The organism is Pseudomonas sp. QC2 (assembly GCF_002859085.1).
GTDB lineage: Bacteria > Pseudomonadota > Gammaproteobacteria > Pseudomonadales > Pseudomonadaceae > Aquipseudomonas > Aquipseudomonas petroselini.
Map to the genome: position 1 here is coordinate 279,731 of NZ_PKKS01000023.1, position 57,671 is coordinate 337,401.

Sequence of the window (57,671 nt, forward strand, 5' to 3'; positions counted from 1 at the left end):
TTCGCTGCTTACGTGGCGTACGGCTTGTCGTTCCTGTGGATCGGCCAGTTCCTGATCAATATCGGCGTGAACGTCGGCCTGCTGCCGACCAAGGGCCTGACGTTGCCGTTCCTCAGCTACGGCGGCAGTTCGTTGGTGATCTGCTGCGCCTGTCTTGGCTTGTTGCTGCGCATTGAGTGGGAGAGTCGTACCCACCTGGGCAGCGAAGAGATGGAGTTCAGCGAAAGCGACTTCGCCGAGGAGCCGACCCATGGGCGCTAACGTGCTGATCATGGCTGGCGGCACCGGGGGCCACGTGTTCCCGGCTTTGGCCTGCGCGCGGGAATTCCAGAACCGTGGCTACACCGTGCACTGGTTGGGTACACCGCGTGGCATCGAAAATGAACTGGTGCCCAATGCTGGCTTGCCGCTGCACCTGATCAACGTCACCGGCCTGCGCGGCAAGGGCAAACTGTCTCTGCTCAAGGCGCCGTTCGTGTTGCTCAAGGCGGTGTGGCAGGCGCGCAAAGTGATTCGCGACGTGCAGCCGGTGTGTGTGCTCGGGTTTGGCGGTTATGTGACCGGTCCTGGTGGTGTGGCGGCGAAGCTCGCCGGCGTGCCGGTGATTGTGCACGAACAGAACGCCGTCGCCGGCACCGCCAACCGCTTGCTGGTGCCCTTGGCCGCACGGGTGTGTGAAGCGTTCCCGAATACGTTCAGTGCGTCGGACAAGCGCCGCACCACCGGCAACCCGGTGCGCACCGAACTGTTCATGGACATCGCCCGCCAGGCGTTGGCCGGGCGCAAGGCGCACCTGCTGATCCTGGGCGGAAGCCTGGGCGCCGAGCCGCTGAACAAATTGCTGCCGGAAGCGGTGGCGCAACTCCCTGCAGAATTGCGCCCGGAGATCTTCCACCAGGCCGGCAAGAACCACGATGAAGTCACCGCCACGCGTTACCGCGAAGCCGGTGTGGAGGCGAACGTACAGCCTTTCATCAAAGACATGGCCCATGCCTATGGCTGGGCCGACCTGGTGGTCTGTCGCGCTGGTGCGCTGACCGTCAGTGAACTGGCCGCCGCCGGTCTGCCGTCCTTGCTGGTGCCTTTGCCCCATGCGATTGACGATCATCAGACCCGCAACGCCGAATATTTGGCCGGGGAGGGCGCTGCCTTCCTGCTGCCGCAAAGAACGACTGGCGCCGCCGATTTGGCCGCACGCCTGACCGAGGTTTTGATGCAACCGGAACGACTCAACAGCATGGCGAGCACCGCAAGCCGCCTGGCCAAACCTGACGCAACCCGCACCGTGGTCGATATCTGCCTGGAGGTGGCCCATGGTTGAGAATCAGAAAGCCATGCCACAACCTGAGATGCGCCGCATCCGTCGCATCCACTTCGTTGGTATCGGCGGCGTGGGTATGTGCGGCATTGCCGAAGTGCTGCTGAACCTGGGTTATCAGGTATCCGGCTCCGACTTGAAAGAGTCGCCGGTCACCGATCGCCTGAAATCCTTTGGCGCACAGATCTTTATCGGCCACCGTGCCGAGAACGCCGCTGAGGCTGACGTGCTGGTGGTTTCCAGCGCCGTGAACACCTCCAACCCGGAAGTGGCGACGGCCCTTGAGCGCCGCATTCCCGTGGTGCCACGCGCCGAGATGCTGGCCGAGTTGATGCGCTACCGCCACGGCATTGCCGTCGCCGGTACCCATGGCAAGACCACCACCACCAGCCTGATCGCCTCGGTATTCGCCGCCGGTGGCCTGGACCCGACGTTTGTCATCGGTGGCCGCCTGAATGCAGCCGGTACCAATGCCCAGCTCGGCACCAGCCGTTACCTGATCGCCGAAGCCGACGAAAGTGATGCCAGCTTCCTGCACCTGCAACCGCTGGTGGCCGTGGTCACCAACATCGACGCCGACCACATGGCGACCTACGACGGTGACTTCAACAAGTTGAAGAAAACCTTCGTCGAGTTCCTGCACAACCTGCCGTTCTACGGTCTGGCCGTGGTGTGCCTGGATGATCCGGTGGTGCGTGAAATCCTGCCGCAGGTCAAGCGCCCGACCGTGACCTACGGCTTCAGCGAAGACGCCGACGTGCGCGCGATCAATGTGCGCCAGGAAGGCATGCAAACCTACTTCACCGTGCTGCGTCCCGACCGTGAGCCGCTGGACGTCTCGGTGAACATGCCGGGCAACCACAACGTGTTGAATTCCCTGGCGACCATTTGCATCGCCACCGATGAAGGCGTCAGCGATGAAGCCATCGTCGAAGGCCTGTCGCGCTTTGCCGGTGTTGGCCGTCGCTTCCAGGTCTACGGCCAACTGCCGGTAGAAGGCGGCGATGTGATGCTGGTGGACGATTACGGTCACCACCCGACCGAAGTCGCCGCCGTGATCAAGGCTGTGCGGGGTGGCTGGCCGGAGCGCCGCCTGGTGATGGTGTACCAGCCGCACCGCTACAGCCGTACCCGCGACCTGTATGACGACTTCGTCAATGTACTGGCCGATGCCAACGTGCTGCTGCTGATGGAAGTCTACCCGGCCGGTGAAGAGCCGATCCCGGGCGCCGACAGCCGCAAGCTGTGCAACAGCATCCGCCAGCGTGGCCAGTTGGACCCGATCTACATCGAGCGCGGTGTGGACCTGGCGCCGATCGTCAAGCCGCTGCTGCGTGCCGGCGACATCCTGCTGTGCCAGGGCGCTGGTGATATCGGTGGTCTAGCACCTAAGTTGCTCGCCAGTCCGCTGTTTGCAGCCGCCCAGGGGAAGTCGAAATGACCACTGACTACGGCTCCCTGTTCTCGACCATCACGCCAGCCGACTTCGGCCGCGTGGCGGTGCTGTTCGGCGGCAAGAGCGCCGAGCGCGAAGTGTCGCTCAAGTCCGGCAACGCCGTGCTCGAAGCCCTGCAAAGCGCCGGTGTGAACGCGTTCGGCATCGATGTGGGCGATGATTTCCTCGCTCGCCTGCAGGCCGAGAAGATCGACCGTGCCTTCATCATCCTGCACGGTCGTGGCGGTGAAGACGGCAGCATGCAAGGCCTGCTGGAGTGCGCCGGCATTCCTTATACCGGCAGCGGCATCCTCGCCTCGGCGCTGGCCATGGACAAGCTGCGCACCAAGCAGGTGTGGCACAGCCTGGGTATTCCAACACCGCGTCACAGTGTGCTGTGCAGCGAAGACGATTGTATTTCTTCAGCCAAGGAACTGGGCCTGCCTTTGATCGTCAAACCAGCCCATGAAGGCTCCAGTATCGGCATGGCTAAAGTGAACTCGGCCGCCGAATTGATCGACGCATGGAAAGCGGCAAGTACCTACGATTCGCAAGTGTTGGTGGAACAGTGGATCCAAGGTCCCGAGTACACCATCGCCACCCTGCGTGGCCAGGTATTGCCGCCTATCGCATTGGGCACGCCCCACACCTTTTACGACTACGACGCCAAGTACGTGGCTTCCGATACCCAGTACCGGATCCCGTGCGGCCTCGACGCAGCCAAGGAACAGGAATTGATGGACCTCACGGCGAAAGCCTGTGAGGCGCTGGGTATCGCCGGTTGGGCGCGGGCAGACGTGATGCAGGATGACCAAGGGAATTTCTGGTTCCTGGAAGTCAACACTGCACCGGGCATGACCGATCACAGCCTGGTACCTATGGCCGCCCGTGCCGCCGGTCTGGACTTCCAGCAGTTGGTGCTGGCGATCCTGGCCGCAAGCATTGAGCCCAGAGGCTAAGACATGAAAGGCGCATCGCTTCGTCATCAGCCCCCACAAGCACCGAGCCGCAAGCCGGTGCCACGGGGTGCCAGCCGAATGGTGGCTAAAGAGCCGATGTCGGCGCGCCTGCCGAAAGCCAATTTTGGTTTCCTCAAGGCGCTGTTCTGGCCGGTGCTGCTGGTGGTGTTGGGCTTCGGCACTTACGAGGGCGCACAGCGTCTATTGCCGTACGCCGACCGGCCGATCACCAAGATCAGCGTACAGGGCGACCTGAGTTACATCAGTCAGCAAGCGGTACAGCAGCGCATCGGCCCGTACCTGGCGGCGAGCTTCTTTACCATCGACCTGGCGGGTATGCGCGCCGAGTTGGAACAGATGCCGTGGATCGCCCACGCCGAGGTCCGCCGCGTGTGGCCGGACCAGGTGACGATCCGCCTGGAAGAACAACTGCCCGTGGCCCGTTGGGGTGACGAGGCGCTGTTGAACAACCAGGGCCAGGCATTCACCCCGCGTGAGCTGGCCAATTACGAGCACCTGCCGCAGCTGTTCGGGCCGCAGCGGGCGCAGCAGCAAGTGATGCAGCAGTACCAGGCCTTGAGCCAGATGCTGCGGCCACTGGGCTTCTCCATTGCACGACTGGAACTGCGTGAACGGGGCAGCTGGTTTTTGACGACCGGGGCAGGCAGTTCCGGCCCGGGCATCCAGTTGTTGCTGGGACGCGACCGCTTGGTGGAAAAGATGCGCCGCTTCATTGCCATCTATGACAAGACCTTGAAAGAACAGATTACGAACATTGCGAGCGTCGACCTGCGTTACGCCAACGGCCTTGCCGTCGGCTGGCGTGAACCGGCTGCGCCCACGGCAGCGCAACCCGCTGTCGCGAAGAATTAAGAAGAGGCAGGACCCATGGCAAACGTGCAAAGCGGCAAAATGATCGTCGGTCTCGATATCGGCACCTCCAAGGTGGTGGCGCTGGTGGGCGAGGTCGGGGAAGACGGCGTCATCGAAATCGTCGGTATTGGCACGCATCCGTCCCGGGGCCTGAAGAAGGGCGTGGTGGTGAACATCGAGTCCACCGTGCAATCGATCCAGCGCGCCATCGAAGAAGCGCAGCTGATGGCGGGTTGCCGGATTCACTCGGCGTTCGTCGGCGTGGCCGGCAACCATATCCGTAGCCTGAACTCCCACGGCATCGTGGCGATCCGCGACCGCGAAGTCAGCTCGGCCGACCTTGAGCGCGTCCTCGACGCTGCCCAGGCCGTGGCGATCCCGGCTGACCAGCGCGTGCTGCACACCCTGCCGCAGGACTACGTGATCGATAACCAGGAAGGCGTTCGCGAGCCCCTGGGCATGTCGGGCGTACGTCTGGAAGCCAAGGTTCACGTGGTGACCTGCGCCGTCAATGCTGCACAGAACATTGAAAAATGCGTGCGCCGCTGCGGCCTGGAAATCGACGACATCATTCTTGAGCAGTTGGCCTCGGCTTACTCGGTACTGACCGACGACGAAAAAGAGCTGGGCGTCTGCCTGGTCGACATCGGCGGCGGCACCACCGACATCGCGATCTTCACCGAGGGTGCGATCCGTCACACCGCCGTGATCCCGATTGCCGGCGACCAGGTCACCAACGACATCGCCATGGCGCTGCGTACGCCGACCCAGTACGCCGAAGAAATCAAGATCCGCTACGCCTGCGCCCTGGCCAAGCTGGCCGGTGCCGGCGAGACCATCAAGGTGCCAAGCGTGGGCGACCGTCCACCGCGCGAACTGTCGCGCCAGGCTCTGGCTGAAGTGGTCGAGCCGCGTTACGACGAGCTGTTCACCCTGATCCAGGCTGAACTGCGCCGCAGCGGCTACGAAGATTTGATCCCGGCCGGCATCGTGCTGACCGGTGGCACCTCGAAGATGGAAGGCGCGGTCGAACTGGCCGAGGAAATCTTCCACATGCCGGTTCGCCTGGGCGTACCCCATGGCGTCAAAGGCCTGGGCGACGTGGTGCGCAACCCGATTTATTCCACCGGTGTGGGCTTGCTGTTGTACGGGCTGCAAAAGCAGACCGACGGCATTTCCCTGTCGGGCCCGAGCAACCGTGACAGCTACCGCAGCGACGACGAGGCGAAAGCGCCGTTGTTCGAGCGGCTGCAGGCTTGGGTCAAGGGCAATTTCTAACGATTTACCGCAACACCGCAGTAAGCAGTAGGCGAAAAAACTAGAGAAAACGAAAGGAGAGGGAACATGTTCGAACTCGTAGACAACATCCCCGCCAGCCCGGTCATCAAAGTGATTGGTGTTGGTGGTGGCGGCGGCAACGCTGTCAACCATATGGTCAAGAGCAACATTGAAGGCGTTGAATTCATCTGCGCCAACACTGATGCTCAGGCGCTGAAAAGCATCGGCGCGCGGACCATCCTGCAATTGGGCACAGCCGTGACCAAGGGCCTCGGCGCTGGCGCCAATCCGGAAGTCGGCCGTCAAGCCGCCCTGGAAGACCGTGAGCGTATTGCGGAAGTGCTGCAAGGCACCAACATGGTGTTCATCACCACGGGCATGGGCGGCGGTACCGGTACCGGTGCGGCGCCGATCATTGCCGAAGTGGCCAAGGAAATGGGCATCCTGACGGTCGCTGTGGTGACTCGTCCGTTCCCGTTCGAAGGTCGCAAGCGCATGCAGATCGCCGACGAAGGCATCCGTCTGCTGTCTGAAAGCGTCGACTCGTTGATCACCATTCCTAACGAGAAGCTGCTGACTATCCTGGGCAAGGACGCAAGCCTGCTGTCCGCGTTCGCCAAGGCTGACGATGTACTGGCCGGTGCCGTTCGCGGTATCTCCGACATCATCAAGCGCCCAGGCATGATCAACGTCGACTTTGCCGACGTACGTACCGTGATGAGCGAAATGGGCATGGCGATGATGGGCACTGGCTGCGCCAGCGGTCCGAACCGTGCACGTGAAGCCACTGAAGCGGCTATCCGCAACCCGTTGCTGGAAGACGTGAACCTGCAAGGTGCACGCGGCATCCTGGTGAATATCACCGCCGGTCCTGACCTGTCCCTGGGTGAGTACTCCGACGTGGGTAGCATCATCGAAGCCTTCGCTTCCGAGCACGCGATGGTCAAAGTCGGTACCGTGATCGATCCGGACATGCGCGATGAACTGCACGTGACTGTGGTTGCGACCGGCCTGGGTGCCAAAATCGAGAAGCCTGTGAAGGTTATCGACAACACCCTGCATAACAGCCAAGCCAGCCACGCCAGCCAATCGGCTGCCGCTCCAGCGCCTTCGCGCCAGGAACTGCCGTCGGTGAACTACCGTGACCTGGACCGTCCGACCGTGATGCGCAACCAGGCTCAGGCCGGTGCCGCGGCGTCCCGTAGCCCGAATCCGCAAGATGATCTGGACTACCTGGACATCCCGGCATTCCTGCGTCGTCAGGCCGATTAATGGAATGTATCAGGGCTATGAAGGTGATTGGTGTTCAGCAAAGGTCTGGTCTGCTATTATCGCCAGCCTTTGTTGATACCAGTTCGCAATTTGCGCTGAAGCGGTCCAAGCCATGATTAAACAACGCACTCTGAAGAATATTATTCGTGCCACAGGTGTAGGTCTGCACTCCGGGGAGAAGGTATACCTGACCCTCAAGCCTGCACCTGTCGACACCGGCATCGTGTTTGTGCGTGCCGACCTGGACCCTGTGGTGCAGATACCTGCTCGCGCGGAAAACGTTGGCGAAACCACGATGTCGACCACATTGGTCAACGGTGACGTCAAGGTGGACACGGTGGAGCACTTGCTCTCGGCCATGGCCGGTTTGGGCATCGATAACGCCTACGTCGAGCTCTCCGCGTCCGAAGTCCCGATCATGGATGGCAGCGCTGGACCCTTCGTATTCTTGATTCAATCTGCCGGCCTGGAAGAACAGGACGCAGCCAAGAAGTTCATTCGCATTCTGCGGGAAGTGACAGTAGAGGACGGCGACAAGCGCGCCACCTTCGTCCCGTTCGAAGGCTTTAAAGTGAGCTTTGAGATCGATTTCGATCACCCGGTATTCCGTGACCGCACCCAAAGTGCAAGCGTGGATTTTTCCAGCACTTCGTTCGTAAAAGAAGTCAGCCGCGCCCGTACCTTTGGTTTCATGAGTGATATCGAGTACCTGCGCAAGCACAACCTCGCACTCGGCGGCAGCGTTGAAAACGCCATTGTGGTCGACGCGGATGGTGTACTGAACGAAGACGGCCTTCGCTACGAAGACGAGTTCGTGAAGCACAAGATCCTCGATGCAATCGGTGACCTCTACCTGCTGGGCAATAGCCTGATAGGCGAGTTCAAAGGCTTCAAGTCGGGCCACGCCCTTAACAACCAGCTGCTGCGCAAGTTGATTGAGCAGACAGACGCTTGGGAAGTCGTGACCTTCGAAGATGCCAGCACCGCACCGATCTCTTACATGCGTCCCGTTGCGGCGGTGTAAGTAACAACTCTCTTTCTTTAGTTTTGAAAGGCCACCTTCGGGTGGCCTTTTTTTTTGCTTGAATTTCAGTGCCTTGTATTTATCCGGGCGGCGATGGAGCGTCGAGGTGGAAATATATTTGTGGTCGGGTAGGGGTTTATGTTCCGGTCGCCAGGTGTTGAATTTTTTTGCAATAGTTAGCTGGTTTTCTTTATTCAAGCTGTCTGAGTAATGTAGTGCTGTCGTACTGTTTTTCGATGTGAAGCATGGATGCTCTGAATTGTGGTTTCCACGAATTTCGGAGTGATGTTTATGTTTATGATTTTAGAGCTTGGCAGATTGTTCGATATGAACTTCGTCGGTTATGCCGGGAGTGTTCGAACATGAGTAAAGAAGACGCTATCTTGCACTCGTTCGGTCTGACGCTCGGTCTGCCCGGGCTGAAGTTTGATGCTTCCCGCGCTTGCCAGTTGAGAGTTGAGGGGCTCAAGCTGGCAATTTATGATAATCGAGTCAGAAAGAGCATGACAATTCTTTGTGAACTCTCGGATCACTCGATGAGTGACACGGAGGTTCTGGATTGGCATAAGTTTCTGTTTGAATCCCAATTTGAATACTTGAATAAGGATACGGCTGTCGTCGGGCTAAATTATCTGTCAGGTGCAATGGTCGCGATGAGTCATATCGCCGATCACGATCTGTCTCTCTCACAGCTCATTGCGAAACTAAATGAGCTGATTGAATGGGTGCTGGAGTGTTCCCACCGGTTTGCCACCCGATCACGTCAGGTGCTTATCGGCCTGTCGCCTCCCGCTTATCAGTGTGCGAAGAGCCTGAGCAGAGGTCATTATGCCTAGTATCAGCCCGACCAATTCCCATGACACCCTTCCCACCTTCCCTGACGCATCGGCAGTCGGTGTTTTGGAAAGTAATGGTGTAAAGCGCCGAGTAACTATTGATGATGCCACTGGCCGATTGGGTGGTTCACTACCTGGTTCATCAGGTAGCGGTTCCACGGTAGACAAGGATGTTGCTGCTCGACAGATTGTGAAGGCGATTCGGGGATTCATCAGTGGAAAGTCTCATGAGCGGATGATTCACAACGGTTCGCTATGGAGGGGCGCGCCGGCCAGTGCTGAGAAAGACCACATTGATAAACTTTCAAGGAATAACCTCAAAACACTTTATAACGAACTGGGTGTGCTGTCCGCACAGGAAAGTAAATTTCTCACCGAGTTTTTTAATGTGCCTCTGTATGCGACCCATAGTACGGCCGCTCCGGTAAAACGTGAGGATGGCAACATTGCATTGTTTTCCCGTCAAAAACTGATTGATCGAAGTATTATTTTTAATACTGATAATTCACCTCAGGAAGATATAAAGCTATTGGGTAATGATGACTTTGTATTTTTTGCCTTGGAGGCAGGCGTCGAACCCAAGAAGCCAAGTAGCCGTTTTGGTGGTACCACGTTTCGTTTCGAATTTGACGCGTCTGCGTTCAAGGATTCAGCGTGGTTAAGTTTGGTTGAAATGCGTTTTGCACAGACGCCAAATTTGGATCGACATATAGACGGCTTGAGCGGTGACGAATACGCCCGGATCTCAAAGCGAAAAATTAATCCATTTGAGACTGTTTTTTCAAGGGGGGACATGAGTGCGGGTATTGGCTTATCGCTTGTTCAGGATTTTCGCAAGCTTTCACCGGCATCAAACCATCGTATGCTTGAATGTACGGGAGAAGTGGAAATGAATAAGCTTGTTAATGGCTTCTATCGTCCAGAGATAAAAGTCGCCAGGCATTTTTTCTCGGACAACTATATGGAGGCGGCCGTCAGAAAGGATGATAAGACATAGGCCAACAGTTGACGGCGTGCGGGGCGCGGCGTTCGTGATGCGATGCACTTACCTGGCAGGCGCAGGTGTTACAGGGTGCTCGCATCCACAATCCGATTACGCCCTGTGTGCTTGGCCTCGTACAACGCCTGGTCCGCACTCAACAGCAACGCCTCCAGCGATAGGCGACTGCGTTTATCCCAGGTACTCATGCCGATGCTCACCGTAATCGGCCGCTCGCTCCCCGTTACCCGCGGCAAGTGTTCGACAGCGCTGCGGATATGTTCGGCAATCACCCATGCGCCCCGGGTATCGGTCAAGGGAAGCACCACCGCAAACTCCTCACCCCCATAGCGTGCAGCCAGGTCGGCAGGGCGGCGGATGTTGGCGCCGATGACCTGCGCCACCGTACGCAACGCCTCATCACCGCCTTGATGGCCATGGCGGTCGTTGAAGGCCTTGAAGTGGTCCACGTCGATCATCAACACCGTCAGGGGGTCAGTTGAGCGCTGAGCGCGGTCCCATTCCAGGCGTAGGCGTTCATCCAACACGCGCCGGTTGGCCAGGCCGGTCAGCGCGTCGGTGGCTGCCAGTTCTGACAGGACGCGTTCAGCGCGAAAACGACGCCGCAGTTCCCGGCGCAGCATCCAGGTCAACCACAACAAACCCATACACAGAAAACCGGTGGCGCCACTGGTCAGCAGTGCGGCGCGTTTCCAGGGAGCGAACACGTCCTCGCTGGACAGTGCCACTACCACGATCAGCGGCAGTTCTCCGACAGTCGTGAAGGTGTACAAGCGCTCCTTGCCGCTGATGGCTGAGATGGCCTGGAAGCTGCCGATGCCCTCATGCAGCATTCTCTTGAAATTGGGCCGCGTGCTCAGGTCCTTGTCGATCATGTCGCGTTCAAGCAGTGGCTGCTGCGCCAGCAGAATGCCTTTTTTGTTCAGCAGGTTAACGCTGCTGCCGTTGCCGATCGTGAGGGTGTTGAAGAGCTGGTCGAAATACGCCAGGCGCATCGTCGCGACCGCGACCCCGGCGAATTCGCCATTGGGTCCCGACACCCGGCGACTGAATGCCATGCGCCAGACCTGGTCGCAGTCGCAATGGATCTTGAACGGGCGGCTGATAAACAGGCCGACGTTCGCGTCCTGGGTATGCGCCTGGAAATAATCGCGATTGGAAAAATTACGGGCTGAAGGCCGCAGCGTGGAGGAGTCCGCGATCACATTGCCATTGGCGTCCAGCAACAGGACTTCGCCCTTGAAGGGCGCCGCTGTGGATAAGTCAAACTGGACCAAGTGCTGGATATTGGCGGCGACTTGCGATAAGTCCTCGCGCTGGGTGGCTGCAATCAATCCATTGAGCGCCAAGTCGTACAGCTCGACGTTACGCAGCGCATCGGCATTAATCAGTTGGGCAATGTTGGTGGTTGAACGGGTAGCGGCCTGCAGGGTGCTGGCGTGTTCGCGGATCAGTAACGCCGCGACAATGATCACAATCAGAACAACAGTGAGGCCACTGCCCAGAATCAACAGGAGCTCGGGGTGTGCAGGTGCGGTACGAACACGGCGTTGACTCATCGGGCAGACTTCAGCGGTGTGGATGCTGGCAGTTTAGTTCTACCCGATGAAAATTAAATGGGTGGTTAAAAAGAAAGATTGCGCCTTAAAACACGTTGATCGGATAGTCGACGATCACCCGGTACTCATCCACGTCCCGATCCACCGCCGAGTAGCCGTTGCTGCCGCGGTTGACCGCCCATTGCAGGCGCACCGCCAGGTCTTTGGCCTTGCCCCCCTGTACCACGTATTTCAGGTCGATATCCCGCTCCCAATGCTTGGCGTCCTTGCCGTCGGCGCTGTACCAGGCGCTGTAGCCACGGCTTTGCGGGTCGACCTTGGTCAGGTCGGTCTTGCCGCTGATATAGGACACCGCCGAGGTCAGGCCGGGCAGGCCTAAACCGCCGAAGTTATAGGCGTACTTGAGTTTCCACGAACGCTCATTGGGGCCGTTGAAGTCCGAATATTGCTGGGAGTTGTCCAGGTACACGCTGTCACCTTGCGCGATGTAGTCGAACGGTGTGTTGCCGTTGACCCGCTGGTACGCGGCGGTGACGCTGTGGTGGCCGACGTCCACGGTGAAGTGCAGGCTGTAGGTGTTGTTGTCGATATCACCCAGCAGCGACTGCCCGGTGTCCTGGGTGTGGTAGTAGTGCAGACCGGGGTTGAGACTGATCATCTCGTTGACCACATAGGTGTAGTCCAGGTCGTAGTAGTACTGGTTCCACACGTCCTTGAGCTCGGAGGCATAGAGGTTGCTGGTCAACCCGTCGATACCGCTGAACGACACACCGGCCCAGTTCATATGCTGGCTGTCAGCCGTGTTGGGCAGCGCGCCGTAGCTGGTGCCGATACGACGGTGGCCGCTCTGGTTGTAGAGCTTGGTGAAGCTGGCTTGGCCGCCTTCGAACATCCAGCCGTCGAGGCTGTGGTTGGTCAGGCTCACGCCACGGAAGGTCTGCGGCAACATGCGGGTCGCGCCGCCGGCGATCACCGGGTTATTGAGGAACAGGTCGCCGGCCCTCAACTCGGTATCGAACGCGCGCATTTTCAAGGTGCCGCCCGCCGTCGAGAACGAGCCGGGCGCCTTACCGTTGCCGCTGCCGTACGGAAGGATGCTGGAGCCGTCCGTGCCGCCACCGCCATCGAGCTTGAGGCCGAGCATGGCATGGGCGTCCAGGCCGAAACCGACGGTGCCCTGGGTGTAGCCGGATTCGAAGAGGCCGATGAAACCCTGGCCCCATTCCTTGCTGTCATCGGTGTGGATGTCGCGACGGTCGCGGTTCATGTAGTAGTTACGGGTGTTGATGTTGAGGTGGGCGCCTTCGACGAAACCGTCGGCGGGGGTGGTGTCTGCCGCGTGGGCAAGAGGGACGATCGTTGCTGCAATCGCGAGGAATAACGGGGTGAACGTCAGCGAGTTCTTCACCGGTGTAGCTCCTTTGGTCAAACGGAAACGGCCAATGTCGTGGGGGGATGCCTGGCCTTTTTTACGGCAAAAAAAAGCCGCTGAAGTCAGCGGCTTTAAGACAGATTCCCAGTGTAGAGCCCTGGAAATAAGTCGAGGGAAATTCGGGTAAGCGGGAGGCTGCCTTTGCCGTCGCGCTCATCGATGCGTCAACTTAACGCAGGCGAGCGGTACGGTACAGAGTGTAACAAGATAATGACTGTTGCCCAAACCGCAACAGTTGGGACGGCGGCCTCGATGACGGGTGCACTGCGATCCCAGTGTGGGCGGGGGCTTGCTCCCGATGACGGTGTGTCAGTCACCGATGTTCTGGCTGATCTATCGCTATCGGGAGCAAGCCACCTCCCACAGTGGGTCGTGGTGGTTTCAGGAATTAGGTTGGCAGGGTGATGCCAAAGGTATTGCCACGACTGTCGCTGCGCACGAACACATCACCGCCGTGCATCAAGGCAATTGCCTTGACGATGGCCAGCCCCAGGCCATGGTTGGCGCCGCTGTTGCTGCGTGACGCGTCCACCCGATAAAAGCGCTCGAACAGGCGCGGCAGGTGTTCGCTGGCAATCACATCGCCGGGGTTGGTCACACCGATTGCCACCTGATGTTCCTGCACTTCGATATTCACCACGATGACTTGCCCCGGCTCGGTGTGCTGCACCGCGTTGCTCAGCAGGTTGATCAGCGCACGGCGCAGGTGGGCCTTTTCGATCTGCACCTGGGCATCGCCATGCACCTGTACCTGCACCTGGGCGTCTTCGAGGATGAAGTCCAAGTAGTCGAGGGTGGTCGCCACTTCGTCGGCCAGGGAGCTTTCGATCAGTTTGGTGGCCTTGCTGCCCTGGTCGGCGCTGGCGAGGAACAGCATATCGTTGATGATCGAACGCAGGCGCTCCAGCTCTTCGAGGTTCGATTGCAGCACCTCGAAGTAATGCTCGGCCGAGCGCCCGCGGGTCAGCGCGACCTGGGTCTGGCCGATGAGATTGGTCAGCGGCGAACGCAGTTCGTGGGCCACGTCGGCGTTGAAGGATTCCAGGCGCGAATAGGCCTGCTCCACGCGGTCGAGGGTGGCGTTGAACGAGTTGACGAACTGGTTCAACTCCGGTGGCAGCGGCGACAGCTGCAGGCGCCCGGAGAGTTTCGGCGGGGCGAGTTTGCGGGCTTCCTCCGACAGCTTGATCAGCGGCTTGAGACCGATGCGCGCCACCCAGAACCCCAGCAGCGAGGCCAGCACCACGCCCACCAGTGCCAGACTGATCAACGCCACCAGCAGATGGTGCTGGGTGGCGCGGAAGTTCTCGGTGTCGATGGCGATCATAAAGCGCAGCGGCGGGCGTTGATCCTTGGCCGGGAACTGGCTCACCAGTGCCTTGAAGGGATGTTTGTAGCCCGGCAGATGCAAGTCGCGCTTGCCGGTTTGTCCTTCGGCGAAGGCGCGGATCTGCGCATCGGGCTCTCCGTATTCGTAGGTCGGATCGCTGCTCACCACCCAGAAACGAATGCGCTTGTCTTCCTCACCCAACAGCTTGAGCTTGGCCTTGATCTTCTGCCAATGGTCCGGTGTGCCGAAGCGATTCACCGAGGATTCGAGCACGCTGTAACGGGCATCCAACTCGGCCCCCGGCAACAAGCCCAGGCCCCGGTCCACCTGCTGATACAACACGCCGCCGATCAATAGGAAGATCAGCAGCGCCACCAGGGTGAACATGCCGCTCAGGCGCAGCGCAATTGAGTTAGCCACCACTTGGGGTCTCCACCAGGCGACTCTCCAGCACATACCCCATGCCACGGATGGTGTGCAGCAGTTTCTGTTCGAATGGCCCGTCGAGCTTGGCGCGCAGGCGCTTGATCGCGACTTCCACCACGTTGGCGTCGCTGTCGAAATTGATGTCCCAGACCATTTCCGCAATCGCGGTCTTGGACAGGATCTCGCCCTGGCGCCGCGCCAACACGCTGAGCAGCGAGAACTCCTTGGCGGTGAGGTCCAGGCGCACGCCGTTACGGCTGGCCTTGCGGCTGATCAGGTCGATCCACAAATCGGCGACCGTCACCTGCACCGGCTCATGACCGCCGCTGCGGCGGGTCAGGGCCTGCAGGCGTGCCACCAGCTCCAGGAAGGAAAACGGCTTGCCCAGGTAATCGTCGGCGCCTTCGCGCAAACCACGGATACGGTCTTCGACGCGCTCGCGGGCGGTGAGCATGATCACCGGCGTCTGCTTGCGCGCACGCAAGGCGCGCAGTACGCCAAAGCCATCGAGGCCGGGCAGCATCACGTCGAGCACGATCACCGCGTAATCGTTTTCCAGGGCCAGGTGCAGGCCTTCGACGCCTTCACGGGCCACGTCGACGGTATAGCCTTGCTCCGTCAGGCCGCGATGCAGGTAGTCTGCGGTTTTTTCTTCATCTTCAATAATCAGGACGCGCATGAGCCTTTTTGCTCCAGGGCCGGGCCTCAATCTGTGGTTGCCAACGCAGGCGTCGGTGTGGGCCGGTGGAAAAACTTCTCCAGGTACAAGTATATGACCGGCGTAGTGAACAGCGTCAGCGCCTGGCTCACCAGCAGTCCGCCGACGACCGCGATACCCAGCGGCTGGCGCATTTCCGCGCCGGGGCCGGCGCCGAGCATCAGCGGCACGGCGCCGAGCAGGGCGGCGAGGGTGGTCATGATGATCGGCCGGAACCGCGTGACGCAGGCTTCATAGATCGCATCCTCCGGCGACAGGCCCCTGACGCGCTGGGCGTCCAGGGCAAAGTCGATCATCAGGATGCCGTTCTTCTTGACGATCCCGATCAGCAGCACCAGGCCGATCAGCGCCATGATCGAAAAGTCCTGGCCCATCAGCGACAGCATGATCAGTGCGCCCAACCCAGCAGATGGCAAGGTGGAAATGATCGTCAGCGGGTGCACAAAACTCTCATACAGCACACCGAGGATGATGTAGACCGCCACCAGCGCCGCCAGGATCAGCCACGGCTGGCTGGCCAACGAACTCTGGAACGCCTGGGCCGCGCCCTGGAAGTTGCCGATGATGGTGGTGGGCATGCCGATTTCGTTCTTGGCCTGGTTGAGCATGATCACCGCATCGCCCAGCGCCACGCCGGGCGCCAGGTTGAACGACAGGTTGGCCGCCGGGAACATGCCGTCATGGCTGATGGACAAGGGCCCTACCGTCGGTGGATCGACCTTGGCCAGTGCCGACAGCGGCACCATCTCGTTGGTCAGCGGCGAACGCAGGTAGAAGTAATTCAGGCTTTCGGCTTTGCCGCGTTGTTGAGTGTCCAGTTCCAGCACCACCTGGTACTGGTTGATCTCGGTCTGGAATTCGTTGATCTGCCGTTGGCCGAAGGCGTCGTACAGCGCCTGGTCGACATCGGTGGCGGTCAGGCCGAAACGTGCGGCGGCCTGACGGTCGATGCTGATGTGGGTGATGCTGCCGCCCAATTGCAGGTCGTTGGACAGGTCGCGAAACGCCGGGTTGGCGCGCAGTTTTTCGGTGAGGCGCTGGGTCCAGGTGTTCAGCGTCGGGCCGTCGTTGCTCTTGAGCACGTATTGGTACTGGGCGCGGCTGGGGCCCGAACTCAAGTTGATGTCCTGGCCGGCGCGCAGGTACAGCACGATGCCCGGCACCTTGGCCAGTTTCGGCCGGATGCGGTCGATAAACTGGCTGGCGGACACATCGCGATCACCGCGATCCTTCAGCGCGATCCAGAAGCGGCCGTTGGCGATGGTCTGGTTGCTGCCGGTCACGCCTACCGAGTGAGAAAACGCTTGCACCGCCGGGTCGTCCTTGACGATCTCGGCCAGCGCCTTGTGCTTGGCGACCATGTCGGGGTACGACACATCGGCCGCCGCTTCGCTGGTGCCGAGCACAAAACCGGTGTCTTGCACCGGGAAGAAACCCTTGGGGATGAACACGTAGCCAACCACGGCCAGGGCCAGGGTCACCAGGAAGATCGCCGCCATGCTGCGTTGATGGGCCAGGGCACGGCGCAGGTTGCGCGCGTAACCGGCCAGCAGGCGCTCGCTGAAGCCGGGTTTGTCATGGGCGGGGTGGGTCGGCGCACGCATGAACAGCGCGGCCAATGTCGGTGCCAGCGTCAGCGAGACCACCACCGAAATCAGGATGGTCGAGGTGGCGGTCAGTGCAAATTCCTTGAACAACCGCCCGACCACACCCCCCATGAACAGCAGCGGGATAAACGCCGCCACCAGCGAGAAGCTGATGGACACCACGGTAAAACCAATCTCGCCGGCGCCCTTGATCGCCGCTTCGCGTTGGCCCAGCCCGGCTTCCAAGTGACGGTGAATGTTCTCCACCACAACGATCGCATCGTCCACCACAAACCCTACGGAGATCACGATCGCCACCAGGGTCAGGTTGTTCAGGCTGAAACCCATCAGGTACATCAGGGCAAAGCTGGCCACCAGTGACACACCGAGCACGCTGGACACAATCAGCGTCGCCGACAACTGGCGCAGGAACAGCGCCATCACCGCCACCACCAGCAGGATCGCGATCAGCAGGGTCACTTCGACTTCATGCAGCGATGCGCGAATGGTCTTGGTGCGGTCGGTCAACACGCTGACCTGCACCGAGGCTGGCAGCATGCCTTGCAGGCGCGGCAGCTCGGCTTGAATACGGTCCACGGTCTCGACGATATTCGCGCCGGGCTGGCGCGAGATCACCAGGTTGACCCCCGGCGTGTCGCCGGACCAAGCCTGCACGTAGGCGTTTTCCGAACCGTTGATGACCTTGGCGATATCGCGCAGTTGAACCGGCGCGCCATCCTTGTAGGACACAATCAACTGCGCGTAATCCTCGGGGAGGAACAACTGGTCGTTGGTCGACAGGGTCGACACGCTGTTTTCGCCGTAGATCGCGCCCTTGGCCAGGTTGAGGCTCGATTGCTGGATGGCCAGGCGGATATCGGCCAGGGTCAAGCCGATGGCAGCCAGTTTGTCGGGGGAGGCCTGTACGCGGATCGCCGGGCGTTGTTGGCCGGTGATGTTGATCTGGCCGACGCCGTCGATCTGGCTGATCTGCCGGGCCAGCAGGGTTTCCACGTAGTCGCTCAGCTCGGTACTGGGCATGCTGTCGGAACTGACGCTGAGGATCAGCACCGGGCTGTCCGCCGGGTTGACCTTCTTCCAGGTCGGCAGGCTCGGCATATCGCTGGGCAGCTTGCCGGACGCAGTATTGATCGCCGCCTGCACTTCTTGCGCGGCGGTGTCGATGCTCTTGTTGAGGGTAAATTGCAGGGTCAGGAGGCTGGAGCCCAAGGCGCTGCTGGAGGTCATCTGGGTCATGCCGGGGATGGCGCTGAATTGCACCTCCAACGGCGTGGCCACGGATGAGGCCATGGTGTCCGGGCTGGCGCCGGGCAGGGTGGCGCTGACCTGGATCGTCGGAAATTCCGCTTCCGGCAGTGGGGCGATGGCCAGGCGCGGGAAGGCAATCATCCCGAGCAGCACCAGGGCGAAAGTCAGCAGCAGGGTGGCGACCGGGTGGTCGACGCACCAGGCCGACGGCGAGCGGCTGCCGCTCATGGCTGCACCTTGGCGTCGACGGTCTGGATCACCTGCGGCGGCTCCTTGAGCACCTCCACCTGGGCCCCGGCCTTGAGCCGCGACTGGCCGTCACTGACCAGCACATCGCCGGCCTGCACGCCCTTGATGATGTTCACGTCGCTGTCTTGGTAGGTGACCTGCACCGGCACCACGTCGACCTTGTCACCGTTGACCCGGTACACAAAGTGCGAATCCAGGCCGCGTTGCACCACCGTCGACGGCACCACCAGCGCGTTTTTGTCGAGGGCGGTCTGAATCTTGATGGTCACCAATTGCCCCGGCCACAGGCGTTGCGAGGCGTTGCTGAATTCAGCCTTGGCACGCAGGGTGCCGGTGGTGGAACTGATCTGGTTGTCGATCAGGCTCAAGTGGCCTTCGCCGAGCAGGTCGCCGGTCTGGCCGTCGGTGTCGGCGCCCATATAGGCATCGACGCTGGCCTTTGTGGGCGCCGCGATCAGGCCTTGCAGGGTGGGCAGCATCTGCTGCGGCAGGGAGAACTCGACGGCAATCGGGTCGATCTGGGTGACCGAGAACAGGCCCTGGGCATCGCTTGTGCGCAGGAAGTTACCTTCGTCCACGGTGCGAATACCCACGCGACCGCTGACCGGCGAGCGAATCTGGGTGTAGGACAGTTGCACTTGAGCCGAATCGATCGCGGCCTGGTTGCCTTGGACGGTGGCCTTGAGCTGGTTGACCAGGGCTTGTTGCTGGTCATAGGTCTGCTTGGACACGCCATCGTCGACGCTCAACGCCTTGTAGCGCTTGAGGTTGACCAGCGCCACCTGCAACTGGGCCTGGCTCTCGCCCAGTTGCGCCTTGGCCTGGTCGAGGCTGGCACGGATCGAACGGTCATCGATGCTCGCCAGCAGGTCGCCGGCCTTGACGCGTTGGCCTTCCTTGACCAGCAATTGGGTGAGAATGCCGTCCACTTGCGGGCGTATGACCACGCTGTGCAAGGACAACACGGTGCCGATCCCACTGACAAAACGCGGAACATCCTGCTGCGCCACGCTCACCACCCGCACCGGAATCGCAGTGGGCGCCGCCAGTTTGCTCTTGGCCGGGCGGGTCAATGCCCAGGCTGCAATCGCCAACACCACGAGGACACCCACGATCAGGGCGGTTTTTCGTTGAATTTGCATGGGGTGAGGCGCCAGGGCAAAGGATTGGAGGAAAGTGGAGCCTTTATAGCCCGTCAACCCGGTCAGCAAAGTGACTGCTAACTGACAGCGCTGTCAGTAAAGGTCGACCATTCGTACAGGCGGTGGTTAAAGATCCAAGGCGGGCAGGTATACTGCGCGCCAGCGAGGCCCGCAAGCCGGTCCCGCGTCATTTTTTGCACGCTCCGGAGCTTTCATGACTTCCCCGACACAACCCCCTGTTGAAGCGACCGACCTCGTCGATCCGGCCAGCGCCGACGGCGTTGAAAAAACCGAGATCCCGGTGTTCAAGTTTCCCTTCAAGCCGGGTGAACTGGCCGGGGCCAAAAATGCCGCCCAGCCCTGGTACAAGAACGGCGCCAAGAACGGCCATACCAAGAGCCCGGGCATGGCGCCACCGGGAACTCGCCGTTCCATGGGTAAACGTTAAGAATAATCAGCTGTAATATTTGCAGGATGTTGCCTACAGCGTCCGTTGATATTTCTGCTTGTGGGCCTGCGATCGTTTCTTGAAAGCTTGCACAGCTTGCGCTCTGCTCCGATTTTTTACCGGGGCGGAGTCAAGGGCGCTCTTTCCGGAAAAGGACGTTTCCTGTGGCCCCGATACACCTCTGTGTAGCGCTTGTCCTGTTGCTCGCGGTCGATGCCGTTGCTGGCATTGATCAACCTCGGCGCGAAATCCGCTTTGCCGTTGCCGCGCACTTTCCCCCCTTCCAGAGCCGCAACCCGCAAGGGCAGTTGGTCGGTCTGAATATCGAGCTGGGCAACGCCCTTTGCCAGCAACTGAATGTGCGCTGTACCTGGGTCGACCAGGTGCTGGTCGAAAACTTCAAAGACCTTGATGCCCTGCAATTCGATGCAATCATCGGCATTGCCCCCACGCCTCAGCGTCAGCGCTGGGTGAGCTTCACCGATAACCTCTATCCCTTCACCACGCGCCTGGTCGCGCGCCGATCCTCCGGGCTGATGCCGACGCCAGCGTCGCTCAAGGGCAAGCGCGTCGGCGTATTGCTGGGGAGTAATCGCGAAGCCTTTGCCCGGTCGCAATGGGCGCCCAAGGGCGTGATCATCAAGCGCTTCTGGCTCAACGACGAACTGGTCCGCAGCCTGGTGGCAGGCGACATCGATGCGACCCTGCAGGGCACCGTGGAAATCCGCGACGCGTTGCTCGACACCCCGGCGGGCCAGGATTTCGACTTCCTCGGCCCCGCCGTTTCCGCCGAGTTGCTGGGCCACGGCGTGGCAATCGGGCTGCGCACCACCGATACGGCGTTGCGTACCGAACTTAACCGCGCCCTCGAACAGCTTAAACACAATGGTGAGTACCAGCGGATCCTTGCGCCTTATCGTCTGGAGGTGCCGTGATGGCTCGATGTGCTCGCGAAGCGGCCAGTCAGCCCTACGCCGCCCGCAGAGGGATAAACGCATAGTTGGCCGGCACCTCGGTCGCAATCTGCGCCCCGGCATCCAGCACCTGTTCGGCAATGTCCATCCCCGATACATGGAACACCCACTCATTGGCCACGGACGGTTGAGCCAGCGCCAGCTCAATCGCCTGGGCAAACAGGCCCATGTCCGGCAGGTAAGCGGTAAACCCATCACCCTTGAGCGCCGTGGTGCGAATGCCCAGCAGGGCGCACACCGCCTCTTTGGTCTGCACGTCATCGCGGTCGGCCTGGCGTGAGCGTTGGATCAACTGCGCCAATTCCTGGTCCATCAACTCACCGCCGACGATCAGCGCCGGGCCCTGCTCCCAGGATTCCGGCGGGCAATCCTTGGCGGCGGGGTTCAGCGGGATATGCGGGTTGATCTCCATCGGGTAGATGCGGCACACCAACGGCCGACGCTCATAGATGCGGCACAGGTTGTCTTCGTCAAGATTCCGGCAGCGTCCGGCGTTGTAGGCGGCAAAGGTGATTGCCACAAACGCTTCGGTAGTGCCACTGGGCACGACCACCGAACGGCGTTCGGCATGTTCGCGTTGCTGCTCGGGCAGGCCCAGGCCATTGCCCAGGAAACCCTCCGCCAGAACGATGACATTGCCGCCGTCCGCCGCCCACTGGCGGGCCTCGTCGAGGGTCAGGGGCACGTGATGGTCGGTGCAGCATTTGCCGCAACCGACGCAGGAAAATCGAGTATTCATGGCGGATCTGTCACCAGGCTAGGTCAGAGGGCACGCAGGAACAGTGACAGGTTTTTACCTCTGTTCACCGTTTCAGCTCTCTGGAAGCAAGTTATACGCCAGTGCCTGTCAGCCCTCGGGCACTGCATCGCGCAGGACAAATCGCATGCCCGCGCTTTCATACAACTGCCGGGCACGCAGGTTGCTCTCCCGCACCTTAAGGTCCACATAGGGCTCGCCGCGCTGCTTGAACGCCTGGAAGCTGTGCAGCAGCAACGCGCGGCCCAATCCCTGGCCCTGGGCGCAGGGGTGAACGCAGAGGTGCTTGATGAAGGCGCTGGTCCAGCACTGCGCCACGGCGAGAACGCCTTCGTCGTTGCTCGCTACCAGGCACAGTGTGGGGTCGAACTCGGCATCGGTGGTGAACCGCTGCTGCCAGGTTTCCAGGTTGGGCACACGACCGCCGCCCTGGTCCTGAGCGAGGCGCAACACAGCATGAATCGCCGGGGCCAGGTCGTCGCGGTAATGATCCAACTGCGTACCGGCCGGCCACTGGGGGGCGGGCAGGCTGCCGGTGAGGTCGCGGCGCAACAGCTGGTAATACTCGGTCACCGGTTACAGGCCTTTCTGTGCCACGGTCTGGGCGGCGATCACTAGGCACTTGGTCAGCTCAGGCGACGAGAATTTGGTCAGTACCGAGTCGGCACCCGCCAGTCGTGCCTTTTCGCTGTTCATCGCGCTGTCCAAGGAGGTGTGCAGCAACACATAAAGGTGCTGGAAGTCGGGGGTTTCGCGCAAGGTGCGGGTGAGGGCGTAGCCGTCCATTTCCGACATCTCGATGTCCGACACCACCACGTTGATCTGCTCGGCGGTGCCTTGCAGTTCCAGCAGCACGTCGATGGCTTCCTTGGCGCTGCGCGCGGTGTGGCAGGTGAGGCCGAGGTTGCGCAGGGTGTGCACGGACTGTTGCAGGGCGACCTGGCTGTCGTCCACCACCAGGATGCGCGCGTTGCCGAGCACTTCGGCCTCTTCCATGGTCAGGTCGGTCGGCGCCGCTTCAATCGGTGCCGGCGCGATGCCGTGGATGACTTTTTCGATATCCAGCACCTGCACCAGGCCGCCTTCTACCTGGGTGACCCCGGTAATAAACGCGCGGTTACCGCCGGAGCCATAGGGCGGCGGGCGGATGTCGGTGGTCAGGCAATGCACGATCTTGCTCACCGCCTGCACATGCAAACCCTGCTTGGAGCGGCTCACATCGGTGACGATCAGGCAGCCGCCGTCCGGGTCTGCCAGCGGCATTTCCCCCAGGGCGCGGCTCAGGTCGATCACCGCCAGCGAGTTACCGCGCAGGGTGGCGATGCCTTTGACGTGCGGGTGGGACTCCGGCAGCTTGGTCAGCGGCGGGCATGGGATGATTTCGCTGACTTTCAGCAGGTTGATCGCCATCAGCTTGCCACTGCGCAAGGTAAAGAGCAGAAGCGAGAGTGAGTCTGCGCGGGCTTTGGTGGTGGACATAAAAACCTTCTGTGGATCAGGGATGACGATCTATAGAGGGTTATCGACTTGGGGAGGCCAGGCTTTAACCGGATTTTGTGTCGGGATGGGTGTGTGTGGGAGCTGGCTTGCCTGCGATGCAGGCACCTCGGTCTTTCAGTTGCACCGGGGTGATGCTATCGCAGGCAAGCCGGCTCCCACACAAGCCCCATTCCACAAGGGGTATGGGTCAGCCCTTCCACACCTGCGGGTTCACCAGGTCCTGCGGACGCTGGCCCAGCAGCGCGCTGCGCAGGTTGTCGAGGGCGCGGTTGGCCATGGCTTCACGGGTTTCGTGGGTGGCCGAGCCGATGTGCGGCAGGGTCACGGCGTTGCTCAGCTGGAACAGCGGTGACTCGGCCAACGGCTCCTGTTCATACACATCCAGCCCCGCGCCACGGATGCGCTGGCTTTGCAGGGCGTCGATCAGCGCCGGTTCGTCGACCACCGGGCCACGAGAAATGTTGATCAGGATCGCGCTGGACTTCATCAGCCCCAGCTCGCGGGTGCTGATCAGGTGACGGGTCTTGTCGCTCAACGGCACCACCAGGCAGACGAAATCCGCCTCGGCCAGCAGTTCATCCAGGCTACGCAATTGCGCGCCCAGTTCCTGCTCCAGCGCCGGCTTGCGGCTGTTGCCGCTGTAGAGGATCGGCATATTGAAACCCAACCGTCCACGCCGGGCCACGGCCGCGCCGATGTTGCCCATGCCGACGATGCCCAGCGTCTTGCCATGCACATCGCAACCGAACAACGGCGCGCCGACGCTGGCTTTCCACTGGCCGGCTTTGGTCCAGGCGTCCAGCTCGGCCACACGGCGTGCGCTGCTCATCAGCAGGGCAAAGGCCAGGTCGGCGGTGCTTTCGGTGAGGACGTCGGGGGTGTTGGTGAGCATGATCCCGCGTTCGTTGAAGTACGCCACGTCATAGTTGTCGTAGCCCACCGACACGCTGGACACCACTTCCAGCTTGCTCGCGCCTTGCAACTGCTCGCGGCCCAGCTTGCGACCCACGCCGATCAGGCCGTGCGCGTGGGGCAGGGCTTCATTGAATTGCGCGTTGATGTCGCCCAGCTTGGGATTGGGCGCGATCACCTCGAAATCCTGTTGCAGGCGTTCGATCATTTCCGGGGTGACGCGGCTGAAAGCGAGGACAGTCTTTTTCATTGCAGGCGGGCTCATCGACTACGGAAGAATGCCAAGCACGCTAACATTCCTGCCGACAATTGTCAGGACGCCTCAGGCCTAAAGTGGGCAGGGTGCAAATGTGGGAGGGGGCTTGCTCCCGATAGCGGTGGATCAGTCAATTCATTGGGTGACTGACCTATTGCTATCGGGAGCAAGCCCCCTCCCACCGTTGACCTGACTCGTCTGGTAGCACTCAGTTCGCCAGGCGCGCGCCGCTGAGGCTGCCGCTCAACTCATACGCCACCAGCTCCGCCTGGTGCGCCGCCAGGATCTCCGGCAGCGAGCCACGCAGGTATTCCACCCACGTCTTGATCTTCGCATCCAGGTACTGGCGCGACGGGTAGATGGCGTACAGGTTCAACTCCTGGGAGCGGTAGTTGGGCATCACCCGCACCAGGGTGCCGTTGCGCAGGCCTTCGATCGCGGCGTACACCGGCAGCAGGCCGATGCCCATGCCGCTGGTGATCGCGGTTTTCATCGCATCGGCCGAGTTCACCAGGAAGGGCGAGGTGTTGATCGCCACGCTTTCCTGGCCTTCGGGGCCGTTGAAGGTCCACTTGTCGAGCTGGATCACTGGGCTGACCAGGCGCAGGCAGGCGTGGTTGAGCAAGTCATGGGGGCGATGGGCGCAGCCCTTGGCCTTGACGTAGTCCGGCGAGGCACAGGCAATGCTGTAGGTGATGCCCAGGCGCTGGGACACGAAGCCCGAGTCCGGCAGTTCGCTGGCCAGCACGATGGACACGTCGTAGCCCTCATCGAGCAAGTCCGGCACACGGTTGGCCAGGGTCAGGTCGAAGGTGACGTCCGGGTGGGTGCGGCGATAGCGGGCGATGGCGTCGATGACGAAATGCTGGCCGATACCGGTCATGGTGTGCACTTTCAGCTGCCCGGCAGGGCGTGCATGGGCGTCGCTGGCCTCCGCCTCGGCTTCCTCGACGTAGGCGAGGATCTGCTCACAGCGCAGCAAATAGCGTTTGCCGGCTTCGGTCAGCGCGATGCGTCGTGTCGTTCGGTTCAACAAGCGGGTTTGCAGATGGGCCTCAAGGTTGGAGACCGCGCGCGAGACGTTGGCAGTGGTGGTATCCAGTTGCACGGCGGCGGCGGTGAAGCTGCCTGCCTCGGCCACGCAACTGAAGGCGCGCATGTTTTGCAAAGTGTCCATGGAGTGTTCTCAGGGGAGATAGCAAATTGTGACAGAAAGTTACGCCGTCCAGTGATCCCTACCAACGGATTATCGCCTGAACGGTAACAAAGATTCACAGGAATGCCAGCTTATCGTTCCCCATGCCGCCCCCTAGAATTGCGCCACCTCTCCCCGCACCACCACCTCAGGAATTCGCAGCAGTGCCGCGTCGCATCAACAGAGAGTTGAAGGCTCTCAGTGTCTGGGCTTTATCGTTAGCAATCAGCGGCTGCATCGGAACCGGAGGAATCGCCCCCCAAGGCCAGTCCCTCAACGCCAGCACACTGGCCACCGACGAAGCGATCCAGAGCGCCGCCCAGGACGCCCACTGGCCCACCGCGCACTGGTGGCAAGCCTATGGTGACCCGCAATTGAACCGCTGGGTCGACCTCGCGACCCAACACAGCCCAAGCATGGCCATGGCCGCCGCTCGGGTGCGGGAGGCGCGGGCCATGGCCGGGATCGCCGAGTCGGCCGAGTCGTTGCAGATCAACAGCGACACCGCCCTCAAGCGCCACAACTGGCCCAAGGATCAGTTCTATGGCCCCGGCGAACTGAGCGGTGCCAACACCTGGGACAACAATGCTTCCCTGGGCCTGAGCTATGCCCTCGACCTGTGGGGCCGTGAAAGCAATGCCACCGAACGTGCCGTCGACCTGGCGCACATGAGCGTCGCCGAAGCGCGCCAGGCCCAGCTCGAATTGCAGAACAACGTGGTCCGCGCCTATATCCAGCTGTCGTTGCACTACGCCAACCGCGATATCGTCGCGGCCACGCTGGCGCAGCAGCAGCAGATCCTCGACCTGGCCCATAAGCGCCTGAACGCCGGGCTGGGCACCCATTTTGACGTCAGCCAGGCCGAAACGCCGCTGCCGGAAACCCATCGTCAACTGGACGCCCTGGACGAAGAAATCGCCCTGAGCCGTAACCAACTGGCAGCGTTGGCGGGCAAAGGTCCGGGGGCGGGGGCGCAATTGCAACGTCCTACGCTGTCGTTGGCCGCACCGTTGAAATTGCCGTCGAGCCTGCCCGCGCAATTGCTCGGCCAACGCCCGGATGTGGTCGCCAGCCGCTGGCAAGTCGCGGCCCAGGCCCGTGGCATCGATGTCGTCCACGCCGGTTTCTACCCCAACGTCGACCTGGTCGGCAGCCTCGGCTACATGGCCACCGGCGGCGGTATGCTGGCGTTCCTGGCGGGCAAGAAATTCAACTATAACGTCGGTCCGGCGATCACCTTGCCGATCTTCGACGGTGGCCGCCTGCGTGCGGAGCTGGGCGAAGCCAGCGCCGGTTATGACATCGCCGTCGCCCGGTACAACCAGACCCTGGTCAATGCCCTCAAGGGCATCAGCGATCAGTTGATCCGCCGCGAATCGATGGACAAGCAATCTGTCTTCGCCGCGCAGTCGGTGGCCTCGGCGCAAAAGACCTACGACATCGCGATGATCGCCTACCAGCGCGGCCTCACGGATTACCTCAATGTGCTGAACGCCCAGACCTTGCTGTTCCGCCAGCAGCAGGTGGAGCAACAGGTACAGGCCGCTCGCTTGAGCGCCCACGCTGAACTGGTCACGGCCTTGGGCGGGGGGCTCGATGCCGGCAACGATGTACCGCCACCCGCCCAGATCCTCCCGAGTAAGACCCCGGCGGCACTTGCCGTATTCGATCACTGAGTAGGATTTGATGACTTCCTTGCCTGCACCGCTGCGCTGGCTGCATTCCCTTGAGTGGCGCCGTGGTTTTTTCGACTGGGCACGCAGCGACGGCGTGACCTGGGTGTATATCTTCAAGGTGCTGGTCGCTGCCTTCCTCACGCTGTGGTTGGCCATGCGCCTGGAACTGCCGCAGCCGCGCACGGCGATGATCACGGTGTTTATCGTGATGCAACCGCAGAGCGGCCAGGTGTTTGCCAAGAGCTTCTATCGTTTCCTCGGCACCCTGGCGGGGTCGGCGGTGATGGTGCTGTTGATCGCCTTGTTTGCGCAGAACACCGAGTTGTTCCTTGGCGCGCTGGCGATCTGGGTCGGCATCTGCACCGCCGGCGCGACGCGCAACCGCAACTTCCGCGCCTATGGCTTCGTGCTGGCCGGCTATACCGCGGCGATGGTCGGCCTGCCGGCCCTGGCGCATCCGGATGGCGCCTTTATGGCGGCGGTGTGGCGGGTGCTGGAAATCTCCTTGGGGATTCTGTGCGCCACCCTGGTCAGCGCCGCGATCCTGCCGCAAACCAGCAGCGCTGCGATGCGCAACGCCTTGTACCAACGCTTTGGCGTGTTCGCGCTGTTCGTCACCGATGGCCTGCGCGGGCGCAGCCAGCGTGAAGGGTTCGAGGCGAGCAACGTGCGCTTTATCGCCGAAGCCGTGGGCCTGGAAGGGCTGCGCAGTGTCACGGTGTTTGAAGACCCGCATATGCGGCGGCGCAATGGTCGGCTCAGTCGCCTCAACAGCGAATTCATGAGCATCACCACGCGCTTCAATGCCTTGCACCAGTTGCTTGAACGGCTGCGCACGGACGAGGCGGACCATGTGGTGGCGGCGATCAAACCCGGCCTGCAAGACCTTGCCGAAGTGCTCGACGGCTTTTCCGGTCGCGCGCTCACCAGCCCCGACGCGGCGCGCCTGGTCAACGCGCTGAGCGCCTACAAGGATGGTCTGCCGGCCAAGGTCCGCAGCCTGCGTGCGGCCTTCCAGGAAGCAGATCCCACCGAAGCCGAGCAACTGGATTTCCACACGGCCTACGAACTGCTGTATCGCTTCGTCGATGACCTGCACAACTACGCGCAAACCCACGCTTCCCTGGCCGACCACAGCCATGCGCGCGAGCAGTGGGACGAAACCTTTATCCCCAAAACCAACTGGCTGGCCTGCGCCGCCTCGGGGATTCGCGCGTCTTTCATCCTGATCGTGCTCGGCAGTTATTGGGTGGCCACCGCCTGGCCCAGCGGCGCGACCATGACCTTGATCGCCGCCGCGACTGTCGGCCTGTCCGCCGCGACGCCCAACCCCAAGCGCATGGCCTTCCAGATGGCCTGCGGCACCTTGATCGGCGCGCTGGTGGGCTTTATCGAAATGTTCTTCGTGTTCCCCTGGATCGACGGCTTCCCGCTGCTGTGCGTGATGCTCGCCCCGGTGATCATCTGTGGCGCGTTCCTCGCCTCGCGGCCGCAATACGCGGGTGTCGGCGTCGGCCTGCTGATCTTTTTCAGCACCGGTTCGGTGCCGGACAACCTCACGGTCTACAACCCCTACACCTTTATCAACGACTACATCGCCATGGTCATCGGCATGCTGGTGTGCGCGGCGGCGGGTGCGATCATCCTGCCGCCCAACAGCCGCTGGCTGTGGCGCCGGTTGGAGCAGGACCTGCGTGAGCAGGTGGTGTATGCGATCAGCGGCAAGCTCAAGGGCCTGGCTTCAAGTTTTGAAAGCCGCACCCGCGACCTGCTGCACCAGGCCTACGGCCTCGCGGTCGGCCAGCCGCAGGTACAGCGCGACTTGCTGCGTTGGATGTTTGTGGTGCTGGAAGTCGGCCACGCGATCATCGAGCTGCGCAAGGAGCAGGCGATTTTGCCGGTGCACCCGGCGTACGCCGAATCCCAGCCCTGGCGCCAGGCGATCCGGGTGATGGGCCGTTCGCTGGTGCGGCTATTCCTGCAACCCAGCGCCAGCAACCTGGAGCGTGGCTTGATTGCCGTCGACCATGCGATCAGCCGCGTGCAGGCCACCGACGAACCTTTCGCCCCGCACTTCGACACCTCGGCGCTGCGCCGGGTGAAGAGTTACCTGCACTTTATCCGCACCTCGTTGCTCGACCCGCAATCACCCCTGGCGGCCCTCAAAGGAGCCACGCATGCCTCGTGAAATCGCCTTCCACGGCGTCTACATGCCGACCATGACGCTGATGTTTTTGATCGCCGCAGTGTTGGCCTGGGCCCTGGACCGCTTCCTGGCCGGGTTCGACCTGTACCGTTTTTTCTGGCACCCGGCGTTGCTGCGCCTGAGCCTGTTCGTTTGCCTGTTCGGCGCCCTGGCGCTGACCGTTTACCGTTGAGAATGCCCCGATGAAAAAGTTTTTCAGCCTGCTCGCGACCTTACTGGTACTGGCCTTGGCGATCTGGATTGGCCGCACGTTGTGGGTGCACTACATGGAAACGCCCTGGACCCGCGACGGCCGCGTACGCGCCGACATCATCAACGTAGCCGCCGACGTCACCGGCGAAGTGGTCGACGTGCCGGTACGCGACAACCAACGGGTGAAAAAGGGCGACCTGCTGATGCAGATCGACCCTGAGCACTACCGCATTGCCGTCAAGCAGGCGCAATCCCTCGTGGCCTCCCGCAAAGCCACCTGGGAAATGCGCAAGGTCAACGCCCATCGACGTGCTGACCTCGATGCGCTGGTGATCTCCAAGGAAAACCGCGACGACGCCAGCAATATCGCCGACTCGGCGCTGGCGGATTATCAGCACGCGCTGGCGCAATTGGAGGCGGCCGAACTCAACTTGAAACGCACGCACGTGGTGGCAGCGGTGGATGGTTATGTCACCAACCTCAACGTGCATCGAGGCGACTACGCACGTATCGGCGAAGCCAAGATGGCGGTGGTGGACATGAACTCATTCTGGGTTTACGGCTTTTTCGAAGAAACCAAATTGCCCCATGTGAAAGTCGGTGACCCAGCCGATATGCAGTTGATGAGCGGCGAGACGCTGAAGGGCCACGTAGAAAGCATCGCGCGCGGTATCTACGACCGCGACAACCCCGAGAGCCGCGAGCTGATCGCCGATGTGAACCCGACCTTCAACTGGGTGCGCCTGGCCCAGCGGGTGCCGGTGCGGATTCACATTGATGCGGTGCCGGAGGGTGTGTTGTTGGCGGCGGGCATTACCTGCACCGTGATTGTGCGGGAGTTGTCGAAAGATTGAGGTCGGTTACTGGAATATCGTTTTGGCTCTGGCTTTGCGACGGCGTTTGACCTGCAAGATACTGACGTATCGGCCCCGCCATCTCCCTCAGAATCACCCGCTTGGGCTTGATGCTGCACAGCGGCACGAACTCGCGTAGCACCGTCACCTGATAATTACTGCCTATGTGCACCACACCGGCCCCGACGATGGCCGGGTCGGCGTCAATGGTTCGATAGAGCTTGGGCAGGTCCAGCAGACGGGTCAGTCGCTGGCGAGTCGTGGTGTGCGCATCTGGCACACCGCTTCGCAGGAAATCGCTTGGCATCCTTTCACCTGTGAGTAGACAGAGGTGAAAGAGCCTGCGGATAGTTTCCTTGGCGTGATGTCAGGCCGTTCGCTGTTTTATGTAGGAACCGGCCTGATGGTTATTTCATGGCGCGATAAACGTCTCATGCAGGTGGCGCCACAGCAGTGCGCCGCTGGCCTGCTTCTCAAAGATCACCGTGGCGCGGCGGTCCGTCCGGGTGCCGCTGTCGTCGATCTGATGCTCGCGGTAAGTCACCGTGGCGCCACGCGCATGTCGGTCAATCCCGGCCATCTCGCTCAAGGTGATTTTCAACCCCGGGCGCATGCCACCCAAACGCGTGAACAGCGCATTCACCCCGGCCGCATTGACCCGTGTGCCGGTAGCGGGAGCGATCATGCTGAACGCCGGCGAGAAACGGGCAAGCAGGTTTTGCAAGGTGCCTTCGGGTGCAACGCCGGCAAACCATTGCTCGATCTCGACGTGGGTCTGGATCACTTCTTCAAAAAAATCGCTGTAGTCAATCATCAGTGAGGCTCGCTGGCAGGGGTATGGCAGAGGCTTGGTATTTGCCGCTGAAAGTGCAGGGGGGTTATTGACTGGAATGAAGGGTTAGAGCGAACCGGTCAGCCCAAAGCGTTTCTTCAACACCTTCTCCAACAACCCCTTGGGCAACAATGCCGCCATCAATGGCAACGCCCGACTGCCATTGCCCGAACGTAGCAGGCGCGGCGCCTGAGGTTGCTGGACGGCCTTGAGCACATCCGCTGCAAACACGCTGGCCGGGGTCGGCTTGTCTTGAGAGGCCTGGCTGCGCGCACGAATGCCGTCGCGCAACGGCCACCACGGCGATTGTTCATTGATCAACAGTTCGGCCTGGGCGCCGGCGTTTTTGGCGAAGTGGGTGTTGATGGCGCCGGGTTGCACTTCCATGACGCTCACGCCAAAGGGCGCCAGTTCCATGCGCAATGCATCGCTCAACGCATGCACAGCGGCTTTGGAGGCGCAGTACGCGCCAGCAAACGGTGTCACCAGCACGCCGGAAACGCTGCCGATGTTGACCACCAACCCTTTGTTGCGACGCAGGGCAGGGAACAGCGCCTGGGTCACGCCGACGATGGAAAACACATTGGTCTCGAATTGGCGCTGCATCGCCTCGGTGCCGCCGTCCAGCAACGGCCCCATGGCGCCATAGCCGGCGTTGTTGACCAGCACATCCAGTTCGCCCAGTTGTTCGGCGAGCCGTTGCAGGGCGGCGCTGTCGTTGACGTCCAATTGCACGGCGTTAAAGCCTGCGGCGGACAAACCGGCGACATCTTCCGCACGGCGAGCGCTGGCCCACACGTCGTAGCCGGCGGTCTTGAAGGCATCGGCGAGGGCGCGGCCGATACCGCTGGAGCAACCGGTGATGAGTACGTTGGGCATGGGTCAGTCCTTTGTCAGTCCGAGAAACTGCCTTGCAGGTGCTCGGCACGAAATTCCAGGGTTTGCGGGCGGTAGCCGGGGCGTAAAGGCGGTGTGGGCAGGCAATCGTCCCAGGTGGCGCCGGCCTGCAACTCACCTGGGCCGCGGTAGCGTGGGGCAGCGTAGACGTTGTCGGCGAGGTTGACTGTGTCGCCCGGCGCATAGGCGGCGACGCGCCAACGCAGCTCGGTGAGGGGCACGTCGTTGCCGTTGTTCAGGGTCAGTTTGAGTGGGCGGTCGGCCGGGCATTCTTCTGGGGCGTAGGTGATGCGCAGTTCCAGGCGGGCCAGTTGTGAGGCTTCGCGGTTATCCAGCCACACCACCCAGATCGCTATGAGCCCGAGGCCGACAGCGGCGGCCAGCGACACGGGCAAGGCTCTGGCCGGGTAGCGCAGTAGCAGGATCAGCCAAGTGATGATCAGTAGAACGCCAAAGAACATGGTGACAGTCTCATATGCGGATAAAACATCCTACTCGCGCGATGGCCTGGATGCCTATCGCAGGATCGGTTTTCCTTTACGAGGAACCTAACAACGCGTTTTTTCCACAGAGCCAACATAGGGAAATACGGTTTATCCAGGACGATATCAACGCAGTCTGATCAAGTGAGATGAATAATGACTATCGCAGCCCTTCTTGCGCCCGCGGTCACCTCAGCCCTCGCCTCGGTGGTGACCTCTCTCATCACTGCTCAGCGAGCACCAACGCCGAACGATGCTGGCGCGTCCACACACAAGAACGTAGAACCGAGTTCACGTCCGCCTGGCCGGATGCAGAATCACAAGCTTACAAACCTGGGGCAGACCCTGTTGCAAGCGCCTTCAACGGAACTACGCGATAGCGGTATGACTGCCAAGCATGCCAAGGGGTTTGGTATTGCCATGGGCGGCATGGTAGCCCAGGAGGCTGGGCAAAAAATGGCTTCCGGTGGTGGCTCTCTTTCTAAAGCCTTGGGCATAGCCATGGTGGTGGGGGGTAAAGTTGCCCAGTCGTACGGTGCGGATAAATTTGATAAAGCCGGAGCTCATTAACGGTGCTTCATAAAGCCTGCAAGGTCATCCCGTGAAAAGGACAGGTCTGCGGTGTTGCTGCGCAATGGTCTCCAACGGGATATTGCCTGAATTGCGCAGAGAATGCCGCCGAACCTGATCCTGCAGGGCAGGTGTTTATTTCCTTCATACAGGAACCGGTTTGGAATATTTTCCCACAGAGTTTGAGCATGGAAACGCACGCTGAACTATGAAGGAATCCGACCGTATTCTTATGAAGTGAGATGCCCTATGACGGTTTCAAATACCCTTGCCCCTACGCAGACTGCTTTCGTAGCACCCGCCTCCGCACCTGCGCCTACCGCGCAAGTATCCATCAACCCAGCGCAATACGAAGGAGGCGCCGCGTCGTCTTTGCCCCGCATGCAAGGTATGGGGCTCACGAACTTGCGGCAAACGCTGATGCAGGGTGTCAGCAACCACGTCAGTGCGCGCATGCCTACCGCGCTTAATATCAAACCTGAGGACAAGGAAAAGACGAAAGGGGCTGTTATCACCCTGGGCGGTTCAATGGCGCAGGGCATCGGAAAGAGGCTGGTCAACAGCGGTGGAGTTACCGGGAAGCTATTGGGCGGGGCCTTGGTCTGGGGAGGCAGGGCGGCTGAGGAGATTGGCAAGGACAGATACAGTAGCGCGGGCTCAAGCAGCAACAGTAGCGGTACTTATAACGCCTACTCCCCGTCGGCCTGGGGGGCCCCGTCGACGTCAAAGTGAGCGGGCGTTGAACTAAAAAAGCCCCCACCCAACCCACTGCGGATAGGGGACGCAATGGGCTGGGTGAGGGCTTCTTGTACGACTGTTTTACTGCGCGATAGTTTTCACCGAAACGCCACGTTCAACCGGTGTCGAGCGACCGTAGATATCTTCAAAGCGTTCGATATCGTCTTCGCCCAAATAACTACCCGATTGCACTTCGATGATCTCCAACGGGATCTTGCCCGGGTTGCGCAAGCGATGCACCGAGGCGATCGGGATGTAGGTGGACTGGTTCTCCGTGAGCAGGAACACGTTCTCGTCACAGGTGACTTCGGCCGTGCCGCTGACCACGATCCAGTGTTCGGCGCGGTGGTGGTGCATCTGCAGGGACAAGCAGGCGCCCGGCTTGACCGAGATGTGCTTGACCTGGAAACGCCCGCCCATGTCCACCGAGTCGTAGGAGCCCCACGGACGATAGACTTCACAGTGGTTCTGGGTTTCGCTGCGGCCCTGGTCGTTGAGGGTCGAGACCATCTGCTTGACGCCCTGGACCTTGTCCTTGTGGGCAATCATCATCGCGTCTTTGGTTTCCACCACCACGATGTTGTCCAGGCCGATCACCGACACCAGTTTGCCGTTGCCGTGGATCATGCAGTTGCGGCTGTCCTGGATGACCACGTCCCCTTTGCTGACGTTACCGTGGATGTCCTTGTCGTTGACGGCCCACAGCGAGGCCCAGCAACCCACGTCGCTCCAACCGGCACTCAGCGGCACCACGCAGGCACGCTGGGTTTTTTCCATCACGGCGTAGTCGATGGAGTTGTCCGGGCAGCAAGCGAAGGTGGCATCGTCCAACGTCACGGTGTCGGCGGTCTGTTCACTGCGCTCCAGGGTCAGCACGCAGGTGTCGTAGATGTCCGGATCGTGCTTTTTCAGCTCTTCGAGGAAGCGGCTGGCGCGGAACAGGAACATGCCGCTGTTCCAGAAATAACCGCCGCTTTTGACGAACTCGACGGCGCGTTTTTCATCCGGCTTTTCCACGAACTGCTGCACGCGGCTCACGCCTTCCGGCAGCAGCGAATCGTTGGTGGACTTGATGTAGCCATAACCGGTTTCCGGACGGGTCGCCGGCACGCCGAACAACACCATCTCGCCGCGTTCAGCGGCCACGGTGGCCAGGGCCAGGGCGCGTTGCAGGGCTTTCTGGTCGTCGATCACGTGGTCGGCCGGCAGCACCAGCATCAGCTCGTCGCGGCCTTCATTGACCAGCATCATTGCTGTCAGGGCCACGGCCGGCGCGGTGTTGCGCCCGAAGGGTTCCATAAGGATGCGTTGGCATTCCAGTTTACGGTTGGCCAATTGCTCGTTGACGATAAAACGGTGGTCCTTGTTGCAGACCACGATCGGGGTGTCCATGCCTTCGAACACCAGACGTTCCAGGGTTTGCTGGAACAGCGTTTGCTCGCCGGTCAGGGCCAGGAATTGTTTCGGGAACTGTTTACGCGAAAGCGGCCAAAGACGTGAGCCGCTACCACCGGAGAGGATTACTGGGATCATGTGTTTCTCCTTGAATCAATTTGGGTCAGAGCTACGAAGGTTTGTCGTTTCACTCTTGTTTTTGTCTCGGTCCTTTTGGGAGCCGGCTTGCCTGCGATGCAGGCGACTCGGTCTGTCAGTGACACCGAGGTGATGCCATCGCGGGCAAGCCGGGCTCCCACAGGAAAATAGTTAGCGGGTCGATACCGGGCGTTTTACCCAGACTGGCGAAATGCTCGAACCCGAACCGGTCACGTACAGCACCGCGGCCTCACCGCGTTCCAGGGCCACCGGCTTCACGTCGCCGACTTTTTTGTCGCCGTCATACAGTGCCAGGCTCACCTTCACCGGGTTGATCTCGCGCTCGCCACGGCCTTTGGCAGCCACCGACTTGACCACGTCGGTCTTGCCGTCAGCGGTTTTCAGGGTCAGGGCCTTGTCGCTGAGGTTCTGCACGCGCACCAGGGATTTCTGCTTGTTCTTGAACGGCGGTTCTTCGATCAGCTGGGGCTGGCCGCTGCTGTTGTTGACCAAGGTGTAGTAGTGATCGGCGGCGAGTTTGACCGGCACGGTCTGGCTGCCGATCTTGGCGCTGTAGTCACCACCCGGCATGAAGCTGAAGTCGCTGCTGGCCAGCGGGGCCACTTCACTGAGGTTGGTGCTGCCAACCGTCGCGCTGACTTCCTGGTTGGAGGCGTTGTAGACGCGCACGAAGCTTGAGCCTTTCGGTGCGACAGGGCCGTACAAGGCAGCGTCACCGGCGAAGGCGGACAGGGATACCACGCTCATACCGGCAGCCAGGGCCAGAGTCTTAGCGAGACGACGCGGAGTAGTAGTGAAAGTCATGTGAGTTACCTCTCTTTCAGTTTTGCGCCCGGTCGGGCGTCTCGGATTTTTGATGGTTAACGGGTGTATTCAGTGCCATGTTCTGTTGGCGCGAACCGGCTTGTTTAAGCTGCGCAACCCACGAGGGGTCGGCATCACCGATTTCGTTGTTCACGGGCAGATAACGTTCAGGAAACTCCCAGATCAGCACCTGAGGCGGGTTGTTCTTGAAGTCATCGCTTTTGAGGTAGCTGAGCATCGGCAGGATCGGGCCATGGCCGTCTTCGGCGTAGCTGATCACGTCGCTGCCCAGGGCTTGCTTGAGGGCGCCGACGAAGTTCCAGTTAGGGTTGGCGCTGTAGCTGGTGCCCACCAGTGCCACTGGGGTTTCGCTGTCGCTGAACAGCGCGTCGTCGCCTTTGGTTTCGGCCAGGTGCGTCACGCGTTTTTCCAGCGGCTCTTTAGGCGGCATCAGGTTTTCGAACAGCGGGTCCAGCGGCAGGAATAGACGCAGGTCGCCTTTGTGCGGTTCGGTCTTCTCCGCTTCGGTGACAAAGCGCTGTGGCTCACCGTTGAGCGGCGTCTTGTCGGCGATGGTCTTGGCCAACTGCTTGGCGGCGATTTCAGCACCGTCCGGGGTCCAGTGAGTGTCGGTACGCAGGAACACTTGCTTGCCGCCGAGCTTGGCCTGTTGCAGCGGGCCGAGCAGGTCCGGGGCGATGATCTTGTCGGCAGCGACACGGGCATGGAAGTCCTGGTACAGGTTGGCGTGGATGCTGGCCGGTTTGACCTCACCCAAGTGTTCCGGGTACAGGCGCACCTTGGCCGGCACGATTGCCATCACCAGCTGAATGCCTTGGGCCTTGAGCTTCTGGCGTACGCCTTCGACCAGCGCGTAGTTGCCTTCAAGGTTCTGGTCTTCGTTGACGGCAGGGTTGAACTCCTCGTCGCTGTAAAGCCAGTGATCGCGGCCCAGCACCACGCCAGGGCGGCCTTCGTTGAACAGCTTGTAGTCCAGCGCCGCCCAGAGGTTGGTGCCCAATCGCTTGATCGGGAACTCCTCGTCGTAGTGGGTTTCGACGGCCTTGGTCCAGCGACCGTTGAGCACGGTCGCGTCGGCATTGGTGCTGAAGCCGAAGAAACTGCGCAGCGACCAGGCGCCCAGGGCTAGCAGCAGCACCAGGAACAGGCCGATATAGAGGACGCGCAATGATCGGGTCATGGTCGGCTCCCTCAAAATTGGAAGTAAAGGAACGGCGAGAAACTCTGCGCCGACAGTTTGAGAATCGACGCCACGAACAGCAGCAGCACTGCAGCGCGCATGGCGTAGCGTGGCCAGTCAGCGGTCCAGTAGGCCGGTTGCACGGCGGCATCCTGGCCAACGGTGAAGCCTGGCTCGTGGATGCTGCCGGGGTTGTCGCCCGGTACGGCCTTGATCAGGCTCGGATCGGCTGGTTTGGTTTTCTCGGCAGGGCGGTTGGTGTAGAAGTCGCGCAGGCCAAAGAACGCCAATGTTGCGTACGCCACCACCAGGGTTGCCACTTGCAGGCCGGTGAGGTTGGCGCGGTTGAGTTCCGAGAGCGACCACTCGCCAAAGCTGAACATTGCACCGTACATGCGGCCGGCGACGTGCAGGTTTTCGGCGCGGAAGATCACCCAGCCCATCACCACCAGCAGGAAGGTAAAGGCCCAACGCACGGGGTTGAAGCTGCGCGGCGAGGTGTTGAGGCCGATGGCTTTTTCAATCGCCAGCCACATGCCATGCCAGGCGCCCCACACGATGTAAGTGATGTTCGCACCGTGCCACAGGCCACCGAGCAGCATGGTCAGGAACAGGTTGCGGTAAGTGGTCAGCGTGCCTTTACGGTTGCCGCCCAGGGTGATGTACAGGTAGTCACGCAGCCAGGTGGAAAGGCTGATGTGCCAGCGACGCCAGAACTCGGTGATCGACTGGCTGATGTACGGCTGCTTGAAGTTTTCCATGAAGCGGAAACCCATCATCAAGCCCAGGCCGATGGCCATGTCGCTGTAGCCGGAGAAGTCGAAGTACAACTGCGCGGTATAGGCCAGCGCGCCCAACCAGGCATCGCCGGTCGTCGGGTTTTGCAGGGCGAAGCAATGGTCGGCCACCACCGCCAGGGTGTCGGCGATGAAGACCTTCTTGATGAAACCCTGCATGAACCGCGTGCAGCCCTCGGAGAACTTGTCGAGGGTGTGGGTACGGTTGTTGAACTGGTCGGCCAGGTCGCGGAAACGCAACACCGGGCCGGCAATCAGGTGCGGGAAAATCGCCACGAACGCCGCAAAGTCGATCAGGTTGCGGGTCGCCGGGGTATCGCCACGGTACACGTCGATGATGTAGCTGATGGACTCGAAGATGTAGAACGAGATACCGATCGGCAACAGCACGTGGGTCAGTATGAACGGCTCAAGGCCCGCCGACTTCATCATCACGTTGATGCTGTCGACGCCGAAGTTGGCGTACTTGAAGTAGCCGAGGATGCACAGGTCGACCACCACGCCCAACAGCAGCCAGCGTTGAGCCGGCTTGGTGCGCACGCCGGCTGCACCGACTTTAAGGCCGATCCAGTAGTTCCACAGCGTCACAGCGGCGAACAGCGCCAGGAAGTCCACTCGCCACCAGGCGTAGAACACGTAGCTGGCCAACAGCAGCAGCAGGTTGCGATAGCGTTGCCCGCTCAAATAGTACAAGCCGAGAAAGATCGGCAAGAACAGAAACAGGAACACATTGGACGAGAAAACCATCCCGATCTCTCCATGTTTAACCAACAGTCAAGGGCCAGAGCCCCCCCAAACCCCCCACGAAAAGACGAGGAGGGCGGTACTACATTCCTACTGACGAAACCGACTCAAACTGTGGGAGGGGGCTTGCCCCCTCCCACATTTTTTACCGTGTTTCGTCAGGAACCTTTGTTGCCTTTCTCATGCGTCGGGTCGTAGACCTTGGTCAGGTCACCCCCGAGGCGGAAGGTCTTGAACGGCTGCATCCCGTGCTTGCGCTCGATCACATCCGGGGCGCAGGTGTAGAGGGTGCAGAAGGGCTCAAGCCAGGCGTATTTCATGTCTTCCTTGAGGTCTTTCATGTCCTGCTCTTTGCCGTTCTTCTTCTCGAAGATCTCCGGGTCTTTCACCCCGGCCAGCACTTTGTCGCCCAGGCGTTTGAGCGCGCTGTTGTTTTCCTGGCGCAGGTCCACACCGTTGACCAGGGCAAAACTGGCGATCATCGACAGCGGCGGCAGGGCGTAGTTGTGGTACGACAGCGCCCGTTGCTGACGCTTCAGCTCGTTCGGCAAGAAGCCCTGGTCATCGACCTGGTTCACGCCGACCTTGTATTCCTTGACGGCCCAATCAAACAGGTCGCGGCGGTTGGTGGCGACGGACGTTGCCATCACCGACCAGGCGGCCCAGTAGGAGTGGTTGTTGGTTTTTTCCAGCGGCAGGTTGTCCCAATCGCTCACCACCTGATCGGCCAGTTTGTTGAACCAGGCTTCGATCAGCTGCGATTCCTGCTGGTGGTTGGCCAGCGGGTGCGAGTCGGAGAACTTCAGGCGCACATAGGCCGAAGCCATGCTGCCCAATGCCCATTTGCGCATGGATTTGCCGGTGTGGTTGAAGTCCTTGGACATCAACGCGTCGGCCTTGGCCCAGCTCGTAAGCCAGTTCAAGGTGCACTCCAGCTGCTCCGGACGACCGTCGCGCATGAACTGCATCACGCGCTTGCTGGTGTCTTTTTCCAGCTTGGTGATGTCGGCGGTGCTGTCACGAAAGGCTTTTTCGGATTGCACGTTCAGCGTGGAACGGGCCTTGTCCGAGCCTTCGTACTTGCTGCGAAATTGCAGCGAGCCGGTGTACGGCGGCGGCATGGCGTCGCAGTCATTCTTGAAGTCGCCGGTCTTGAACGCTTCCACCGGGGCGAAATACCCCTGGGGTGGACGCAGTGGCGCGGCGGCGTTGACTGAGCCGGCGAACATCGCCAGGCCCAGCAGCGTTGGAATCAATAACTTCTGCATAGGTAACCTCATTGCCCGGCAGCAGCGGTCTGTTGACCGCCCGCCGGGAATACGTTGCGTGTGCAAATTTTCGCTTCGACTTTCTGCGCGGCAGCGCCCGCTTCGGGGCCCTGCACTTCCACGGCCAGCAAGTTCTGCGAGGCCCAGTCTTCATCGGTGCGCAGTTCAAAGGCGAAACGCCCGTCTGTATCGGATGTTTCGGGTTTCTCGATCTTGATGTCCTCGTGGCGCCCGTTCATGTACCAGAGGGTGGCTTGCAAGGTTTTCACCGACGGATCGGCGAAGCGGATATCAACCTGATGGTTGGCGTTGCGCAGATCTTTGTTCGAACTGTTAACCAGCAATTCGTTCTTGCCGGGTTTCAATGTGGTGCTGGCGCTCATCTGCGCGGTCTTGCCTTCGCAGCCGTTGTCCAGCAGCGCCATCATCTGGCGGTAGATGGTTTCCTGGTCAAGGCGATACAGCGGCGAGAATTCCCAGATGAGAATTTTCGGCGGGCTCTTCTGGAATTCGTCGCTGCCCAGGTACTGGATCATCGAACCTTCCAGGCCACCGCCAGGGAAGGCGACGTTGAGGATGTCGGCACCGATTTCCTCTTCCAGGAAGCCGGCGAAGTTGTAGTTCTTGCCACTGTGGCTGGTGCCGACCAAGGTGATCTGCGGGTTGCCCGAATCGCTGAACAGGTCGCCGTCGCCCGCTTCGCCCTTGGGCTCGGTGGTGAACTGGTCCATGTACTGGATCGCGTAGCTGGTGCCGCAGAGTTGCCCGGCCATGTTGTGCAAGGTGCCGGTCTTGCCCATGCGCCCGGAGCGCTTGGTCTCGAATTCGCGCTTGGGAATCTCGGCGTACTCAGGCATTTGCTTAACCTTGGCCGCGACGATTTTCGCGGTGCGCTGGGCGCCGTACGGGGTCCAGTGCTGGTCGCCGCGGAAGTAGAAATCGTGGGCTGGCAATTCGTCCGGAAGCTGCTCGTTGGTCAACGGCGACAGGTCCGGCACCACGTAGCCCATCTTGGCGAAACGGCCAAGCATGGTCTTGTAGTTGCCCAACGCCTTGTCGAAATCGAACTTGGCCTTTTCTTCCGGGTTGAGTTTGTTGCGGTTCACCAGGCCACGGGTCGGCTGGTAGACCACCACCAGTTCCACGCCCTTGGCCTTGAACGCATCGTGCAACTGCTGCATGCGCTTGTAGCCGGACGGGGTGGTGTCGAATTCGGTGCGCAGGTCTTCCTGGGTACGGAACAGCCAGTCGCCCTGGGCCTGTACCAGGGTGGTGAAGTTCTGCTGGTAACGCGTGGTGTAGTTCTTCGCGTCGTGGGCGGCCGGGCACAGGCTGCAGCATGGCTCGGCGGTGAAGGTCGGCGCCTTGATTTCGTCGGCGCGCACGCCCTGGCTGGCCGCGAGCAGGCCGAGGGTCAGACCCGAGAGGCTCAGCAATTTGATCATGTGTGGGTGCATAAGGGTCATCCTCAGTCCTGCAATTCGGTCTGGCGTTCGACAGGGTCGATCAGCACGGCTTTCTGCTGGCGCACCAACAGGTCGAGAATCTCTTCCTGGCGATCGCCCAGCACGCCGTTGAAGCTGATGCCACTGGATTTGGTCGGCGCCAGCATCGACACGCGGTACAACTCGACACTCAACGGCGAGTCGATGGACAGCGGCCCGCTGCCGTTACCCGCCAGTTCACCGCCGACCACGATCAGCGAGACCTTGGCGTCGAACGGGTCGAGGGCGATGTCGCGGTCGGTGTCGGTCAAGTCCTTGATGTGGCCGTAGAGCCCGGTCAGGCCGTTGGCCATCGAGGTGTTTTCGTACAGCTTGATGTTGACGCTGTTACGCACACGGATACCGTGGCGACGGTTGGCAATCACCTTGTTGCCCCACAGCAGGTTATCGCCGCTCTCATAGAGCGTGATGCCGTCGGTGTGGTTACGGTAGAACTCGTTGTCGGCGACGAAGTTGTTGACGCTGTTACGGTCGAGTACCAGGCCCGACAGCTTGTTGTCGTAGCTGCGGTTATTGAAGATGAAGCTGTCGTTCACTTCCCGGGAAATGATGATGCCGTGCTTCTTCTTGGTGCCGTAGACGGTGTTGTCCGCGATGATCAGGCCGTGGGAACGGTCGTGGGGGTCAATGCCGTAGACGATGTTGTCTTTGTAGGTATTGCCCTTGATCACAAAGCCTGTGGTCTCGTAGCAGTAGAAGCCGTACCACATGTCCGAGAACTCGGAGTCGATGATCCAGCCCGTCGGCTCAGGGCGCTTGAGCACCTTGGCCATGTTCGGCGTGTACTGGGAAATACTCACCCCGTACGACTTACTGTTGGCGTAGCCGAAACTGGCCATCTTGGTGTTGGAGATGTAGGTCTCGGTACCGCCCCAGGCCAGCAGGAACGGGCGGAATTCCTTGGGTGACTTGTACAGCGCCGGGCCGTTGGCCTTTTCGCTCCAGCCGGTGACTTTGGTGTCACGCACAAACAGCTGGCCGTCGTTGATCAGGAACGAACCGGCTTCCTGGGACAGGCGCAGCTCTTGGGTTTTCTTGTCGATTTCCAGGATGCCCTTGCGTCCGACCACGATCGGCAGCTTGGCCAGGAACACACCCGGCGAGGTTTCGCTCAGGTACTGCTTAGGCACTTTGCCGAGCAAGTCCTTGAGGTTCATGTAGCCGTCGTCGATGAAGATCGCCTGGGGAATGCCGTGCTGGCGCACCACCCATTCAGCCATCTTGTTGTCACCGCCGATGAAGTCCTTGAGGGCGTCTTCCTGCATCATGCGGCGGATGCTGATTTTGCCCGGCTTGGCGCGCACGATTTTCTTTTCCATCGCCGCGTCGGTGTAGCCCGACAGGTCGGGCAGGGCCGGCTTGGCCATTTCCAGCGGCGCGGTCGGCGGGCTGGAGATGGTGTAGGTCTTGGCCTGTTGCAGTTCTTTGGCGATGGTCGGCGCTTTAGCCTGCGGCGCGACATCGGCCATGGCAGCACCGCTTGCCAGCAGCATCGCTGCCGCCAGCATGGCCGAGCCTTTGAGGGCTTGAGGGTTCATTGCGCAGGCTCCCATCAGAATTTCCAGATCACGTCGACAAACGCGCGGTGCATGTACGAGTCGACCTGGCTGCCATAGGCATCACCCGGCTTGAACACACCCGCCCGGAAGCGCACCAGGGCCGACGGTTCGTCGATCGACTGGCTGAGCGCGGCCGGCAGCAGGCCTTTCTTGAAGTACTTGGTGACCACCAGGTCCATCTCCTGGCCCAGGTCTTTCTTGCCGTCTTCAAGCGGCAGGGAAGTGCTGGACAGGATCGCGCCGGTCACGTCGTCGGTGTTGTTCTGCACGGCGTCGATACCGTTGCTGCCCACCGGCTTGTTGCCGTCGACACGCCAGAACTTGTGGTACACCAGGCTGGCGTCGTAGTCCTCGCGCAGCTGCCAGGAACCGAACAGGCTCATGGACTGCATGTTGTTCATCTCGCCGCGAAACGCTTCGCCGAAACGGTGCAGGCGGGATTGGGTGCCGGTGAAGTTCGAACGGTTGCTTTGCAGGCCGTTCTGCTCGTATTCGGCACTGGCGCGGGCGTAGGCCGCACCCACTTGCCATTGAGGGTCCAGACGCAAGCGGATACCCAGGTCGGTAGCCCAGCCACTGACGTCATCGCTGCGCTTGGCCTCTGTCGGGCGGGTACCGTCGGCGTTCAAGGCATTGACCGAATCGCGGTCGCCTCTCATGCCGGTGACGCTGGCCCAGTAATTGACCGTGTTGGTGTTGCGCCAGTTGTAGGCGTCGCTGTTGGCTTCGATGCCGAGCCAGGTCAGGTCGCCGTTCTCGCGTTTGTCCAGCGAGTCGGTGGGCACGCCGGGTTCCGGGAAGTCGAGCTTGCCGTTGTCATGGGTGTGGTGACCACGCAGGCCGATCCACTGGCCTGGCGTCCACTGGTAGGCGGCGTCAGCGTAGAGGTGCTGGCGATCCTTGTCCTTGGGCGACAGTTCCTTGAGGTCGGTGCGGTATTCGCTGAAGCGTTCAGCGACGCCGACATTGGCCTTGAGCAGGGTGGTGTCGAAGGTCCAGTTCAGCGCCTCAATGTTGGTGTCGCGCCATTGGCCGTCGTCATTGCGCAGGCGTTGGCGACCCAGCTTGAGGATCTCGCCGGGGTAGGGCGTGAAGCCGCTGTAGCCGACCCAGAATTCGCGCATGGCCAAGTAGTTTTTCTTGGTCTTGCGGTCGTCGTTGGTGGTCTGCTGGTTTTCGTCATCCGCCGATTGTTGCAGGGTGTCGGTCTCGATGATGTCGCTCGACACCACTGCCTGGCCCATGGCGTAGGCGCTCCACGCGCCGCTTTCGCCGTAGATCCACGGGCGCAGGTCGAGGCCGATGCCGTTGACGTCGCCGCCTTTCTGCGTGCCGAGGTCACGGTCATCTTCGGACTGTGCGGTGGCTTTGACTTCCAGGCCGAAGTTCTTCGCTTCGGTCAGTGCGGCCAGGGTCGGGCACGACCACAGCAAGGCGAAGGTCAGGCCGATGCCGGCTTTGACGAATGGGTTGAGCTTCATAGGGATTCCTCGCCGTCTTCTTCTTCCAGGGCGTGCAGTTGCAGCGTGCTCTGGGCCAGGGTGCCGCGGGTGGCCAGTTCCTGTTGCACCAGGCGTTGGCCTTGAGCGCGTTGCTCAGGCGTCAGCGGTGCTTCCAGCTGCGTGGCCAAGTCATTGGCCTCTGGCGTGTCCTGGGCTTTAGCCAATTGGCTGAAGACATAGGCATTCAATGGGTCGGGCTTGGTGCCCTTGCCTTGGGAAAACAACTGGGCGATGGCGAAGTCGGCGCTGTTCTGGCCGTTGCGCGCAGCGGTCAGCAAGTGATCCAGGGCTTTTTGCGAGTAGACCTGGCCCAAGTAGCCACGGCGGTAGATCTGGCCGAGGTAGTAATCGGCGGCCACTTCGCGGCCCACGGCTTTCTGGAAATGCGCTTCGGCCGCCTTGGCGTCCGCCGGCACCCACTTGCCTTCGTAGTAGAGCTTGCCCAGCAACAGCTCGGCGCGCGGCTGGTCGGCGGCGCGGCCGTTGTCCAGGTACTTCATCATCTGGTCGACGTCGCCCAATTCTGGGAAGTCGTAGAGCAGTTGCGCCAGGCTGACCCAGGAAGCCGGGTAGCCAGGGGCGATTTTTTCCAGCAGGGCCTGGGCGGTTTTCTCGTCAGGCTTGCCCAGGGAGGCGTCGCCCAACACACGTGCCACGCTATCAACACGCTGAGCGGTGACGGTGCCACGGCTGTAACCGGCTTCCATCTGCTTGAGCAGTTCGGCCTGTTTTTCGGGCTCGGCTTTTTTCTGGTAGACGGTGGCCAGCTCGACGTAGCAGATGTCGGTGGTGTTCAGCGCGGCTTTACAGATGCGCTCGACATCATCCAGATGCTGGTCGTAGGTGTCCTGGGTGCGATACAGCAGCACCTGCGCCAGGCCGGCTTCCGGGTAACCCGCGGCCTGCCATTTGCTGATCTGTTGCTGGGCATTCACGTTCGGAAAGCTGTGCGGGTATTGCAGGTACAGCATCGCCAGCGGGATTAGCGTGTTGCCTTCGCCATTGGCAAAGGCTTTTTTCAGCAGGCCTTCGGCTTCATGGTGCTCGGCTTCGGTGGAGCCGGGCTTGGCTACCAGCAGGCGACCGAGGCGTGCCTGGGCGCGGGGCGAGGTGTCCGCCGCGGCACGGTAAGTGGCTTCAGCCTGTTTGATTTGCGCCGGATCGCGGGTGCCGACCTGGATATCGGCCAGGCCCACTTGGGCCTCGCTGTAACCCAGGTCTGCCAGTTGCTGGTAATTCTGCTGCGCGGTGACGGTGTCGCCACGCTTGAGCGCTTCATTGGCCAGGCGTTGGTCGGGCAGGCCGGCGCAACCGGCGAGGCTGACTGCGAGTGCCAGCAACGCTACTGAACCCAAGTGGCAACTGCTTTTGTGGCGAGGGAGCTTGCTCCCGCTGGGGTGCGTAGCGCCCCCAAAAGCCGGCTCCAGCTGCGCTGTCGAACGGGAGCAAGCGCCCTCGCCACAGCAAGCCCGCTCCCGCAGGGAATGCGGCGTGTTTGGGATAGTCATCACAGGCATGTCCTCGCTTACAGACCGTGGGCCATGGCTTTATCGATCAGCCAGTTCAGCGATGGGCCACGGTCGCTGATCACTTCGACTGGGCGGCCGGCGTAGGTGCTGTCCAGCGGTGCGTCAGGTTTGATCTGTACGCGGATGTCGGAGGACAGGTCGGCGCTGTTCAGGCTGGTGCTGCTGACGATGGTGCCGGTGCGCAGCTGTTCTTCGTCGGCCACCTGGAAGCTCACGGGTGTACCTGGGCGAACGTCAGCGAACTGACGGTAGGTGAAGCGTGCTTCAACATTGGCCTGGGCGCCGCGCGGCACCAGTTGGAAGATCACGTCGCCTTTGCTGGCGTACTGACCGTCGGCGACCAGTTGCTGGGCAACGATGCAGTCGCACGGCGACGTCAGGGTGCCAGTCATTTGCTTGCCGAACAGCTCCTCAACCTTGGCCGGTTGCAGTTGGTCTTCGTCCAAGTGGCCCTTGAGCACATCGAGCATGCTGGTGCTGAAGGTCGCCAGCGGCGCGCCTTTGGCGGCGATTGCGTCACCTTTGAGCAAGCTTTGCACGGTGCCGTCGCGCGGCATCGTTACGTTCATGCCGGGCACGCTCACCAGGCCAGCCTGTGCGTGGCTGACGAAATACATGCCATACACCGACTTGAAGACAAAGCCGAACGCCGCCAGGCCCACCAGGAAGATCGCCAGGCTGAACGTCACGGCGCGCAGGCGGCCGAAGGCGCTCATGTTGCTGCCGCTGTCCTTGACCTTGCGCGCCTTGGTGAAGTTGTCGCGCTGCAGGGTCGCCAGCACGTCGCCCATGGTCACGATGTCACCGGACAGGTGCGAAGTGATCAGGTGGCGCAGGGTGGAAATATCCTGGGCGTCGAGGTTCTGGAACTGGCAACCGGTGCGGCCGGTCTGGCGATCGTAGGAGCGAATCTGCAGCTCCACGTCCATCGCCAGGCCGAGGTTATCGATGACGAACTGCAGACGACCCTTGTGCACTTCACCGATGGTCAGCGGTTGGGTGGCGGTGAACGCCAGGCCGCCGGCGGAGAGGTCGATCACCCGTGCTTCGGTCTGGGTGCGGTCAGTGTTGAAGAAGCGCAGCTTGGCCGGGATTTTGACACGGGCGTGCTGGCGCTGGGCTTCGGATTCGTGGACTACGTTGGCGTTTACTGGACTGTTCATCAGGGCATTTCCTAGAGTTAATTCAGGCTTGGCAGGGTCAGACCATCATCAGCAACACGGCAACGAAGATGCTGCCGGCGGAGAAGGTCATGGTCCGAGACGACCAGGTGTTGAACCAACGTTGAAAGCTGGCCAAATCGCGGGTCAGTTTGGTGTCCTGGCGGGTCCAGGACTGTTGATCAAGGCGGAAGAACACGTAGATCTTCACCAGCGCGCCCATGATCTGGTTGTAATAGAGAATCATCGGGTACGCCGGGCCGATCGTGTGGCCGGAGCACGACAGCAGCAGGGTCAGGATCAGGCGAGTGATGCCGATCCACAGCAGGTAGGCGAGGATGAACGCGCCGCCGTACTTGAAGGTGGCGATGATCGCCACGGTCAGGCCGAGCAGGGAGGTCCACATCGACACGCGCTGGTCGAACAGCACCACGCTGGTGAACAGGCCGAGGCGGCGTACACCCAGGCCCAGGGCGCGTGAGTTCTGGCGCAGGTTGTTGCCGTACCAGCGGAACATCAGCTTGCGGCTGGCTTTGATAAAGCTCTTTTCCGGTGGGTGTTCCACGGTGTTGATCGCCGCATCCGGCACGTAGAAGGTGTCGTAGCCCAGGCGCATCAAGCTGAACCAGCTGGATTTGTCATCACCGGTGAGGAATTTGAAGCGGCCCAGGCGCCAGTGTTGCAGCGAGTCGCTTTCCACGTCGGCGATAAAGCCTGGGTCGGTGACGACGCTGGCACGGAACACCGACATACGACCGGTCATGGTCAGTACGCGCTTGGACAGGGCCATGGAGCACATGTTGATGTGGCGTTGGGCGAAGCGCAGTTTGTGCCACTCGCTCATGATGTAGCCGCCGCGTACTTCGCAGAACTCGTTGGTGGTCAGGCCACCGACATTGCCGAACAGCTGGAACCACGGCACGGTCTTGCGCACGACGCCTTCGGCGAGCACGGTGTCGCCGTCGATCACCGCAACCACGGCACGGTCGTCCGGCAGGTGGCGGGAGATGGCGCGGAAACCGAATGCCAGGCCATCGCGCTTGCCGGTACCGGCGATACGCACGAAGTCGAGCTTCACATGCTCCGGCGGGTTCATGCGTTCCCACAGGCTCTTCACCAGCAGCTCATCGGACATTTCCACCAGCGAGCAGACCACGGTGGTGGGGAAGCCGCATTCGATGGCTTCACGGATCACCGAGCTGTAGACCTGCGCGGTGGTCAGCGCATCGATACGGAAACTGGTGACCATCAGGAACACATGGGACGGGTCGGCAGCCTTGCCCAGCTTGCGCACTTTACGGCGCAGGTGCGGGTAGACCACGTACAGGAACAGCATGCCGCGAAAGAAATGCGTTGCACCCATCGAGTAGCGCCAGATACCGACGGCGCCAATCAGGAAAATAAAATTCTTCGACTCGGAGTCGAACGTACTCGCCGGCAACAACGCGGCGAGACCCATCAGCAGGCTCAGAAAGAACAGCCAGCCGGCGGATTGGAGCAGTACGTGTTTTAACTTGGACATAAGCGTCATCCGAAGGTGAAGAAGGCTCCAGGCTGCAAGCGCTGGGGATTGGTACGCTTGCAGCCCGAAACTTGCCGTCGCTGTTACCAGCAAATGCCTTCGGTGCGGCCGCTGACGCTGGTGGCTGCGGACATGAAGCCCACCAGGTCGACGACTTGCTTGCCGTGCGGTGCGTTATGCGCCAGGGCACGGAACTTCTCATCGCGGTTGCCCAGGATGATCACGTCGGAGTTGTTGATCACGTCATCGAAGTCCGAATTGAGCAGGGACGACACGTGCGGGATCTTTCCTTCGATGTAGTCTTTGTTTGCACCGTGGACACGGGCGTACTCAACGTTGCTGTCGTAGATGCTCAGGTCGTAACCCTTGCCGATCAGCATTTCGGCCAACTCGACCAGCGGGCTTTCGCGCAGGTCATCGGTGCCGGCCTTGAAGCTCAGGCCCAGCAAGGCGATGCGGCGTTTGTCGTGGCTGGAGACGATGTCGAAGGCGTTCTGCACCTGGGACTCGTTGCTGCGCATCAGCGAGTTGAGCAGCGGCGCTTCCACGTCCAGGGAACCTGCGCGGTAAGTCAGGGCGCGCACGTCTTTTGGCAGGCACGAGCCGCCGAACGCGAAGCCTGGGCGCATGTAGTACTGGGACAGGTTGAGGGTCTTGTCCTGGCAGACCACTTCCATCACTTCGCGACCGTCGACGCCGACAGCCTTGGCGATGTTGCCGATCTCGTTGGCGAAGGTGACCTTGGTGGCGTGCCACACGTTGCAGGTGTACTTGATCATTTCGGCGACGGCGATGTCCTTGCGGATGATCGGCGCGTCGAGTTCTTCGTACAGCGACTGCAGGACATCGCCGGAGGCTTTGTCGAATTCGCCGATGACGGTCATCGGTGGCAGGTCGTAGTCGGCGATGGCGGTGGATTCACGCAGGAATTCCGGGTTGACCGCGACACCGAAGTCGACGCCGGCTTTTTTGCCCGAGCAGTCTTCAAGGATCGGGATCACCACGTTGGCCACGGTGCCAGGCAGAACGGTGCTGCGCACGACCACGGTGTGGCGAGTGGCTTTGTCACGCAGGACCAGGCCGATTTCGCGGCACACCGCTTCGATGTAATCCAGTTCCAGGTCGCCGTTTTTCTTGCTTGGCGTGCCGACGCAAATCATCGACAAGTCGGTGTCGCGAATGGCTTCGGCGAAATTGGTCGTGCCGCGCAGCCGGCCGGTTTCGATACCCTGGCTCAACAGTTCGCCCAGACCCGGTTCAACGATTGGCGATTTGCCTGCATTGATCAGGTCAATCTTGTCCTTGGAGATGTCTACGCCAACCACTTCGTGGCCACGGGCAGACAGGCAACCGGCACATACTGCGCCAACGTAACCGAGACCAAATATGCTGATGCGCATCGCATTTACCTCTTCGTCATTCAAGACTGTGTTAATCGTGCCTATTAAGGCCGGAGTTCATGTTTGCAAGCGTCACTGATGCCGCGAAAGTTAGGCGAATAGACGCCGACTTACCGCGTACAGGCATGTTAAATAGTGAGTGACTAACTATTGCACTCAAGTTGTGCGCAACTTGGCCTTGTTATTGGGGCTTGCCCTCAAATGCAGCCAGCCTTCCTGGGAGAAGGGCTTGGCGCCAGTGCCGCAGGACCTTGATAGAGGCGTTTAGCCTTTAACTATCAATGCCTTGGGTTTTATCACTGACCCATTAGGGTAAGCACAGCCTTGGCCTATAGTTCGTGGCAATTGATCCTTATCGCCGCTCTCAACTAATCGGTTGGTAATGTGACCACTGAGTCAAAGTTAATGTGACAACTCTGCTACTTCCGTTGGTCCGCCATGTAAGTCATCTCCTACAGGAACAGAGAATTTCGTTACCGGTGGTATGAGCAGTGCTTTAGGACGAAGTTCCAGGCCGCTCATCCTGTTTCCAGAAATTTCTTGAAATATTAGGAAAGATGGCACTGGTAGTATATTGATAGCACTTGCTATTTGGGCCAGTAGTTATAGGGAGTTGGCGCGAAGGGATAGTTTTGTGCCACTAGTGTTTTAAAAAAACGGTGCCACTACGAAAAAAAACGACAAATGTCGAGTGAAAGAATTTTTAGGGAAGTGTCTGAATATTTTTTGACGCCAAAATAATGACGATTTCAGGTGTGGAATGCAGGCAAAAATGTGGGAGGGGGCTTGCCCCTCCCACATTTGATTTTTTGCGTCGATGAGGTTGGAGCAGGGCTTTATTCCGGTGCGTGATCGCGCAAAAACACCAGGTTGTCAGGCTTCGACTGCTCGGCATTGAAGCGATAGCCCTGCACATCGAACTGCTTGAGCTTGGCCGGGTCGTTGATGCGTTCTTCGATCACGAAGCGGCTCATCATGCCCCGGGCCTTCTTGGCGTAGAAACTGATGATCTTGTACTGGCCGTTCTTGAGGTCCTTGAACTCGGTGTTGATGATCCGCGCGTTCAGGGCGGTGCGCTTGACCGCCGAGAAGTACTCGTTGGAGGCCAGGTTGAGCAGCACGTCATCACCTTGTGCGGCCAGTGCTTCATTGAGCCACTCGCTGATGCGGGTGCCCCAGAAGGCGTACAGGTCCTTGCCACGGGCGTTGGGCAGTTTGGTGCCCATCTCCAGGCGGTACGGCATCATCAGGTCCAGCGGGCGCAGCAGGCCGTACAGGCCGGAGAGCATGCGCAGGTGGTCCTGGGCGTAGGTGAAATCGGCGTCGCTGAAGGTGTCGGCATTCAGGCCGGTGTAGACGTCACCCTTGAACGCCAGCAACGCCTGCTTGGCATTGGCCTGGGTGAAGGCAGGCGTCCAACTGCCGAAGCGGGCAGCGTTGAGGCCGCCGATCTTGTCGGATACGTGCATCAATTCGCTGATTTGCGCCGGGCTCAGTTCGCGCAATTGTTCGATCAACTCCTGGGAGTGGTCGAGGTATTGCGGCTGGGTGAAGCGCGGGGTTACCGGCGTTGACTCGAAATCGAGGGTCTTGGCGGGGGAAATCACCATCAGCATGAAGTCGTCTCCTGTAAACGTGGAGGGATTCTAGGGGGTTGGGCGTTTTGACTCCACCTATGATGGCGATAGGCGCGATCCGCTATGATGGCCGGTGACTCTGGAGAGGGAGACCCTGTGTGCGAATAGCGCTTTTGTTGTCGGCTTGCCTGTTTTGCCTGAATGCCCAGGCGGCACCGGTGGATGTAGCCAGCCTGGACCGTGGCACCTGGCCCGAGAAGCTCAGCAGCCCGGCGCTGTTCGATGTGGCTTCACGCGCCGAAATCCTGATGTTCGCCCACAGCCTACTGGCCAGCGAGCGCCAGGATGAAGCCGCGCTCAAGCAGCGCCTGGGCCTGAAAATCATCAACATGGCCGCCATCGACGACTTGCGCCGCCAACTCTGGCAGCGCCTGCTGGAAAACTACACGTTCGCCCAGCAGAGTTGCGAAGTCGACGCCTCGTTCTGCTATCTGGTAGAGAACATGGACGATCTGCTCGAGCAGGCCGGCAAGTTTGAGGTAAGCGAAGACTCCTTCTATATAGGCTGGGCCAATCCCAGCCATGTGTTCCATGAGCGCTACCTGGACGAGTTGTTGCGCAAGGCTGCGCTGTTCCCACAGATCAGCAGCGAGGTCGCACTGTTCGGCGACCATGAGCGCAATGGCAACGAATTCAACGACCGCCTGTTCCTGCTGACCTTCGACGGCGGCCCGGCCCCGGTCAGTGGCAATACCGACTGGCTCACCGATTACCTGCGCAAACAGAAAATGAATGCGACCTTCTTCGCCCTTGGCAGCAGCCTGCAAACCCGTGTGGAACGTAGTTCGGTCGCCGATGTAGAGGCGCTCTATCAAGGTCAGTGCGTTGGTACCCAGGGATGGCAGTACCGTTCGCACAGTCATTGGGTGGACTGGCAGAGTTCCATCACCCGCAGCGCATCGCTGGCCCAAAACCTGATGCCGGAAAACTACGTGCCGCTGTTCCGGCCGCCCTATGGCCAGCGTCGCGCAGACAGCCAGGGCTTCTTTCAAGCCCAAGGCTTGCAGGTGGCGTTGTGGGACATCGATTCCCAGGACGAACCGGGCAAGCTCAAGGCCGATGAGTCGGCGCAGCGGGTGCTGACGCTGATGTTGTTGTGGCGCAAAGGGGTCATCGTGTTTCACGACACCCAGGACAAGGCGCGGGTGGCTTTGCCGATCTTGTTGCAGGCAACGGCGCAGAGTGGTTTGGGGTGGCAGGACTGCCGGGAGGCTTTTCGCTGAAATGCCCGGTCCTGTTGGGGATGAGGCATTTGTGGGGTGATTTTGTGCGACATTTCGATGCAGGCGGACTTCCGACTTTAACGGGGACCATGGTGCTCGGCTAGTGCTATTCGTCATCCTGAAAAATAAACTTCAAAAAAACGTCAAAGTGCTTTTTTCTGTCATGGGTTTTGCGGTATTACGAAGTCAGATCGCCGAAACCTGCAGCACAGGTGGCGTCTTCCAAGACTCCTCATGTGGGCACTGCGCTTGACGTCACTCAGGTGCAGTCGGTGGTCGAATCGAGGCGCAGCACCGCCCAGGTATTGCGTCGACTGGCTCCCACAAAGGTGACCGAGTATGGATGATCATGGACGTAACCCTTCTTCCGACCAGCCAATCCTTTATGTGCTTGATACCAACGTATTGATCCACGATCCAAACGCACTGCTTAACTTCGAAGAACACCACGTCGCCATTCCGATGATCGTGCTTGAGGAGCTCGACAAACTCAAAAGCGGGCACCACAGCGTGGCTGCCGAGTGCCGCCAGGCCATCCGCTTGATCGACAAGACATTGGGCGAAGCCTCGCCGGAAGACGTCGAGGTCGGCGTCCCGATCCAGCGCGGTAAAAGCGGGCCCAAAGGCTTGCTGTCGATCCTGATGAGCAAGCGCAGCGAGCCCAACAGCCTGCTGCCGGAAAACCTGAACGACAACAAAATCATCAACCAATTGATCGACCTGCACGCACGCGACAAGGACCTGCGCCTGGTGCTGGTGACCAAAGACATCAATATGCGCCTCAAGGCACGAGCGTGTGGGATCGCTGCCGAGGACTACAGTACCGACCAACTGGTCGACGATGTGTCGATGCTCTCCCGCGGTTATCACACCGTAACCGGCTCGTTCTGGGACCTTGTCAGCAAGGTCGAAACCCGTCAGGACCATGGCCGCACCTGGCACCAGGTGCAGCTGATCGACAACCTGCCGGCCGTGCATATCAATGAATTCATCATCGACGAACAAGGCTTCGTGGGTTGGATCAAAGAGATCCAGGTCGACAAGCTGTTGATCCTCGACCTGCATCAGGAACCCCTGTTGCACCAGGAAGCCTGGGGCCTGAAACCGCGTGATATCTACCAGAGCCTGGCGCTGTATGCGCTGCTCGACCCGGACATCCACCTGGTCAACCTGACCGGCGCCGCAGGCTCCGGGAAAACCATCCTCGCCCTGGCTGCCGCTATCGAGCAGACCATGGTGACCAAGCGCTATCGCCGCATCATCGCCACCCGCAGCGTGCAGGGCCTGGACCAGGAAATCGGTTTCCTGCCCGGCACCGAAGCGGAAAAAATGGAGCCGTGGCTGGGGGCGATCACCGACAACCTCGAAGCCTTGCACATGGATGACGAAAACACCCATGGCAGCGTCGACTATATCCTCAGCAAAGTGCCGTTGCAGTTCAAATCCCTCAACTACATCCGAGGTCGCAGCTTCCAGCAAAGCCTGATTTTGATCGATGAATGCCAGAACCTCACGCCGCACCAGATGAAAACCATCATCACCCGTGCCGGCGCCGGTTCCAAAGTGGTGTGCCTGGGCAACCTGGCACAGATCGACACCCCTTACCTGTCCGCGACCAGCTCCGGGCTGACTTACCTGACGGAACGCTTCAAAGACTTCCCCAACGGCGTGCACATCGCGCTGCAAGGGGTGCCTCGTTCGATTCTGGCCGAATACGCCGAATCTCACTTGTAAATACGGTCAGTGTGGGAGGGCACTTGCCCCTCCCACATTTTGATCGGCGATAGGTTTACAATCGGTGCTCCTGATCAGGAGTATCCCTGTGCTGACTCATCTCGATTCCCAAGGTCGCGCCCACATGGTCGACGTCACCGACAAGTCCGTGACGTTCCGTGAGGCGGTGGCCGAAGCGCGCGTGCGCATGTTGCCCGAGACCCTGAAAATGATTGTCGACGGCGCCCACCCCAAGGGCGACGTGTTTGCCGTGGCCCGCATTGCCGGGATCCAGGCCGCGAAAAAAACCAGTGACTTGATTCCCCTCTGCCACCCGCTGATGTTGACCGGCGTCAAGGTCGAACTGAGCGCCGACGGCGCAGACTCGGTGCATATCGTGGCGCGCTGCAAGCTCTCCGGCCAGACCGGCGTGGAAATGGAGGCGTTGACCGCTGCCAGCGTCGCCGCGCTGACCCTCTACGACATGTGCAAGGCTGTAGACCGTGGCATGACCATCGAAAGTATTCGCCTGCTGGAAAAACTCGGCGGTAAAAGCGGGCACTTCAAGGCGGACCAGGCATGAGCATCAACGTATTGTTTTTTGCGCGTTACGCAGAGGCTGTGGGCCTTGATTCGCTGGAGATGGAGGGCGAGTTCGCCACCGTCGATGCTGTGCGCCTCGCGCTGGCCAGTGACCCGGAGTTTGCAGTGCTCAACGAGACCAGCCTGATGTGCGCGCGCAACGAAGAGTTGTGCGGCCTCGATGAGCCGGTGCAGGCGGGCGACGAAGTGGCGTTCTTCCCCCCCGTGACTGGAGGCTGACCATGGCCATTCGTGTGCAAGCCCAGGCGTTTGATCCGGGCGTCGAGGTGAATGCCATGCACGCGGCCAATGTCGGCGTGGGCGCGGTGGTGAGCTTTGTCGGCTATGTGCGCGACTTCAATGACGGCCGCGACGTGTCGGGGATGTTCCTGGAGCACTACCCCGGCATGACCGAAAAGGCGTTGGCCAAGATCGCCGTGGAGGCCGAGCAGCGTTGGCCGCTGCTCAAGTTGGAAGTGCTGCACCGCATCGGCGCGCTGGAGCCGGGTGAGCCGATTGTGTTCGTTGCCGCCGCCAGTGCCCATCGCCAGGCCGCGTTTGATGCCTGTGCGTTTGTGATGGACTACCTGAAGACTCGGGCGCCGTTCTGGAAGAAGGAAAACACACCTGAGGGCGCGCGCTGGGTAGAGGGGCGCCACAGCGATCACGCAGCGGCGGATCGCTGGAAATAACCAGCCGAACACCTATCTCAACATCAGCTGAAATCAAATGTGGGAGGGGGCTTGCCCCCGATAACTGTGGCACATTCAACATCTCTGTTGACTGGTACACTGCTATCGGGGGCAAGCCCCCTCCCACATTTTTTATCGCATTTCAGCTTACGGGCGTTTGCGCTCTACGGCCCGCAATAAATGTGTCGGAGGAGTTTCGCAGCTGATCTTGCGACCCAGCAGCGTCTCGATTGACGGCAACTGATACGAGTCATCCTCCCCGGCAAAGCTGATCGACACACCCGCCGCCCCGGCCCGCCCTGTACGGCCAATGCGGTGCACGTAGTCGTCCGGCACTTCCGGCAGGGTGAAGTTGATCACGTGGCTGATGCCGTCGATGTGAATGCCGCGACCCGCTACGTCGGTGGCCACCAGCACACGAATCTTGCCTTCGCGGAAACCTTCCAGGGTCTTGATGCGCTTGTGTTGCGGCACATCGCCGGACAGCTGCGCGGCGTTCACACCATCACGCACCAGGCGCTCCTCGATACGCCGCACTTCGTCCTTGCGGTTGGCGAACACCATCACGCGCTCCCAACCGTTGTCGTTGACCAGGTTGTAGAGCAGCTTGTACTTGTCGGCACCGGCCACGGCGTAGATATGTTGCTCGACGTTCTCGCTGGCGACGTTGAGCGCTTCGATCTCGACGATGGACGGGTCGGTGGTCCACTGCTTGGCGAGGTTCATCACGTCTTCGGTGAAGGTCGCGGAGAACAGCAGGGTCTGGCGCTCGGCCTTCGGTGGGGTCTGGCGAATGATCTGGCGCACTTGCGGGATAAAGCCCATGTCGAGCATGCGATCGGCTTCGTCCAGCACCATCACTTCGACCATATCCAAGTGCACGTCGCCGCGCTGGTTGAAGTCCAGCAGGCGGCCCGGCGTGGCCACCAGAATGTCGCAGTGACGGGCTTCAAGGTGCTTGAGCTGCTTGTCGAAGTCCATGCCGCCGACGAACGTCATGACGTTGAGGCCGGTGTACTTGGTGAGGTCGGCGGCGTCCTTGGCGATCTGCACCACCAGCTCGCGGGTCGGGGCGATGATCAGT

Annotated in this window: 51 protein-coding genes (2 of these 51 running past the window's edge); 22 read left to right on the forward strand and 29 right to left on the reverse strand. The window is 60.7% G+C overall.

All coding sequences use genetic code 11. The annotated features are described in order from the left end of the window. The 10 genes from ftsW to QCBJ_RS22110 form a co-directional block, all read left to right on the forward strand. Positions 1-261: the 3' portion of a putative lipid II flippase FtsW gene (ftsW, locus tag QCBJ_RS22065; RefSeq protein WP_012722295.1), read on the forward strand. 963 nt of this gene lie to the left of the window's left edge; 261 of the gene's 1,224 nt are visible here — the last part of the coding sequence; the start codon falls outside the window, past its left edge; it ends in the stop codon at positions 259-261. After that, the gene (gene murG, locus QCBJ_RS22070) at positions 251-1,321 is read left to right on the forward strand and encodes an undecaprenyldiphospho-muramoylpentapeptide beta-N-acetylglucosaminyltransferase (RefSeq protein ID WP_012722296.1); all 1,071 of its coding nucleotides are present in this window, start codon (positions 251-253) and stop codon (positions 1,319-1,321) included. The genes ftsW and murG overlap by 11 nt, the downstream gene beginning before the upstream one ends. Further along, complete coding sequence (murC, locus tag QCBJ_RS22075) at positions 1,314-2,759, forward strand: UDP-N-acetylmuramate--L-alanine ligase (RefSeq protein WP_012722297.1); 1,446 nt, start codon at positions 1,314-1,316, stop codon at positions 2,757-2,759. The genes murG and murC overlap by 8 nt, the downstream gene beginning before the upstream one ends. Further along, on the forward strand, positions 2,756-3,712 hold the full coding sequence (locus QCBJ_RS22080; protein ID WP_102061599.1) for a D-alanine--D-alanine ligase: 957 nt from the start codon (positions 2,756-2,758) through the stop codon (positions 3,710-3,712). Before murC ends, QCBJ_RS22080 begins: the two co-directional genes overlap by 4 nt. A 3-nt stretch (positions 3,713-3,715) precedes the next feature. Beyond that, a complete protein-coding gene (locus QCBJ_RS22085; RefSeq protein ID WP_046034338.1) occupies positions 3,716-4,585 on the forward strand; it encodes a cell division protein FtsQ/DivIB in 870 nt (289 codons plus the stop codon). 15 nt (positions 4,586-4,600) lie between these two features. Next, the gene (gene ftsA / locus QCBJ_RS22090) at positions 4,601-5,863 is read left to right on the forward strand and encodes a cell division protein FtsA (protein WP_010213031.1); all 1,263 of its coding nucleotides are present in this window, start codon (positions 4,601-4,603) and stop codon (positions 5,861-5,863) included. Positions 5,864-5,929: 66 nt separating this feature from the next. Further along, positions 5,930-7,135: a cell division protein FtsZ gene (gene ftsZ, locus QCBJ_RS22095; RefSeq protein WP_012722300.1), complete on the forward strand. Its 1,206-nt coding sequence runs from the start codon at positions 5,930-5,932 to the stop codon at positions 7,133-7,135. A 112-nt stretch (positions 7,136-7,247) separates the two neighbouring features. After that, positions 7,248-8,159 carry a UDP-3-O-acyl-N-acetylglucosamine deacetylase gene (gene lpxC / locus QCBJ_RS22100; protein WP_003171886.1) on the forward strand — a complete coding sequence of 304 codons (912 nt, stop codon included), beginning with the start codon at positions 7,248-7,250 and terminating at the stop codon, positions 8,157-8,159. A 362-nt stretch (positions 8,160-8,521) separates the two neighbouring features. Next, on the forward strand, positions 8,522-8,995 hold the full coding sequence (locus QCBJ_RS22105; RefSeq protein WP_102061600.1) for a CesT family type III secretion system chaperone: 474 nt from the start codon (positions 8,522-8,524) through the stop codon (positions 8,993-8,995). Beyond that, positions 8,988-9,992, forward strand: coding sequence for a hypothetical protein (locus QCBJ_RS22110; RefSeq protein WP_145994239.1), 1,005 nt, complete (start codon positions 8,988-8,990; stop codon positions 9,990-9,992). The genes QCBJ_RS22105 and QCBJ_RS22110 overlap by 8 nt, the downstream gene beginning before the upstream one ends. Before the next feature lie 68 nt (positions 9,993-10,060). On the opposite strand, the gene QCBJ_RS22115 is transcribed toward QCBJ_RS22110, so the two are convergent. From QCBJ_RS22115 to QCBJ_RS22140, 6 genes are all read right to left on the reverse strand, one after another. Next, positions 10,061-11,554 carry a sensor domain-containing diguanylate cyclase gene (locus tag QCBJ_RS22115; RefSeq protein WP_102061602.1) on the reverse strand — a complete coding sequence of 498 codons (1,494 nt, stop codon included), beginning with the start codon at positions 11,552-11,554 and terminating at the stop codon, positions 10,061-10,063. A gap of 85 nt (positions 11,555-11,639) precedes the next feature. After that, positions 11,640-12,962: an OprD family porin gene (locus tag QCBJ_RS22120; RefSeq protein WP_093542142.1), complete on the reverse strand. Its 1,323-nt coding sequence runs from the start codon at positions 12,960-12,962 to the stop codon at positions 11,640-11,642. 412 nt (positions 12,963-13,374) lie between these two features. After that, entirely contained in the window at positions 13,375-14,739 is a 1,365-nt protein-coding gene (locus QCBJ_RS22125) for a heavy metal sensor histidine kinase (protein WP_046034341.1), read from the reverse strand. Then, complete coding sequence (locus tag QCBJ_RS22130) at positions 14,729-15,421, reverse strand: heavy metal response regulator transcription factor (protein ID WP_012722306.1); 693 nt, start codon at positions 15,419-15,421, stop codon at positions 14,729-14,731. The genes QCBJ_RS22125 and QCBJ_RS22130 overlap by 11 nt, the downstream gene beginning before the upstream one ends. A 26-nt stretch (positions 15,422-15,447) precedes the next feature. Continuing rightward, positions 15,448-18,543, reverse strand: a complete 3,096-nt coding sequence (locus QCBJ_RS22135) for a multidrug efflux RND transporter permease subunit (protein WP_093542140.1) — start codon at positions 18,541-18,543, stop codon at positions 15,448-15,450. Beyond that, entirely contained in the window at positions 18,540-19,706 is a 1,167-nt protein-coding gene (locus tag QCBJ_RS22140) for an efflux RND transporter periplasmic adaptor subunit (RefSeq protein ID WP_102061603.1), read from the reverse strand. The genes QCBJ_RS22135 and QCBJ_RS22140 overlap by 4 nt, the downstream gene beginning before the upstream one ends. A 214-nt stretch (positions 19,707-19,920) precedes the next feature. On the opposite strand from QCBJ_RS22140, the gene QCBJ_RS22145 reads away from it, so the two are divergent. Beyond that, complete coding sequence (locus QCBJ_RS22145; RefSeq protein WP_102061604.1) at positions 19,921-20,154, forward strand: hypothetical protein; 234 nt, start codon at positions 19,921-19,923, stop codon at positions 20,152-20,154. A gap of 164 nt (positions 20,155-20,318) precedes the next feature. Beyond that, positions 20,319-21,089, forward strand: coding sequence for an ABC transporter substrate-binding protein (locus QCBJ_RS22150; protein ID WP_102061605.1), 771 nt, complete (start codon positions 20,319-20,321; stop codon positions 21,087-21,089). Between the two features lie 34 nt (positions 21,090-21,123). Here QCBJ_RS22150 and QCBJ_RS22155 read toward each other — a convergent pair whose 3' ends face one another. The 5 genes from QCBJ_RS22155 to QCBJ_RS22175 all read right to left on the reverse strand — a co-directional run bounded on the left by QCBJ_RS22155 (position 21,124) and on the right by QCBJ_RS22175 (position 25,730). Next, positions 21,124-21,867, reverse strand: a complete 744-nt coding sequence (locus QCBJ_RS22155; protein ID WP_012722311.1) for a YkgJ family cysteine cluster protein — start codon at positions 21,865-21,867, stop codon at positions 21,124-21,126. 108 nt (positions 21,868-21,975) lie between these two features. Next, the gene (locus tag QCBJ_RS22160; protein WP_012722312.1) at positions 21,976-22,458 is read right to left on the reverse strand and encodes a GNAT family N-acetyltransferase; all 483 of its coding nucleotides are present in this window, start codon (positions 22,456-22,458) and stop codon (positions 21,976-21,978) included. Between the two features lie 3 nt (positions 22,459-22,461). Continuing rightward, a complete protein-coding gene (locus tag QCBJ_RS22165) occupies positions 22,462-23,364 on the reverse strand; it encodes a chemotaxis protein CheV (RefSeq protein ID WP_012722313.1) in 903 nt (300 codons plus the stop codon). Positions 23,365-23,572: 208 nt separating this feature from the next. Next, on the reverse strand, positions 23,573-24,547 hold the full coding sequence (locus QCBJ_RS22170) for a D-glycerate dehydrogenase (RefSeq protein WP_012722314.1): 975 nt from the start codon (positions 24,545-24,547) through the stop codon (positions 23,573-23,575). Positions 24,548-24,761: 214 nt separating this feature from the next. Next, positions 24,762-25,730, reverse strand: a complete 969-nt coding sequence (locus QCBJ_RS22175; RefSeq protein WP_012722315.1) for a LysR family transcriptional regulator — start codon at positions 25,728-25,730, stop codon at positions 24,762-24,764. A gap of 182 nt (positions 25,731-25,912) precedes the next feature. Here QCBJ_RS22175 and QCBJ_RS22180 point away from each other — a divergent pair, with 182 nt between their 5' ends. From QCBJ_RS22180 to QCBJ_RS22195, 4 genes are read left to right on the forward strand one after another with little or no spacing between them, the layout of a single operon-like run. Continuing rightward, entirely contained in the window at positions 25,913-27,424 is a 1,512-nt protein-coding gene (locus QCBJ_RS22180; protein WP_043204809.1) for an efflux transporter outer membrane subunit, read from the forward strand. Positions 27,425-27,434: 10 nt separating this feature from the next. Next, positions 27,435-29,612, forward strand: a complete 2,178-nt coding sequence (locus QCBJ_RS22185; RefSeq protein WP_043204810.1) for an FUSC family protein — start codon at positions 27,435-27,437, stop codon at positions 29,610-29,612. Then, a complete protein-coding gene (locus QCBJ_RS22190; protein WP_012722318.1) occupies positions 29,602-29,802 on the forward strand; it encodes a DUF1656 domain-containing protein in 201 nt (66 codons plus the stop codon). The genes QCBJ_RS22185 and QCBJ_RS22190 overlap by 11 nt, the downstream gene beginning before the upstream one ends. A gap of 10 nt (positions 29,803-29,812) precedes the next feature. Continuing rightward, positions 29,813-30,676: an HlyD family secretion protein gene (locus QCBJ_RS22195; RefSeq protein ID WP_102061606.1), complete on the forward strand. Its 864-nt coding sequence runs from the start codon at positions 29,813-29,815 to the stop codon at positions 30,674-30,676. Here QCBJ_RS22195 and QCBJ_RS30845 read toward each other — a convergent pair. The 4 genes from QCBJ_RS30845 to QCBJ_RS22215 all read right to left on the reverse strand — a co-directional run bounded on the left by QCBJ_RS30845 (position 30,636) and on the right by QCBJ_RS22215 (position 32,866). Beyond that, positions 30,636-30,983, reverse strand: coding sequence for a hypothetical protein (locus QCBJ_RS30845; RefSeq protein WP_371916683.1), 348 nt, complete (start codon positions 30,981-30,983; stop codon positions 30,636-30,638). The genes QCBJ_RS22195 and QCBJ_RS30845 overlap by 41 nt on opposite strands. Positions 30,984-31,088: 105 nt before the next feature. Beyond that, the gene (locus QCBJ_RS22205; protein ID WP_064054802.1) at positions 31,089-31,490 is read right to left on the reverse strand and encodes a hypothetical protein; all 402 of its coding nucleotides are present in this window, start codon (positions 31,488-31,490) and stop codon (positions 31,089-31,091) included. Between the two features lie 84 nt (positions 31,491-31,574). Beyond that, positions 31,575-32,387, reverse strand: a complete 813-nt coding sequence (locus QCBJ_RS22210) for an SDR family oxidoreductase (RefSeq protein ID WP_012722321.1) — start codon at positions 32,385-32,387, stop codon at positions 31,575-31,577. Between the two features lie 14 nt (positions 32,388-32,401). Continuing rightward, positions 32,402-32,866, reverse strand: a complete 465-nt coding sequence (locus QCBJ_RS22215) for a hypothetical protein (protein ID WP_012722322.1) — start codon at positions 32,864-32,866, stop codon at positions 32,402-32,404. Between the two features lie 177 nt (positions 32,867-33,043). Here QCBJ_RS22215 and QCBJ_RS30065 point away from each other — a divergent pair, with 177 nt between their 5' ends. Further along, positions 33,044-33,457: a hypothetical protein gene (locus QCBJ_RS30065; RefSeq protein ID WP_145994240.1), complete on the forward strand. Its 414-nt coding sequence runs from the start codon at positions 33,044-33,046 to the stop codon at positions 33,455-33,457. 819 nt (positions 33,458-34,276) lie between these two features. On the opposite strand, the gene QCBJ_RS22230 is transcribed toward QCBJ_RS30065, so the two are convergent. The 13 genes from QCBJ_RS22230 to yaaA form a co-directional block, all read right to left on the reverse strand. Beyond that, positions 34,277-35,728, reverse strand: coding sequence for a mannose-1-phosphate guanylyltransferase/mannose-6-phosphate isomerase (locus tag QCBJ_RS22230; RefSeq protein WP_102061607.1), 1,452 nt, complete (start codon positions 35,726-35,728; stop codon positions 34,277-34,279). Between the two features lie 171 nt (positions 35,729-35,899). Continuing rightward, positions 35,900-36,553, reverse strand: coding sequence for an alginate O-acetyltransferase AlgF (locus QCBJ_RS22235; protein ID WP_012722326.1), 654 nt, complete (start codon positions 36,551-36,553; stop codon positions 35,900-35,902). A gap of 16 nt (positions 36,554-36,569) precedes the next feature. Continuing rightward, entirely contained in the window at positions 36,570-37,754 is a 1,185-nt protein-coding gene (locus QCBJ_RS22240; RefSeq protein WP_012722327.1) for an alginate O-acetyltransferase, read from the reverse strand. Between the two features lie 11 nt (positions 37,755-37,765). After that, positions 37,766-39,298 carry an MBOAT family protein gene (locus QCBJ_RS22245; RefSeq protein WP_012722328.1) on the reverse strand — a complete coding sequence of 511 codons (1,533 nt, stop codon included), beginning with the start codon at positions 39,296-39,298 and terminating at the stop codon, positions 37,766-37,768. 155 nt (positions 39,299-39,453) lie between these two features. Then, positions 39,454-40,563 (reverse strand): mannuronate-specific alginate lyase, encoded by a 1,110-nt coding sequence (locus QCBJ_RS22250; RefSeq protein WP_085983627.1) that lies wholly within the window; start codon positions 40,561-40,563, stop codon positions 39,454-39,456. 8 nt (positions 40,564-40,571) lie between these two features. After that, positions 40,572-42,020 (reverse strand): alginate O-acetyltransferase, encoded by a 1,449-nt coding sequence (locus QCBJ_RS22255; protein ID WP_043206137.1) that lies wholly within the window; start codon positions 42,018-42,020, stop codon positions 40,572-40,574. Positions 42,021-42,031: 11 nt separating this feature from the next. Next, a complete protein-coding gene (algG, locus tag QCBJ_RS22260) occupies positions 42,032-43,621 on the reverse strand; it encodes a mannuronan 5-epimerase AlgG (protein ID WP_012722331.1) in 1,590 nt (529 codons plus the stop codon). Further along, entirely contained in the window at positions 43,621-45,108 is a 1,488-nt protein-coding gene (locus tag QCBJ_RS22265) for an alginate export family protein (protein ID WP_012722332.1), read from the reverse strand. The genes algG and QCBJ_RS22265 overlap by 1 nt, the downstream gene beginning before the upstream one ends. Beyond that, on the reverse strand, positions 45,105-46,646 hold the full coding sequence (gene algK, locus QCBJ_RS22270) for an alginate biosynthesis TPR repeat lipoprotein AlgK (RefSeq protein WP_177410676.1): 1,542 nt from the start codon (positions 46,644-46,646) through the stop codon (positions 45,105-45,107). Before algK ends, QCBJ_RS22265 begins: the two co-directional genes overlap by 4 nt. Before the next feature lie 8 nt (positions 46,647-46,654). Further along, complete coding sequence (locus QCBJ_RS22275; protein ID WP_012722334.1) at positions 46,655-47,821, reverse strand: alginate biosynthesis protein Alg44; 1,167 nt, start codon at positions 47,819-47,821, stop codon at positions 46,655-46,657. Positions 47,822-47,858: 37 nt separating this feature from the next. Next, complete coding sequence (gene alg8 / locus QCBJ_RS22285; protein WP_162471071.1) at positions 47,859-49,340, reverse strand: mannuronan synthase; 1,482 nt, start codon at positions 49,338-49,340, stop codon at positions 47,859-47,861. An 83-nt stretch (positions 49,341-49,423) separates the two neighbouring features. Next, entirely contained in the window at positions 49,424-50,740 is a 1,317-nt protein-coding gene (locus tag QCBJ_RS22290) for a nucleotide sugar dehydrogenase (RefSeq protein WP_012722336.1), read from the reverse strand. A gap of 836 nt (positions 50,741-51,576) precedes the next feature. Continuing rightward, positions 51,577-52,356 (reverse strand): peroxide stress protein YaaA, encoded by a 780-nt coding sequence (gene yaaA, locus QCBJ_RS22295; RefSeq protein ID WP_012722337.1) that lies wholly within the window; start codon positions 52,354-52,356, stop codon positions 51,577-51,579. Between the two features lie 119 nt (positions 52,357-52,475). Here yaaA and QCBJ_RS22300 point away from each other — a divergent pair, with 119 nt between their 5' ends. From QCBJ_RS22300 to moaE, 5 genes are all read left to right on the forward strand, one after another. Further along, a complete protein-coding gene (locus QCBJ_RS22300) occupies positions 52,476-53,600 on the forward strand; it encodes a polysaccharide deacetylase family protein (protein ID WP_102061608.1) in 1,125 nt (374 codons plus the stop codon). A gap of 339 nt (positions 53,601-53,939) precedes the next feature. Continuing rightward, positions 53,940-55,334, forward strand: coding sequence for a PhoH family protein (locus QCBJ_RS22305; protein ID WP_012722339.1), 1,395 nt, complete (start codon positions 53,940-53,942; stop codon positions 55,332-55,334). 88 nt (positions 55,335-55,422) lie between these two features. Continuing rightward, the gene (moaC, locus tag QCBJ_RS22310; protein ID WP_046034357.1) at positions 55,423-55,896 is read left to right on the forward strand and encodes a cyclic pyranopterin monophosphate synthase MoaC; all 474 of its coding nucleotides are present in this window, start codon (positions 55,423-55,425) and stop codon (positions 55,894-55,896) included. After that, entirely contained in the window at positions 55,893-56,135 is a 243-nt protein-coding gene (moaD, locus tag QCBJ_RS22315) for a molybdopterin converting factor subunit 1 (protein ID WP_012722341.1), read from the forward strand. The genes moaC and moaD overlap by 4 nt, the downstream gene beginning before the upstream one ends. A gap of 2 nt (positions 56,136-56,137) precedes the next feature. Further along, the gene (gene moaE, locus QCBJ_RS22320; RefSeq protein WP_012722342.1) at positions 56,138-56,587 is read left to right on the forward strand and encodes a molybdopterin synthase catalytic subunit MoaE; all 450 of its coding nucleotides are present in this window, start codon (positions 56,138-56,140) and stop codon (positions 56,585-56,587) included. A gap of 147 nt (positions 56,588-56,734) precedes the next feature. Here moaE and rhlB read toward each other — a convergent pair whose 3' ends face one another. Then, positions 56,735-57,671, reverse strand: the 3' portion of a protein-coding gene (gene rhlB / locus QCBJ_RS22325; protein WP_163825655.1) for an ATP-dependent RNA helicase RhlB. It continues 533 nt past the right edge of the window; the window shows 937 of its 1,470 coding nt (coding positions 534-1,470); its start codon lies beyond the right edge, outside the window; its stop codon occupies positions 56,735-56,737.

Excerpts from the sequence above, each read along its gene's own strand:
- murG (WP_012722296.1), top strand. The coding sequence starts at position 251 with ATGGGCGCTAACGTGCTGATCATGGCTGGCGGCACCGGGGGCCACGTG.
- murC (WP_012722297.1), top strand. The coding sequence starts at position 1,314 with ATGGTTGAGAATCAGAAAGCCATGCCACAACCTGAGATGCGCCGCATC.
- QCBJ_RS22080 (WP_102061599.1), top strand. The coding sequence starts at position 2,756 with ATGACCACTGACTACGGCTCCCTGTTCTCGACCATCACGCCAGCCGAC.
- QCBJ_RS22085 (WP_046034338.1), top strand. The coding sequence starts at position 3,716 with ATGAAAGGCGCATCGCTTCGTCATCAGCCCCCACAAGCACCGAGCCGC.
- ftsA (WP_010213031.1), top strand. The coding sequence starts at position 4,601 with ATGGCAAACGTGCAAAGCGGCAAAATGATCGTCGGTCTCGATATCGGC.
- ftsZ (WP_012722300.1), top strand. The coding sequence starts at position 5,930 with ATGTTCGAACTCGTAGACAACATCCCCGCCAGCCCGGTCATCAAAGTG.
- lpxC (WP_003171886.1), top strand. The coding sequence starts at position 7,248 with ATGATTAAACAACGCACTCTGAAGAATATTATTCGTGCCACAGGTGTA.
- QCBJ_RS22105 (WP_102061600.1), top strand. The coding sequence starts at position 8,522 with ATGAGTAAAGAAGACGCTATCTTGCACTCGTTCGGTCTGACGCTCGGT.
- QCBJ_RS22110 (WP_145994239.1), top strand. The coding sequence starts at position 8,988 with ATGCCTAGTATCAGCCCGACCAATTCCCATGACACCCTTCCCACCTTC.
- QCBJ_RS22115 (WP_102061602.1), bottom strand. The coding sequence starts at position 11,554 with ATGAGTCAACGCCGTGTTCGTACCGCACCTGCACACCCCGAGCTCCTG.
- QCBJ_RS22130 (WP_012722306.1), bottom strand. The coding sequence starts at position 15,421 with ATGCGCGTCCTGATTATTGAAGATGAAGAAAAAACCGCAGACTACCTG.
- QCBJ_RS22135 (WP_093542140.1), bottom strand. The coding sequence starts at position 18,543 with ATGAGCGGCAGCCGCTCGCCGTCGGCCTGGTGCGTCGACCACCCGGTC.
- QCBJ_RS22140 (WP_102061603.1), bottom strand. The coding sequence starts at position 19,706 with ATGCAAATTCAACGAAAAACCGCCCTGATCGTGGGTGTCCTCGTGGTG.
- QCBJ_RS22145 (WP_102061604.1), top strand. The coding sequence starts at position 19,921 with ATGACTTCCCCGACACAACCCCCTGTTGAAGCGACCGACCTCGTCGAT.
- QCBJ_RS22155 (WP_012722311.1), bottom strand. The coding sequence starts at position 21,867 with ATGAATACTCGATTTTCCTGCGTCGGTTGCGGCAAATGCTGCACCGAC.
- QCBJ_RS22165 (WP_012722313.1), bottom strand. The coding sequence starts at position 23,364 with ATGTCCACCACCAAAGCCCGCGCAGACTCACTCTCGCTTCTGCTCTTT.
- QCBJ_RS22170 (WP_012722314.1), bottom strand. The coding sequence starts at position 24,547 with ATGAAAAAGACTGTCCTCGCTTTCAGCCGCGTCACCCCGGAAATGATC.
- QCBJ_RS22175 (WP_012722315.1), bottom strand. The coding sequence starts at position 25,730 with ATGGACACTTTGCAAAACATGCGCGCCTTCAGTTGCGTGGCCGAGGCA.
- QCBJ_RS22185 (WP_043204810.1), top strand. The coding sequence starts at position 27,435 with ATGACTTCCTTGCCTGCACCGCTGCGCTGGCTGCATTCCCTTGAGTGG.
- QCBJ_RS22190 (WP_012722318.1), top strand. The coding sequence starts at position 29,602 with ATGCCTCGTGAAATCGCCTTCCACGGCGTCTACATGCCGACCATGACG.
- QCBJ_RS22195 (WP_102061606.1), top strand. The coding sequence starts at position 29,813 with ATGAAAAAGTTTTTCAGCCTGCTCGCGACCTTACTGGTACTGGCCTTG.
- QCBJ_RS30845 (WP_371916683.1), bottom strand. The coding sequence starts at position 30,983 with ATGCCAAGCGATTTCCTGCGAAGCGGTGTGCCAGATGCGCACACCACG.
- QCBJ_RS22205 (WP_064054802.1), bottom strand. The coding sequence starts at position 31,490 with ATGATTGACTACAGCGATTTTTTTGAAGAAGTGATCCAGACCCACGTC.
- QCBJ_RS22210 (WP_012722321.1), bottom strand. The coding sequence starts at position 32,387 with ATGCCCAACGTACTCATCACCGGTTGCTCCAGCGGTATCGGCCGCGCC.
- QCBJ_RS22215 (WP_012722322.1), bottom strand. The coding sequence starts at position 32,866 with ATGTTCTTTGGCGTTCTACTGATCATCACTTGGCTGATCCTGCTACTG.
- QCBJ_RS30065 (WP_145994240.1), top strand. The coding sequence starts at position 33,044 with ATGACTATCGCAGCCCTTCTTGCGCCCGCGGTCACCTCAGCCCTCGCC.
- QCBJ_RS22230 (WP_102061607.1), bottom strand. The coding sequence starts at position 35,728 with ATGATCCCAGTAATCCTCTCCGGTGGTAGCGGCTCACGTCTTTGGCCG.
- QCBJ_RS22235 (WP_012722326.1), bottom strand. The coding sequence starts at position 36,553 with ATGACTTTCACTACTACTCCGCGTCGTCTCGCTAAGACTCTGGCCCTG.
- QCBJ_RS22240 (WP_012722327.1), bottom strand. The coding sequence starts at position 37,754 with ATGACCCGATCATTGCGCGTCCTCTATATCGGCCTGTTCCTGGTGCTG.
- QCBJ_RS22245 (WP_012722328.1), bottom strand. The coding sequence starts at position 39,298 with ATGGTTTTCTCGTCCAATGTGTTCCTGTTTCTGTTCTTGCCGATCTTT.
- QCBJ_RS22250 (WP_085983627.1), bottom strand. The coding sequence starts at position 40,563 with ATGCAGAAGTTATTGATTCCAACGCTGCTGGGCCTGGCGATGTTCGCC.
- QCBJ_RS22255 (WP_043206137.1), bottom strand. The coding sequence starts at position 42,020 with ATGCACCCACACATGATCAAATTGCTGAGCCTCTCGGGTCTGACCCTC.
- algG (WP_012722331.1), bottom strand. The coding sequence starts at position 43,621 with ATGGGAGCCTGCGCAATGAACCCTCAAGCCCTCAAAGGCTCGGCCATG.
- QCBJ_RS22265 (WP_012722332.1), bottom strand. The coding sequence starts at position 45,108 with ATGAAGCTCAACCCATTCGTCAAAGCCGGCATCGGCCTGACCTTCGCC.
- algK (WP_177410676.1), bottom strand. The coding sequence starts at position 46,646 with ATGCCTGTGATGACTATCCCAAACACGCCGCATTCCCTGCGGGAGCGG.
- QCBJ_RS22275 (WP_012722334.1), bottom strand. The coding sequence starts at position 47,821 with ATGAACAGTCCAGTAAACGCCAACGTAGTCCACGAATCCGAAGCCCAG.
- alg8 (WP_162471071.1), bottom strand. The coding sequence starts at position 49,340 with ATGTCCAAGTTAAAACACGTACTGCTCCAATCCGCCGGCTGGCTGTTC.
- QCBJ_RS22290 (WP_012722336.1), bottom strand. The coding sequence starts at position 50,740 with ATGCGCATCAGCATATTTGGTCTCGGTTACGTTGGCGCAGTATGTGCC.
- yaaA (WP_012722337.1), bottom strand. The coding sequence starts at position 52,356 with ATGCTGATGGTGATTTCCCCCGCCAAGACCCTCGATTTCGAGTCAACG.
- QCBJ_RS22305 (WP_012722339.1), top strand. The coding sequence starts at position 53,940 with ATGGATGATCATGGACGTAACCCTTCTTCCGACCAGCCAATCCTTTAT.
- moaD (WP_012722341.1), top strand. The coding sequence starts at position 55,893 with ATGAGCATCAACGTATTGTTTTTTGCGCGTTACGCAGAGGCTGTGGGC.
- moaE (WP_012722342.1), top strand. The coding sequence starts at position 56,138 with ATGGCCATTCGTGTGCAAGCCCAGGCGTTTGATCCGGGCGTCGAGGTG.